Raw genomic sequence first — 42,321 nt, 5'->3', positions numbered from 1 at the left:
GGTGAGGTGCTGTTTTTTCATGCCACCAGTCTAAGTGACGTGGCGATAGAACACAAGAGGTCTTAATTTACGGACTATTCAATAGTCCTTTACATAGAATCTAGTATACCCATAGAACATGTGCCAAGCCACCTCCGGTGGGGTTTGAGGCCCAGCCCCAAGAACGTTGCACATGCCCTGAGTATACCCACTTGCAACTATCCGTTGCCGTGTTAGAATAGATCGTGTAGGAATAAGCGCCTAATATCAATGCATGATGGAGTAGTCAATGAGTGACGAATACCAATACCCGCCAACCCAACCGCGCACACGGGTTCGTCAGGAATGGGATGCCCAGCGCATTCGGGCCTTGCGGGAGTTTATGGGTATGACCCAGCAACAAATGGCGGATGAACTCGAAGTGCGCCAACAGACCATTAGCGAGTGGGAGACAGGCACCCACCGCCCGCATCGATCCACTCAAAAGACACTCTCGATGATCGCTGAACAGGCCGGTTTCGTCTATCAGATCGAACAACCACCAGTACCGGGCGAGGTGACAGACGAGGTGACAGACGAGGTGACAGACGAGGTGACAGACGAGGTGACAGACGAGGTGACGGACGAGGTGACGGACGAAGTACCGGGCAAGGTGACGGACGAGGTGACAGACGAGGTGACAGACGAGGTGACAGACGAGGTGACAGACGAGGTGACAGACGAGGTGACGGGCGAGGTGACGGGCGAGGTGACGGGCGAGGTGACGGACGAGGTGACGGGCGAGGTAACGAGCGAAGTACCGGGCGAGGTGACGAGCGAGGTGACGAGCGAAGTGACAGAATGATAGATCTACAATAGACTGTAACCTCCCAGCAAAAAACTCTTTGCACTTTGCATTCGTTAGGCATGCATTCGCCCCGTATTGGTGCGATGTGAACGCTTGGCATGTGTTGACCCTTGCTTAGCGGTGTGCTAAAATGACGCCTAGGTTCAAAAACCTCTGGTCTTCTCTGCCCACGATGGGCGTAGGAGGAAGGACTGCGCATGGCGGAGCCGGATAGCCTTATGCAACTTGGGATCGAGGCCGCCCGCGATGGAAACAAAGAGGAGGCGCGCAACCTCTTCCGCCTGCTCACACTCCAAGACCCTGCTAACGCCCAGGCGTGGCTCTGGCTTGCTGGTGTGGCAGAGAATCGCGAGGAACGGCAAGCATCTCTCGAACGGGTGGTCGAGATTGATCCGACCAACGAAATGGCGATCAAGGGGCTACAAGCTCTAGGGGTCACTCCCGGCAGCCCTGCTGTTGCCCCCACCCCTGAACCACTTCCAGTCCCGGTAGCGGCACCGGTAGCCGCAGCACCGATTGACGATCCCTTTGGCGACGATGATGATCCCTTTGCTGAACTGAACAACCTCTCTGATGTCATGGCTGATTCGGAAGGGCCGGTGCGCCGCAATGAGCCACCTCCGCCCCCAGTGAGCCTTGATGATGATGCACTGCCCTCGCCGGTGATGACAAGTAGTAGTACCGGGCGCGGGAGCAATAGTAGTAGTACCGGGCGCGGGAGCAGTAGCAGTAGCAGTAGTAGCTATCGCCGGAGTAGCCTCTACGATGATGATGGAAGTGATACCGTTCCAGCCCGTCGCGGAATCAGTCCACTACTGGCGATTCTGATGGCATTGGTTGGTATTCTGCTCATTGGCCTCTTGGTGATCTTCTTCCTCTTCCGTGATCCCGGCCCGCAGGTGGCAACACAACCACCACCCACGGTTGCCGCCCCTCCGACAAGCCAGTTGGTACCTACCATGGATAGTCTGGAGCCAACGTCGGTGTTGGGTAGTGATCCAGGCGTGACGACCACGACCGAAACAACCTTGCCGTCTGATGCGACGAACGTCCCTGTTGATGCGACAGCGGAGCCAGTTAACGAGCCGACCACACCGCCAGTGAGTGGTGGCGATCTTGCGCAGGCCAATCCAGCGATTGTGGCGGCCAGCACTCCACTCCAGAGCGATGGCTGGATCTATGACTTCAACCAACCCACCTATGCCGCACCGATTGTTGGCCCCATCCAGCAGCTTCAATCCAACAACGGTCGCTTCGTGGTGGTGCTGGTCTTTGTCTCTAATACCAGTGGTACAACCCAGACCATCCCAGCCGATTTCTTCGTGATCAAGGATGCTCAGGGGCGGATCTGGCAGGCTCGCCCTGAGGTCTCGGATGCGTATGTGGTTCCAGGTGTGAATGCCGACCAGAGCCATTCGCAGCCCATCCCGTCCGATGGCTTGACCTATAGTGTGGCGCTGATCTTTGATGTGGCACCCGATGCCACCAATCTGGTCTTCTTTGCCCGCACCAATCCGGCCCAGGGTTGGCTCATTCTGAGTAATGTGTAGGCGTTCAATGTGCGTGGGGGGATCACGCGATCTCCCCACGTATATGTGTTGCCCCCTGTGACCGACCAAACCACCAAACCACAACTCGAAGCGCTCCTGCGGAGTGGCGTCGCCGCCGCTCGTGCGGGTCGTCGTGGGGCTGCCCGCGATCTCTTTCTGGCGATGAGCCGTGTCTATCCTACCGATGTGCGGGTCTGGTTGGGCTTAGCCAAGGTCGCCGCCGATGATGATGAGCAGCGCCGGGCGCTCGAACAGGTGCTCGCGCTCGATCCACAGCACCTCCAAGCCCGCCAACGGCTGGCACAACTCGCACCACCACCCGAAGCAGTTCCTCCACCACTGACACCTACACCTACACCCACCGCGCCCCCCGCAGCACCGGAGCAACCTGTTGGCCCGCACACGCCCCACTTCCCGCTGCTCAATCGGTTGGCACTCGTGGTGATCGTGCTGCTACTGTTGGGGATCATTGCGCTCTTCGGCATACATCAATGGGGTGTTGCCCAACCAGTTGCAACGCAGCCCACTCAACCCACCGCCATTCTTCAAGTTGATCCTAGCCCTAGCCCTCTGCCGACGCTCATACCTACCGCCGCACCGCCAATCCCGTCCACGCCCCCAACCCGTCCGCCCCTTCCGCCAACGCTGCCCGCGCCTAGCCCGACCCCACCAACCAGTTTGCCGTTGGGGATGGTAGTGGAGGCTGATGGCTGGAGTACGACCCTGCTGCGCCCCGACTATAGTCTGGTGTTCGATACAAGTATTGGCGAACTCCAGCCCTCCGGGCGCTTCGTGTTGGTGCTGATGGCGGTGGCGAATAATAGTGCTGAGGCGCGCCTGATTCCGCTCGATCTCTTCACCTTGGTTGATGCGCGTGGCCGCAGTTTTAGTCCCCTTCCGAATGCTTCAAGCACCTACCTCAGCCTCTATCCCCGTGGCCAGTATGGTGATCTGGCGTTAGAAGAACGCCTCGCAGCCCAGAGCGGGATGCGCAGTGTGCCGATCATCTTTGATGTGCCGCGTGATGCCACCGGCCTCAAGTTGATGGTGCGAGCAAGTGGCAACCTCGGCTGGCCGATTGAGCAACCCACACCCTCCACAGTAAATGTTGGCCCGTAGAACCAAACCTTTTTCCTCCTTCGCACGGTATAGCTAGTATAGTGGCGAAGCATCGCTCCGACACGACGAAGGAGGCTATGCCGTGCGTTATGCTGCGCTCTTGTTGCTCATGCTGGGGCTGACTCTCTGCCTCCACCCGCTGGTTCACGCATCCGATCATCCGATCCTGATCAATGAATTTATGCCCGATCCGAGTTTCGGTAATGAATGGGTCGAGATTCTGAATGGCGGTGCAGTACCAGTTGATCTGAGTGGCTGGCAGATTGATGATCAGGCCGTCGGTAAGCCCGGCTTGGTGCTTCCGGCTGGTATGATCATTGCGCCAGGGGAGCGTCTGGTCTTTACATGGGCAGCGAATATCCTCAATCGCGATGGCGATACGCTTCAACTGCTCGATCCGCAGGGTGTGGTGATTGATAGATACACCTACCATGCTGCCCAACTTGATCTGGCGCTGGCGCGGATGCCCGATGCGGGTGCGATCTGGGAGTGGATGCCGCCGAGCATGGGTCAGCCCAATAGCCCGCTTGATCCCACACCGACCGCAACGCTCATCCCGACGATGACGGTCACCTTCACGCCGACGCCTGCACCGAGTGCCACGCCGACGCCTGCACCGAGTGCCACGCCAACGCCTGCACCGAGTGCCACGCCAACGCCTGCACCGAGTGCCACGCCGACACCTGCACCGAGTACCACGCCGACGCCTGCACCGAGTGCCACGCCGACGCCTGCACCGAGTGCCACGCCGACGCCTGCACCGAGTGCCACGCCTAGCCCCTCACCAACCCCCGACATTCGCTGGGGGAGTATCCAGATTCACGAGATTGCGGCCGCCAGCGATCCCGAATGGATCGAGATCATCAATCTGGGGGAAGAACCAATCCTGATGCTGGATTGGTCGGTGCAGCGAAGCTCTACACAGACAAGTACGCGCTCTATTCCTGAAACGATCCTCGCACCCGGAGAACGGGTGGTGTTGAGTTTCACCAAGGGCTTCTTGCCCAATGATGGAGCCAGTCTTGCGCTCTATAGTGCCAGTGGTATGCTCATAAGCGAAGTTGTGAGCTATCCGCCCATGGGAGCCAGTCAGGTCTATGCCCTGCAACCCGATGGCAATTGGGTGATTAATGATACGCCCTCGCCCAATGCGCCAAATCCCTTACCCACCCCCACCGCGATACCAAGCCCTAGCCCCACCACGACGGCCACGTACAGCCCCACCGCCACCCGCGAGCCGACCGCCACGCGGACACCCACCGCCACCCGCGAGCCAACCACCACGCGGACACCCACCGCCACCCGCGAGCCGACCGCCACGCGGACACCCACCGCCACCCGCGAGCCGACCGCCACGCGAACGCCCACCGCCACCCGCGAGCCGACCGCCACGCGGACACCCAAAGCGACCATCGTGATCCTGAACAACGTAACGGGACAAGCTGAACCCACCCAGTCAGCGCTGCCACCAACCAGCGTCACCATAATTGCTCCGCCTGCACAACTGTTAGCCGTGCAACACACCCCAAGCCCGCCCTACCGTGGGATACCCAGCGCCCCCATCCAGCAGCAACAACCAAGCCCCAAGCCCACACAGGCCGTGCGACCAGAGCCGGTAGCCTCCCAAGCACCGAGTCCATGGCCAACCAACCTGCTCGGCGGCATCGGGATCGTTATTGGTTGTGGGCTGGCAGTTATTGATCTAAAACGTGGGGTGAAGAAGACACCCGATGAACCTATGCTATAATCCACACACACAACAAGGCTGGTTTACCCAGGCTTTCGAACGCCCCACACCCACCATACCTCTGGGGTTCGGATCGCATCGCATGCCCCAAGAACCTGAAAGGAGACCTCTATGACCGATCTGCATACGCTGATCAGGGAGCGCCTGTCGCACAATCGTGGCGGGTTGCTAGGCAGTCAGGGCTATATCTTGGGTGTCGATCTCGGCAGTTATGGCCTACGAACCGCACTGGTTGATCTGGCGCACAGCACCATCATCAGTAGCGATGCCGAGATCAAACAGACAGAACCGGATGCGATTGTCGAACATGCAATCGGTATGGCGCGTGGCCTCCTCAAGCAAGCCGACATTACAGCGGATCGTTTGGTGCGGGTCGGGGTTGGTTTTGGTGGCCCGATTGATCTGCGCCGTGGGGTCATCCGTCTCGCTCCGCGTATGGAGGGCTGGGAGAACTACCCGCTTCAGGAACGTTTTGAGCAGGCGTTTGATACGGTGACGCTGATTGACAATGATGCGAACCTAATTGCGCTTGGCGAAGCGATGTTTGGTGCGGCCAAAGATTGCCAGCATGTCTTCTATATGCACCTGAGCAGTGGTGTGGGTGGTGGTGCGGTACTGAATGGCCGCCTCTATCACGGTGCAACCTCAACCGCCGGTGAGATTGGCCATGCAGTGGTGGGCCGGGGTTGGGATGGCACAGGCCGCCCAGAGACATTGGAGGAACTGGTCTCCATCCGTGCCCTCTTGCGGCGCGCCAAGAGCCTCGGCTTAGAGACTGAGAACCTCGCTGACATCTTCAGCAACCATCCGGCAGGCCAACAGGTGGTTCATGAGACAGTCGAACTCATCGCCACTCGTTGCGCCCAGATTGTCGCACTCCTCGACCCAGAGATGATCGTTCTAGGCGGGATTGTGGTACGTATGGGTGGCGAGTCGTTTGTTCAGGCGATTGGCGATAAGATGCACAGTTGCGTCACCCCCCAATTTGTCCAGCCTATCCCAGTTGTTGCCTCTACTCTTGGCCCAGATAGCGTGACGATGGGGGCAGTGGCGTTAGCGCTCGATAGTTTGGTTGATTAGGTTGGTGTTGTTTGGCGGCTTCGCCGCCAAACAACACCAAAAATTGAGGGTTGGGGCGTAGCCCCAAGGACGTTGCACATGCCCTACAACCCCCTCGGCTAGTTGCACAGACAAGAACGCAATGCTATAATTCGCCAAGGTTGGGCATGTTCGCTACCAGGTAAGCGGAGAGACAACGTGTCTCTCGGCTTCGTGCTGTTTTGAGCGGGGTACTATGGACGCGAAACTAATCGTCTTTGGTGAGACATCACTTGATAAACTGCTCCAGTGGCTACGCTCCAGTGGCGAGCCGAAAGACATCCGGGAGGTATTGATTCAGTATCTCCAGATCCTTAGCAAGTCGGTGACGGAGGATAGCGAATGACAGTCGCCTCGTTTCAGGGCAGCGCGAGTCAGCAGGAATTAGCCGCAGAGGTCTTTCAGTTGATGACGACGCAGGGCGCGCTCTTTGCGGTTGATGCGCCAATCCGGCAATCGCTTGATAATCTCGCCGAGTTTCTGTCGGGGAAGTATCGGCGTGACCGGAACGAGATTGCTGCCGATATTGATGCCGCGCTGACGGTGAATGATCAGGTCTTTACCCGTGAAGTGACGGAGCAGGGGGTTCTCTTCATTACGTCACGTCAGGGCATGTATGTGCCGCGCTCAATGGTGGATACCCACTCCTTCAAGCAGCGCCTCCACGATCCTGAGCATCCCTTGCCGGTGGATGATATTAGTGTAGTGGTCTCGACTTCGCGGCCAGCGATTACGACGGTAGAGCCGGTCTTTATCTCCGACTATTGGCAGGTGCAGGCGGGGATGGCTCCCATGACTGCGGTGCCAATGGAGGCCATGGGCCATGCCAGTATGGTGACGGCTGTCCCGGTATCACCGGAGTTTGTAGCCGAGCCAGAGCCGGTGGTGGTTGAGCCGGTGGCCGCTGAGCCAGAGCCGGTGGCCGTCGAGCCGGAGCCGGTGGTCGTCGAGCCGGAGCCGGTGGTCGTCGAGCCGGTGGTGGTTGAGGTGGTACCAACCAAACCAGAGCCGGTGGCCGCTGAGCCGGAGCCAGCCCCGGTACCGAGTAAGCCAAGCCGTGAAACTACGAGTGAGCGGAATAGCTTGGTGAGCCTGCCTGAGGGCTTGACGATCAATCTAAGCCTGCCGGTTGAGCAGATTCTTGCGGATCAGGGCGAGCGTTTGGAGCAGATTCTGGTTCATCGTCTGGATCAGGACACGCTGCGCCGGATCGTCAGCTTTGGCCGAAGTTACTACCCTGAGGCCAGTGTCACGAACCTGGGCAAGAATGATCTACGCCGCATCCGCGACTATATCTTGGAGCGCAACGAGCCGCTGCTGGATACCGAGATCATTGCCGATCTGTACCATCATTTGCCGCGCCAAGCGGATTATGAGGGGTTCCGTTTCTCACTCAACTATCGGCTGCATCGTGAGAAGGACTTTGAGTTTGTCGGCGTTGAAGGTGCCCGGCTCTGGTCTACCAAGGGCTTGCCACCAATTGGCGGTAAGCGGGTGAAGGCAGCCGAAATGGGCCAGATCACCTCGTACTTGGTGGAAGGCGCTGATAACAGCCTCGAATTGCAGAGTGCCGAGGCGATCCATAGCACTGGGAGCATCACCCGCCTACTCACCTTCTTTGAGTGGGAGTATGGGGTACTGCCGTTTGATGCGAGTATTGCCGCTCTCATACCAACCCCGATGCTGCCCGATCAGCGCAGCGCGGTGTTGCGCTTCGATTCGCCCCAGCACTACACCTCCTACCTCGTAGAGGTGCGCTACCCCACCGGCAACCGTGGAGGCTGGCTCCAGGGTCTTGAGGAGTACTTCCGCGATCATCTGGTGCCCGGCGCGATGATCACCATCAGCCGGGGTGCCGAGCCGAACCTCTTCACGATCAGCTATGAGGAAGCGGCTGAATCGAGTGACCGCTTGCTCACCTTGGATGAGAAGAAGAACAAGTTCGCCTTCGCTAACATGAGCTACTTCTGTGCGGTGGATGCCGATCAGGTACCGAGCCAGACGCGCTATGGGCGGCTGAAGAACCTCAAGTCGCTGCCAATGGGCGAGCGACGCAAGTCTGAGGTGGTACTCGAACATGTCTTTGAGGTGATGGGCGAACAGGTGGGGAGTCGCAGTGAGCCACGCTATCTGCTCGCGATGGACGACCTGCTGCTGGCATTCAATGTGTTACGTCCGGGTTCACGCAGCTTGCTCGAACAGTTGCTGGCGCATAGTGATCCCTTCAGTAACCATGCCGATGGGCGCTACCTCTTTACCCCGGCCCCGCGTGATGAGGACAATACGCCCGAGGAGGTAGTGGAAGAGGAAGACCTTCAGCCTACGCGCCGCCGTTTCGGACGTTATAGCGACGACGACGAGTAGTGCAACCCCTAGTTTCAGGGTTTGAGCAAAGTCACCTCCGATGGGAATCGGGGGCGACTTCCTACCCCCGAAAATCTTTTTTGTGGTGTTTTGGCGGCTACGTCGCCAAAACACCACAAAAATTGGGGTTTGGGGCGCAGCCCCAAGAACTTTGCACATGCCCTGCCCCTAGCTTCCAGGAAGCTTTGATCTCCCGCCGAGCGAAGAATATGGTTAGCTATGCGTTTTGAAGATCAGATCGCCCAACTAGGTGACCTCGCCCGACCGCTCTTGCACCACGAGTTGCGCGTTCTGGCCAACCTCGAACCAGAGAGCCTCAAGGTCTTTTGGCAGCTATGGCGCCACTTCCCCGCTGAACGGCGCGTGGCTATTCTGCGCGATTTTGATGCCCTGGCTGAAGATAACATTGATCTGGATTTTCGTCCCGTCTTGCGCGCATGCCTGTATGACTCCGATGCCGAGGTGCGGGTAGCGGCGATCAATGGGCTGTGGGAGGATGAGAGTGAGGCGACCATGGATCGCCTGATCGCGCTTATAGCTGATGTATCGGGGGCGGTGCGCGTGGCAGCGGTGGTGGCATTGGCCACCTTCGCCCATCGGGGCGAATTGGGCGAACTGTCTGCCCCAGCGACCCAGCGGGTCTATCAGGCACTATGGGCAGCCGCCACCAACCCGGAACAACCGCTTGATGTGCAACGGCGAGCCGTGGAGGGCTTGGGCTATTTCACGCATTCCAATGATGTTCAAGCTGAAATAGGGCGCGCTTATGCGCATCCTGAATTGGCAGTACGCGAGAGTGCGCTGCGTGCCATGGGGCGTTCGATGCAGCCCGCATGGTTCCCCTTTATCGAACGCGAACTGAAGAGTCCCTCGCCCGCCTTACGTTACGAGGCGGCGCGGGCAGTCGGCGAACTGGGCGAAGAGGGAACACCATTCTTGCCCGCCTTGCTGCCCCTGGTTGATGATGAGGATACGGAGATCTCCACCACTGCGATCTGGGCCTTGGGCCAGGTGGGTGGCGCAAGTGCCAAGCGGGTGTTGCAACGTGTAGCCCGCTCAAAGGACGAATCACGGCGGGCCGCTGCGACCGAGGCGTTGGAGGAGATCAATATCTAACCTTGGAGGGCCGTATGCCATCCCACTATACCCGGATTGAAGATCTCGCCCCACACTATGACCATATCTACCTCTCACCACATCTTGATGATGCTGTCCTCTCCTGCGCCGGAAGTATTGCCAACTTCATCGCCGCCCACCAGTCGGTGTTGGTGGTGACGGTCTGTGCTGGTAGCCCACCGGCCAATGGCCCCTTCAGCCCGTTTGCCCAGCATCAGCATCACCAGTGGCGCTTACCACCGGATCAGGCGGTTCAGCAGCGTATTCTAGAGGATATTGCGGCTCTAGAGACCCTTGGAGCCGACTGTCTGCTGCTCGATCTGCTCGATGCGATCTATCGCATACCCGCTGCCTACCACGATGAATCCAGTCTGTTTGGCTTGGTGGTGCCAGGTGATCCGCTTGGTCCAGCCCTCCGCGCCCAGATGGCCGCATTGGTGGCGCGCTACCCCAACGCTATCTTCTATGCCCCACTAGCGGTAGGGATGCATGTTGATCATCAGGCAACCTATACGGTGGCCGCCGAATTTGTGCGTGGGGGGGTGAATATCGCCTTCTATGAGGATTTTCCCTATGTGACCGTTAATGGGGCGTTGGAGCGTCGTTTGGCGCAGCTTGGTGGTGCCGAACTCTTCCTCCCCGTGGTGATCACTATTGATGCCACACTTCCGCGCAAAATCAGTGCGATTGAATCCTATACCAGCCAGATCATCGCCCTCTTTGGTGATCTCCCAACAATGGCAGCGCGTGTCACCGCCTATGCCGAAGGGCTACGCCCAGACGCGGGTACCTATGGTGAGCGGATCTGGATGCCACGATGAGTATCGTTGCCCACCCACTGCACCCGCGCCATGGGGAACTGGCGTTGCTCGAACCCGATCTGGCCACATGGGATGCCTTTGTTGATACCCATCCGCAAGGGCATCTGCTACAAAGCAGTGCGTGGAGCCTACTCAAAGCCAGCGCGGGTTGGTCGGCACGCCGGGTGGTGGTGTTGGATCACGCTGGTACACTACTGGCTGGAGCGCAGGTGCTCTTCCGCTACCAGTACGGACTGGCGGTGGCCTATACCCCACGTGGCCCGCTCTTCAGTGACGATGCAACCGCGAATCGGCTCTTGCTGCATGGATTGACCCGGCTGGCGCGGCGGCAACGGGCGATCTTTGTGCGCCTCGAACCCAATCTGACCACCCAGCATCCCCTGGCTGACGCCATCCACACATGGATCCTCCTCCAAGGTCTGCACCCCGAACGTACCATTCAGCCCCGCAGCAGCGTGCATGTGGCGATCAACCGCCCTAGCGAGACGATCTTTGCCAGCTTCAGCAAAGGCCATCGCGCCGATATTCGGCGCGCCGAACGCAACGCGGTGGTGGTGCGGATCGGTACGGAGCGCGACATCCCCGCTTTCTACGCGATTATGCAGGCAACTGGTGCGCGTGCCAACTTCGGTATCCATAGCGAGGCGTATTATCGCACCGCGTGGCAATGCCTCCAACCGCGCAGCCATCTGCTCCTCGCCGAGATCGAGGGCCGGGTGGTCGCGGCACACATGGTCTTTGCCGATGCGCAGTGTGGAAGCTACCTCTACAGCGGCGCAGACGAGGTTGGCTTGAAGGCAGGAGCGAATCATCTGTTAGAATGGCACGCCATCCAGTGGGCGGCGCACCTGGGTTGCCACAGCTACGACATGTGGGGCATCCCCGATGCCTTCGGCCAAGCGCTTGAGGCCGACGAAACTACCCGTACAGCGCTCGAGCAAAGCGCCCAGTCCGATCCCCTGATCGGGGTCTACCGCTTCAAGAAGGGCTTTGGTGGCCAGATCGTGCGCTACCTTCCGGCTTATGATCTGCTACTCATTCCCCCGCTCTATACCCTGGCACGCCAGCGGATTGGCTAACGCAGGGCATGTGCAAAGTCCTTGGGGCTACGCCCCAAGCCCCATTTTTTGTGGTGTTTTGGCGGCTGCGCCGCCAAAACACCACAAAAAATTTCTGCGGGGGCGGCGCAGCCGCCCCCGCACCCCCACCGGAGATGACTTCGCACATGCCCTATTGGGTAACGTGCAATGCTTGCCCCAAACTAGCAATAATCGGGTACAATCCTCATAGTCGGAAATATTCTCTCAAGGGCACTATTGTAGATTCTATGAGCGTCACGCTGCGCGACCTGCTGGTTGGTCTTGAGACCATTGGCCAGCCCACCGACCTTGACATCCCTATTTTGGGGTTAGCCTACGATTCGCGCCAAGTGCGGCCGGGTTGGCTCTTTGTGGCCGTCCGTGGCTTTCATGTTGATGGGCATCAATATGTTGATCATGCCCTGAAGGCGGGTGCGGTAGCGCTGGTGGTTGATGTGCGCCACTGGGATGGCCCAACAACGCTGGGGGTACCGCTGATCACCGTGGCCGATAGCCGCGTGGCTCTTGCACCGTTGGCGGCCAACTTCTATGCTCGCCCCGGTGCGCAGTTGCGTACCATCGGGATTACTGGCACCAAGGGCAAGAGCACCACCACCGATCTCGTCAGTCAGGTCTTGGAGGGAGGCGGGCTGAGCACCGGGATGATTAGTACGGTGGATTTTAAGATCGGCAGCCGCCGTTGGCCCAATACAACCCGCCAGAGTACCCCTGAAGCCCCGGAGATCCAGGGTTTGTTACGCGAGATGGTTGATGCGGGATGTACCTATGCGGTGCTTGAATCAACCTCCCATGCCCTCTCGCCACACTGGAACCGCTTGGGGAATGTCTATTTTGATGTGGCAGTCTTCCTCAATGTAACCCACGAACACCTCGACTACCATGGCAGTTTCGAGCAGTACCGTGCCGACAAGACACGCCTCTTCGCGCTGTTGGGCGAAGGTCAGTCGGAGGCGTGTTGCCACCTAGGAGCGGGTTCTGAACGTGCGGTGTGGGCGATTGCGAATGCCGATGACCCCAACTACCAGTTCTTCCTTGATGCGGCCCCGATCTATGCGCGTCGGCTCACCTTTGGGGTGCGGGCAGAAGCGGATCTGCGTGCCCACGAGGTGCAGACGGGGCCGAGTGGATCGCATCTGCGGGTGACAACGCCGTGGGGCGAAGCGCAGATCCACCTCCAGATTCCTGGCAGTTTCAACGTCTCCAACGCGCTGGCGGCACTGAGTGTGGCGCTCAGTCAAGGGGTGCCGCTGGAACGAGCAATTGCGGCGCTGGAAGCGGTACCGGGTATTCGGGGCCGCATGCAGCCGATCCATATGGGCCAGCCGTTTGATGTGATTGTTGACTATGCCCACAATCCCGACTCCTTCGAGCAGGTGTTAAGCATGCTGCGCCCACTAACGAAAGGGCGGATCATTGCCGTTTTTGGAAGTGCTGGTGAACGTGATCGCGCCAAACGCGCCGTGCAGGGCGAGATTGCTGGCCGTTATGCCGATCTCCTGGTGCTCACCGACGAAGATCCGCGTGGTGAAGATCCGGCCGCGATTATTGCCGAACTTGTTGAGGGGGCGGAGCGCGTTGGGAAACGCTCCGGGGATGGCTATTGTTGTATTCCCAACCGCAGTGAAGCAATTCATGTTGCGATTGCGGCAGCCCAACCCGGTGATCTCGTTCTCTTGCTGGGGAAAGGCCACGAGGGTACGATCATCTATGCGAGTGGTGCTATTCCATGGGACGAAGCCGAAGTTGCGCGACAAGCACTTCGCTCGTTGGGCTATCCAGTCTCTGATGCCTGATGGATCCACCATCTGAATCTAAGGGATACGCTATGACTGAATCCCTCACTGATTTCTTTGCCACGTTTATCTTTGTCATCCTTAGTGTGGCCTTGGCGGTATTTGTTGCTTTCCGCGCATGGGATCATCGCCCGGCACGTATCTTCGTGGTGCTCATCACGCTTTTGATGGTAATCAACATCTCCATTCTGGGAAAAGTCCTCTTTATTTCCCACGAGATTGCCTATCAACTACATGCGATATTTTTAATTTCTATGGCCCTCTTTTCAAGCACCTTTGTGGCTCTGCTGAGTACGCTCTTTACCCCTGAGTGGTGGCAGGGGCGGCGCCCGTTCATCTGGATCATCTCGCCCTATGCGCTCATAACCGTGGCGTTGGCGATCGATCTCTTTGGCAAGTTTGGCTTCTTTGTGACCGGAATTCAGATTGACAGCATCCAACCCAATCTGGTGACAACGATGACAACGCCGGCAGGCCGTTGGCTGGCAGGGCTTCTTGGGATCGGGTGGTTGCTGCCCTTGACGATGATGATCACCGTATTTATTCGCAATCACCAAGCGCGTGAGACGATCCTGGTGTTGGCCGGTGGCATGATCGTATTTATAATTCTAAACACTCTGCAATTTTTGAATCTTCTTCCGTTCTCTTCAGTTATGCGAGGTTTGATCCTGCTCTTACCAGTCATGGCTTCCTTGTCCATCGTGGTCTTTCGTACCCGCTTGATCGCTCCGTTACGAGCAGCGATTGAAGAAGCCTTTGAAGTAATGAGCGATGCAGCCGTTGTGGTTAATCCGAATGACCAGATCGTGTATGCCAACCCGCATGCGATGAATCTCGGCTTCAAGCCGCATATGAGCATGACGGAGTATCTACACAGCCGGAAGATTACCCATGATACAATGACGCTGATCCGAGAAGCCTCATCCTCCTACCCGTTGGTAGTGGATGGGCGGCGCTTTCTGGTAAGTGTGCGGCCAATACGCAATAAACGTGGTCAACTCCAAGGGAGCCTCGTGTTGGGGCGTGATGTGACCGAGGTTGAAGAGCGTACCAATCAACTAGAGCAGGAACGAGTGCATCTGACTCAGATCGTGCAGGTACTTGAGCAAGAGCAGCGTGAGCGGGCCACACTGAGTGCGACGGTTCAATCCTTGGCCTTGCCGGTAATTCCTATTCTTCAAGGCGTGTTGGTGTTGCCCCTGGTTGGGAGTTTCGATACCACCCGTATGCGCGATCTGCAAACCCAGATGCTGGCGGCAATTGAACGTCAGCAGGCACGGTTGGTGATCCTCGATCTGACGGGATTGTTATTCTTGGACGAACAGGGGGCGACAGGATTGAACCGCAGTATACAGGCTGCGGCCCTCCTTGGTACGCGCTGCGTCTTGGTGGGGGTGCGCCCTGAGATCGCGGAAGCGATTGTTGCCCAGGGATTAGATTTGGACCATCTTTCAACCGCTGCCACACTTCAGGATGCCGTAAAGAGAGCTTTGACCCTAACAGCAAAGGTAGTTGCACAATGAACATTGATCTTGTCCCTAACAACCCTTATAAGTTGACGATCACAACGCCGATCATTGCGGCTGCGGGTAGCTTAGGCTACGGTATGGAAGTCGCACGCCACATGGGGTTGGCCGCGCAGCCCGCAACCCATGGTCTGGGGGCGCTGATTACGCGCAGTACCAGCCTGCGGCAGCATCGTGCCCGCCCGCTGCCCGGCATTGTTGAGACACCGGCGGGCTTGCTCTACCGTGGGATCGATCACAACCCAGGGCTGAAGGTCATTCGCGAACGCTTCGCTCCGATTTGGGCAACCTGGAATTTGCCGGTGATTGTCAGCCTCTGGGGGCAGGATTACACCGAAATTGCCGAGGCTGCCGCCCAGTTGGAGGGGGTCGAGGGGGTGAGCGGGATCGAGATTCCGCTCTCCAACAACAATGCGATCACCACCGACACCGCCTCGCGCCTCGTTTTGGCAGTACGCATGGCCACCGCACTCCCCTTGTTGGTGAAGTTGCCGGGCCAAGCGAGTGATGTGCCGGGGTTGGCGCGTGCCGTGGTCGAGCAGGGGGCCGACGCAATTGCGCTGATTGACGGTATTCCAGCGGTGGCACCGCTACCCGATGGTACCCTGGTTGAAGGCCGTCTGTGCGGCCCCGCCGTGGCTCCAGTGGCGCTAGGGCTGGTTGCCACTGTCAGCGATGAGGTGAATGTCCCCATCATTGGAGTGGGTGGCGTGCGCACCGCCGCTGATGTACGGGCAATGTTTGCGGCGGGTGCAAACGTGGTGGGGATTGCCTCAGGGTTGCTCGCTGATCTGCGCATCGCCGCCCATATTCTTGAAGATCTGCAAGTGCATGTGTGGTAGTACCGATTCTCCGGCTTCCCAAAAACGCAATCACCTTCAGGGGAGCATCTGCACCTCACGCACATGCACGTGGGCGACCTCACCGACCCCGATCTGAGTAATCTCGATCCGTATGCTGCTTACCTCGTGGCTACCGCCAGGAAGGCTGAGGGACACGGTTGGGTCGGGTACGAGGTTGCGATAGCTCTGGCTGGCTACCAGCGGTTGGCCTCCGGCGGCAGGTATTGCAATCAACCGTAGATCAAGATCCATACTGGTGATCGTGAGGTTGATCCCACTGAACGAACGGGGCTGCGCAAAACGCAGTTCGATCACGAGCGGGTTGGCCTCGAAGCCGCGCATGAGGGTGTGCGGGTCGCCATCAAAGATCGCCTGGGGAGCGCCAATGTCGAGTTGTGAGTGGGCGACCACCACCGGCCCATCGAGATCCATGGGGGTCTCGATCAACTGGGCACGGGCGATTCGTTCGGCGGCTAAGATCGCCTCTATGTTGTCTACATACCGCATGCGTACTACATAGAAACCGGGGCTACCATCTGGGTAGCGGATAATGCGTTCGGGTGGTTCAAGTACAAATTTTCTACTTGCAACGGCTGCATCGTACTCGTAAAAGGGCATGATAAAGACCTGCTGCTGGGGATCAAGCGCTTGCTGGTCGTGTAAGAAGGCATTCACATCGGCCAGTCGCACCCGCGCCGCCTGCTGCGAGTTGAGGAAGAAGCTCACCAGCGCGTTGGGGTTGTTGGTCCAGGTTGAGGAGACGAGCAGTTGAACGTCGGGCTGGCGCGCCAGGATCTCTGGGATGGTCTCGCCAAAGACCTGCGCCGCACCGTATTGCATGCCGTGCAACCCATAGTTGGTAAACCAAGTTGGCCCGGCCAGCAGCGCCCCACGCAGTAACAAGAGCGCGAGCAGGCTCATCAACAGAGCCATCGTCCAGGCCACCATACTATAGCGCACCCAGCGTGCCACCCAGCGGTAACACTGATCCATCCCCAACGTGATGAGCATGGCGGCAGGCACAAGCATCGCGAGTACCCGCGCAATGCTGATACTGGCCAGGGCTGAAGAGAAGGGGGCCGCCAGCATGGCGATGAGCAAGACCCGATAGATCGGCGAGCGCAGCCTGATAATACACACGCCCAAGCCGACCAAGAAGAAGGGCAGCAGGATCAAAGGCAGGTGGCCTAGCCCAGGAATGCGGTGGCGTTCAAAGTCAATATCGTTGGGCCAGAACCAATACCCAGGGCTAAGCCCCAGCCAATAGGTTTGGGCGAAGGTGAGCAATTTGTCTTGAAGTGGCAGGCGATCCAACCAATACGAATCAACCACCCGCAGATGGTTCTGCATGGCCTCCGGCTCAAGTTGGCGGAAGCGCACCAAGGGGAACGCCAGCAAAATGAGGCTGCAACTCGCGGCGCTGAGCAAGCGCCAGCCTTGACGCAGGTGGTAGCGCAGATCCACGAGCAACAGCAGCACGCCACTCACCAACATCACCCCCTGACCGTTGGCGTAGGCATAAAAGGTGGCGGCCCCAAAGATCAGGCTGGGGAAGATCCAGCCGGAGCTACGGGTGCGGTAGAGCAAGTAACAACAAAGAAAACAGGCATAAAAGGCGACCATCATCACCGTCTCGAAGGCGGTGCGGGAATGCACAAACCAGGCCGGAGCGATAGTGAGACTAAGCGGCCCCACCCACCAGAAGCGCGTCTGAAAGACCACCCGCAGGCTCATGGCGACAGCCAGTATTGCGAGCATGCTCACCACCACCGAGGTGGCGCGGGTAGTGAAGATAGAGCGGCTGCCAAAGAGGGCGCTACTGATCACCTGAATATAGACACTCAGACTGAGGCTCCACTTCTCGGCATTGTAGAAGTAGGGCGGCAGCAACACCCCCTCGTAACTGCGCAGGTCACGGTCGAGCAACTCACGGGCCAGATTAGCCTGGATAGCCTCATCACAAAAGAAGTAGATCGGGTAGCGTTCGAGGCCCAAGAAGCGCGTGATCGCGTAGAGGATGAGCAGGCCGAAGATAGCCAGAAGATCGGGGTAGGTCAGGCCACCCCAGAAGGTTTTGGTGGTTTGTTTATAACGGTAGCGCATCTGGTTCTGTAGTTGATCGTGTAGTGGGAAGTATACCCCAACTTGAAAAGAAACCCCGCCTGTGCTACACTCTGCACTGCGCGACCGGCGGCCCGCCGGTCGCCATTCTTATGTCGCTGTATAAGTATTGTGTGCGGCATCTCCGCCACAAGATGAGGAGCAGCTCGCTCATGTCCACCCATCAGACACTTAAGGCCGAGGTTCGTACCGTTTTTGGCAAGAAGGTCAAGTACCTACGCACCAGCGGGCTTATTCCCTGCACCATCTACGGTAAGGGCTTCGAGGCGGTTTCAGCTCAGGTTAGCGCCCGTGAGTTTGACTTGGTCTTCCGCAAGGCCGGACGCACCACCCTGATCGATCTTAATATCGGCAGCCAGGGCATATCGGTGGTCTTTGTGCAGGATATTCAGCGCCACCCGGTGACCCGTGCGATTCTGCATATTGACTTCAAGGTAGTTGACCTGAAGAAGTTGGTGCATATCGAAGTTCCCGTCATTGCGGTTGGCGAGTCGCCGCTGGTTGCGCGTGGCGATGCGCTGCTCAACCATCCGGTTAGCATGGTGATGGTCGAGGCACTGCCCAATGATTTGCCGCAGCATATCGAGATTGATGTGAGTTGCCTGGATTCTATGGAGAAGGTGATTCACGTGCGCGATCTGGCGGCTCAGACGGGCTACAAGATCATCAACGATGGTGGCGACGTGCTCTTCTCGCTTGGCCAGTTGCGTGCCATCCAGGAGGAAGCAGTGCAGGCAGCTCCGGCAGAGCCGGAGTTGATCCGCAAGCCACGGGCGGCTGACGAGGAGTAGAATATCGTTGGGGTAGGTAGAGATGCAAGATATTGCGTCTCTACCTACCGTGCGTCTCTACCTCACCCCTCGTACCGTCGCCCCTTCCACACCACCCCATGGCCGTGGCGCACCCGCCACATACCCACCCCAGCGATCACGATGTAGCTCAACAAACCACATGGCCAGAGTAGTGCATAGGCCATAGGCTGGCGGTAGAGGCGTCGGTAGAGCGTGGCGCGCAGGGCCAACGAGGCCAGCAGACTGAGCCCGCCACCCAGTAAACCCGCCCAGGCTACCTCTGTTTCACCGCGCTTGAGTCCGTAGACCCCCGCCCCAAGAATGGCGGGTGGCCCAAAGGCTTCCACGACGAGGCCGATCATGGCCCACCCCGAACGCCCGCCCCCGCTGCGATACCCGGCGGCGGCATTTTTCATCAGCCCCTCGGCAACTTCGCGCCCATTGGTATACATCCGCACCTGAAGTACGTCCATACCCGCCGCCGCCCCCACCTTGCCCCCTGCGGCCCGAATAGTTTGGGCTAAACGGACATCCTCCAACACCTCGTTGCGTACCGCTGCGTGGCCACCGATCTGCGCATACATGGTGTGCCGCACAAAGATACATTGCCCGTTGGCCAAAACTTGATCGGGCCGGGTATCGGGGCGATCCATCTCCGCAAACGGGAAGAGTGCCGTGATCAGGGCCAGAAAAGGCGGCAGGACGACCCGCTCCCAAAAACTGCCCAGTTCCAGAAAGGGGAAGATCGTGAGCAGATCGAGGTAGCGGGCCTGGGCTGAGGAGAGGAGCGTGGCCACCAGATCGGGCGCAGCAAGCGTGTCGGCGTCCAGAAAGAGCAGCCACTCACCCTGAGCCACAGATCCAAGTTGCTGGCAGGCGTGGCACTTGCCCACCCATCCCGGCGGCAGGTCGCTCCCCGTAATCACCCGCAGACGCGGATCATCAATGCTGGCGAGAAGCGCTCCCGTGCGGTCGGTGGAGCTATCATCGAGTACAATGACCTCAAGGCGCGGGTAGTTTTGGGCCAAGGCGGAACGCACGCAGCACCCGATATTGCGCTCCTCGTTGCGGGCCGGGATCAGGATCGAAATCGGTGGGGCGTGATCGGGGATGTGCGGGCTACTCAACTGCGGCACGCGCTGTAAACGCTGGATGTCGGCGGCGATGAGTAGGAGGATGGTCGCACTGCTGATGCTCAAAAAGAAGGGCAGATACATAGTAAAGTTGGAGAATGATCATCATTGACGCCGGGGCTATTATACGGTATATAAGAAAGCAGACTCCATCAATCTCGTTTACCTAATTCTGATCCAAAAATTCGTTGTTGGTCATAGCAACATCATGAGAGAGTGACGCTATTCTAGGAAGAAGCTATGGGCGCATTCGCCTTTATTGCCCTCCACTTCATCATTACGTTAATAGCTCTCTTGATCGCTGCGTATGCGTGGCGTCGTCGCTACTACCGCAGCAGCCAACCCTTCGCCATCCTCCTCACCGCAATTGCCGTCTGGACGACCTGCCGTGCGCTGGCCGCCGCTTCACCTACCCCTGATGGTACTATCTTCTGGTCACTTGTCCAACACCTCGGTATTCTCGCTCTCTCTCCGGCATGGCTGCTGATCTCGATCTCGTATTCTGAATTTTGGTTACGTTGGAGACGACCTCTTCAGATTGGGATTTTTGTTCTTCCAATAATCTTTTTTGTCATTGCATTGACCAACGATCTTCATCATTTGTGGTGGACATCGGTAACAGTGGATACGAGTCGTGGCTTTTTGTGGCCAGTGGCCGAGCGCGGGATCTTCTTTTGGGTTCACGCGGTCTATGCGTACCTGTGTCTTCTTACCGGCATTGTACTGCTCAGTCGGGCGGTGTTTAAGGCTGGGCCGATCAATCGTGGCCATGCCTGGATGTTGCTCTTTGCCGCTTTCTCACCCGCTATCGGGAATGTCACCTATCTGAGTGGTCTCTGGACGCCGTGGAATGATGATCCAACCCCGATCATGGCCTTTGTTGGCGCACTACTCGGCTTCTATGCCACCATCCACTTCCGGGTGATCGATCTTGCGCCGCTGGTGGAACGTGAGGTACTCGCCGCCCTACCCGACGGGATGGTGGTGCTGAACCGCCAGATGGTGGTGAGTGAGATCAATGCTGAGGCGATCAGCCTCCTTCAGTTACCCCTTGGCCAGATGATCGGGCGCTCGTTACTCAGCCTCTTGGCCGACCAGCCCCGCATGAGCCAGATTCATAGTGTCTTGGTGGATGGCCCTAGCCCTCAGACCCACCAGATTGTGATCGGTGAGGGCGACACGCTACAAGCGCTTGAGTTGCGTTTACGCCCCTTACAAGCGAGTAGTGGGGCGCGGGTGGGGATGCTACTCCTGCTGCGTGATGTCAGCGAACGGGCCAAAGCTGAACAGGCACGAGCGATGCATATGACTGAATTGAGCCTGCTCAATCAGGTGGCACGCGCCGCGAATCTAGCAACCGAGACTGAGCGCCTTATTCGGGTGATTGCTGAGGCGATTGTGCGAAATGGCCCATGGGAACGAGTGGCCGTCGGTTTGGTGCCCAAGATCGGTGGGCAGATCGATATTGTGGCTGATTTGGGTACCCAGATGGGCCAGAGCTATGAGGGTAGTCTTGTCCGTAGTCAGGTGAGTATGGAACTACTGGCACTGATGATGGCCGGCAAGAGTAGCCAGTTTGCTCTTGATGATTCGAGTGCGGCTGAGACATCAATTATGCACTTGATGCGCCGTGAGCAGTTGCAGCATGTCTTGGTGGTGCCCTTGTTGCACCAAGCCAACCCATTGGGGGTGTTAGTACTAGGAAATAGCCTCGCCCGCCCACATAGCCCCGCACTACTCCACCTTGCCGAGACAATAGGTGAACTGATTACCGACGCTTCGGTGCGCACCCGGCTCTATGATGAGGTACGCACCGCCGACCGCCTGAAGTCGGCGTTTTTGGCTACCGTGAGCCACGAGTTGCGCACGCCGCTAACTTCGATTATTGGCTATACCGAGATGCTGCAACGCGGGCTCTATGGGCCGCTCGGTGATCGTATGGGCGAGCCACTTGGCCACATGCGCACGGCGAGCGGCACCCTGCTGCGCCTAATTACCGATATTCTCGATTTCTCGCGTATGGAGGCCGGGCATCTCAAGGTGGATCTCACGCCCGTCGAACCGCTGCGCACGATTCGGAGTGTCGCGGGGCAGTTCCAACCGCTCATCCTTCAGCGCTCGCTCGATCTCTACCTCGATCTGCCCGACCATCTGCCCTATGTGCATGCCAATAGTATGCGCTTGGAACAGGTACTGACCAACCTGATCGGGAATGCGATCAAATTCACCGACCAAGGCGGAATTACGGTGAGTGCGAGTCATCATGCGGATCGCCTGCGGATTAGTGTGAGTGATACTGGTATCGGGATTGCCCACGAGCATCAGGAGGCAATCTTTCTCGAATTTCGCCGTGTTGAGAATGCTGGGCGTCACGCGGGTGGGGCCGGGTTGGGTTTGGCGATCTCACGCCGTTTAGTGGAACTGATGGGTGGTACAATTGGCCTCCATAGTACCCCCGGTGAGGGTTCGACGTTCTTTATTGAATTGCCGATCTGTGCGGTGCCTGCCGATTCCCCTCCTACGGTGATGAGTGTGCCCATGCTATAATGGCCCAAGGTAGGGCTTGAACCGTATTTTGGGTTGCGCCCCATGCGCATCAAGTTAAGGGGATTTCTGCTTGGGGCTATGCCCCAAACCCATGGTTTTGCTGGTGCGGTTGGCCGCAAAGCGGCCAACCGCACCAGCAAAATACTCTTTTTCGTGAGAGCCGATGGGCCACCCCTCCACCACAGCTACATGTCAACAGTTAAGGAGATCTATGCGTACTGTGATCAGCACCCCCGATGCCCCCGCCGCGATTGGCCCCTACTCTCAGGCGGTTCGCGCTGGCGATTTCATCTTCCTCTCTGGCCAACTTGCAATTGACCCGGCTACAAGCCAGATGGTGGAGGGTGATGTGGCCGCCATGACCCGCCAGATCTTTGCGAATATCAGCGCGATTTTAACTGCCGCTGGTAGTTCGCTGGAGAAGGTGGTCAAGGCGACGGTCTTCCTGGTTGATATGGGTGATTTTGCGACGATGAATGCCGCCTATGCCGAGTTCTTCACCGTCAATCCACCCGCTCGCTCGACCATCCAGGTGGCCCGCCTGCCCCGCGATGCGCGAATCGAGATTGAGGTGATTGCGTTGGCATAGAGTAGAGACGCAAGATCTTGCATCTCTACTCTATGCCAACGCAACCTCTGGCCTCCCTCATTCGGTATAGATATACCGAATGAGGGAGGCCATTTGTGGAACACCCACCCTACTGCCGTTGGCTCACCTGGGGCGCTGCGCTCTTCACGACTCTGCTCGCGCTGGCTTGGGCGCAACGCCCCGATGGTCGCTTGCACCTCTATGCCCTCAATACTCCCGGTGAGGCGTTGCTCATCCAGACTCCCAGTGGGCGTTGGGTGCTGATTGATGGAGGGAGTGACCCGACGTTGCTGGCGACTGAACTGGGGCGTCTGTTACCCTTCTGGCAGCGCGGGCTGGCCGCGTTGATCCTCACCGACCCTGAGTCCAGCGATCTCCCCGGTCAGGTGGCGGCGCTGGCCCGCTACCGCCCCGATCTGGTGCTGGCCCCCACCGATCTATCCGATTCGGGGCGGGGTGGCGAGTGGCGGCGCTTGGTGCGCGATCTGCGCGTGCCGGCACGGGCGCTCCAGGCTGGTACACGGCTCAATCTGGGGGCTGGGGTCGCCTTGCAGGTGTTGGCACTCAATCCCGGTGAAGCGGGTGGTGCAGTGCTGCTGATCCGCTACGGAGCCACGCAACTGCTCGTGCATAGCGGCGGCCCCACTGGCGATAGCGCAGCCGCGCAGGTGGTGCCCCCGGTAACGCTGCTGATCTACCCATGGCAGCGCGAGTTGGCTACGCCGCTGATCGCCCACCTCCGCCCCCAGGCGATCCTCTTCAGTAGCCGCTACGCAGATGATGAACCGGTACTCCTCAGTTATACTGAGCGCCGCCGCTATAGTCCGGCGCTCTACCACGAGAAGAATGATGGCACCGTCGAACTGATCAGTGATGGACGGCGGGCCTGGATCGAGACGACACCCTAGCCCTATGCAACTTCCATTTGTCATTGTCATCCTGATCGCCGTGCTGATTGCCACTGGCCTCGGCGCACTGCTCTGGCGGCGTTTCTACCGCGATGATCCCAGCAATGCCGCCCGCCGCATCTTCAAGAATAGCGCGATCACCTTTGGGCTGCGCCTGCTCGTGCGTGGCCTGGATACCGTGGTGCTGTTTGTGTTGGTCGGTTCGTTAGCGCCAGCCGAAGTGGGTACCTACAGCCTCGCCGCGCTACTGGTGGCGCAATACCTGGGCACGTTTAGTGAATTTGGCCTGGGAATCCTGCTCACCCGCGAGGTGGCCCGCGACCCCCAAGCCGCCCCGCGTCTCTTTGGGGCGACACTGAGCCTCCGTCTGCTGCTGGTGATGATCGGGGCGGTCCCGATCTCGCTCGTGGTGATCGGGGCCTATGCGCTGCTTGCGCACGTCGGTCTAGGTGATCCGATCACGCCGAGTGGCCAGCAGGCGATCTGGGTGCTTATTCTGACCCTGGTGCCCAGCGCCTACTCCGGGGCGGTGACGGCGCTCTACAACGCCGCCGAACGCATGGAGGTGCCCGCCATGATCGAGGTGGTCACGGCGGCGATCAGTTTCCTGGCGCGGATCAGCGTCCTGCTGCTCGGCTGGGGTGTCTTGGGGTTGGCATGGTCGGCGGTGGCGGTGAGCAGCCTCACCGCAGTGGTCTTCTTCTTCTTGCAACAGAAGGACTTCTTCGCGCCCAGCCTCAGCTTGGCCCGTCAGCCGATCATGGCGCTGGTGCCGAGCGCCTTCCCGCTTATGCTCAACAACCTGCTGAGCGCGATCTTCTTCCGCTTCGACCTCTTCATCATCCGGGGCTTTGGGGGCAGCAACGCCGATACGCTGGTGCAACAATATGCACTACCCTACCAGTTGCTCAACATCGCGCTGGTGCTGCCGCCCGCCGTCACCTTCGCGGTCTTCCCACTGCTGGCGCGGCGTGCGGCGGGCGAACGCAGCGCCATGGCCGATGCGCAGCGGCGTACCTTGGGCTTGCTGCTGATCATCGCCTTTCCGCTGGCGATGGGTATGGCCGTTCTCGCCAGCGATCTGGTCTGGATCTTCGCACGCCGCAACTTCGACGCCTACCAACCCTCGGTGCATGTGCTGGCGATTCTGGCCTGGTTCCTGCCGCTCTCGTTCGTTAATGGCCTGTTGCAGTACGTCCTGATCGCGCTCAACCGCCAAACCGCGATCACCCGCGCCTTTGTGATCGGGGCAGTGGCCAACCTGAGCATGAACCTGGTGGCGATACCCGTGGCCACACTCTTCTTCGGTCAACCCACCTGGGGACTCTACGCCGCCGCCGTGATCACCATCATCTCCGAAGCGGTGCTCTACCTCGTCTTCCGCCCGCTGCTCATTGGTGAGAGCGTCGCCCCGCGCTTGCTGCACCTCTCCTGGCGTCCGCTGCTGGCCGCGCTGGTGATGGGCGGATGTATGCTTGGTCTGCGCCTGCCCTTCGGTGCGCCCTGGGGCAGCCTCACCGCCATCCTGATCGCCCCACCCAGCTACGCCGTGGTGCTCTGGCTGCTGGGCGGGATCGGGGCCGAAGAGCGGGCGCTGGTGCAGCGGGTGATCGGGCGGGGCTAAAGGCGAGGAGTTGAAAAAATGGTTTGTCATTCCGAGCGTAGCGAGGAATCCCGTCCGGGACGCTTCCCCTTCGCTACGCTCAGGGCTTCGGCTCGTGCGCTCAGCGTGGCATTCGAGATAGAACCCCTACCCCTTCGCTACACCACCATCGTCTCCTGATAGATCCCAAAGACCTCGCGGAAGACATCGCAGATCTCGCCCACCGTACAGTAGGCGCGCACACAGTTGAGGATGGCGGGCATGGTGTTCTCATTGCCCTCGGCGGCAACGCGCAGTTCAGCCATACGCTGCTGCGCCAGCGCGTTGTCGCGCTCGGCACGCACCCGGTTGAGGCGAGCCAGATGCTTGCGCTCGCCTTCGGGGTCCATGGCCAAGATGGGGATCTCAATCGGAGTGTTGACGTTATAGGCGTTCACACCGATGAACTCGCGCTCCTTACCGTCAATCTCCTGCTGGTAGCGGTAGGCCGCGTCGGCGATCTCGCGCTGGAAGAAGCCCTCGCGGATGGCCGGAATGACCCCGCCATAGTTGCGGATGGCCGCGAAGTAGGCGTTGGCCTCGCGCTCCATGCGGTTGGTCTGCGCCTCGACAAAGTAGCTCCCACCCAGTGGGTCAACCGTATTCGTGACCCCACTCTCACCCGCGATCACCTGCTGAGTACGCAGCGCAATCGTCACCGCCTTCTCACTCGGCAAGGCCAGCGCCTCATCCATACTGTTGGTGTGCAGGCTTTGCGTACCACCCATCACAGCCGCGAGCGCCTGGATAGCGGTGCGCACGATATTCACCTCTGGCTGCTGGGCGGTCAGCGAACAGCCCGCCGTCTGGGTGTGGAAGCGCAACCAGCAAGAGCGATCCTTCTTGGCCCCAAAGGTCTCGCGCATCAGCTTGGCCCAGATGCGGCGTGCAGCGCGATACTTGGCGATCTCCTCGAAGAAGTCATTGTGGGCATTGAAGAAGAAGGAGATGCGCGGCGCAAAATCATCCACATTCAAGCCACGTGCAATCGAAGCCTCCACATAGGCCGCGCCATCGGCGAGGGTGAAGGCCAACTCCTGCGCCGCCGTCGCCCCCGCCTCGCGGATGTGGTAGCCACTCACACTGACCGGGTTCCACTGCGGGACGTGCTGGCTACCAAATTCAATCGTATCTACCACCAAGCGCATGCTGGGTTCAGGTGGGAAGATGTACTCATTCTGGGCGATATACTCTTTGAGAATATCGTTCTGAAGCGTTCCACGCAGCTTACTCCACGGCACACCGCGCTTCTCGGCCACCGCCAGATACATCGCCCAGATGATCGCAGCGGGCGAATTGATCGTCATCGAGGTCGAGATCTGATCCAGCGGCAGGCCATCGAGCAGAATCTCCATATCGGCCAGCGACGAGATCGCCACGCCACACTTGCCGAACTCACCCTCGACCAACGGATGATCGGTATCGCGGCCATAGAGCGTGGGCATATCGAACGCAATGGAGAGACCGGTCTGACCCTGGGAGAGCAGATACTTAAAGCGCTCGTTGGTCTCCTCTGCCGTACCGAAGCCGGCAAACATGCGCATCGTCCAGACCTTGCCGCGATAGCCGGTGGGGTGGACACCACGGGTGTAGGGGTACTCACCGGGATGGGCAATATCGCGGGTATACGAGGTCTCAGCAATATCGAGCGGCGTATAGAGGCGCTCAATCGGGTCACTACTCGTGGTCATAAAGCGCACATCGCGCTCCGGTGCGCGTTCCAGGGTGGGCCAAAGGCACTGCTGTTCCCAATTGGCCTGTGCAGCCTGGATTGCTTCTTTTGATTCGAACACCATTGTCCCTCCTCATTATGTGGGGATACTTCAACAGTACCTGTTGGTAGATATGATCATTGTATCATCTTCTGTGCCGGGGCTAGTGAACGTGCCAGTGCGACCGCCCGCACCTCCTGGGTTCCCACGGCGCGCAGCGCATCGGCGCAGGCAACCAGGGTTGCGCCGGTGGTAAGCACATCATCCACGAGCAGGACACGGGCAGGTGGCGGGGCATAGACGGTCCAGACAAAGGCGGCGGCGATATTCTGCTGGCGTTCACGGCGGCCCAATTGGGCTTGGTGTCCAGTATCGCGGCAGCGCTCCAGGCCGGAGACGAGCGGGATGCCGGTGGCGCGGGCAATCCGAGCGGCAAGTTCAGTGCTCTGGTTGAAGCCGCGTTCAGCCAGCCGGGTGGTGTGGAGCGGCACGGGGATGATCGCATCGGCGGGCTGGGGGTGGTGGCGCAGTTGCGCGGCGAGCAGATCACCCAGCGGGGCGGCCATGCGGCGTTGGGAGCGGTACTTCATGCGGTGGATGGCCTGACGCAACGCCCCTTCGTAGAGCCAAGGAACGAGCATCGCATCCAAGCCCGGCGGGGGATCATCAAGCGGGTAGGGGCGCAGCGCGGCGCGGCAGGTGGGGCAGAAGAGCGCCCCGCTACGCCTACAACCCACACAGCGATCAGGGAAGAGGAAGCCGAGCAGGGCATCCATGAGCGACGAGAAGGTCATGCGGTACCTCCATGGTGGTAGGATCGTGCATGGGATATACCGTTTGGGGCGGGTGTCGCGTCGCACATCGCGGCGCACATCGCGGCGCACGACACGGCACGGCACGGCACGGCACGGCGCACGGCGCACGGCGCACGGCGCACGGCGCACGGCGCACGGCGCACGGCGCACGGCGCACGGCGCACGGGTGGCCCGTAGAGACGCAATATCTTGCGTCTCTACTACGGGCCCGTGGTATCATGCACCCCAGATACCCCACAATGAAAGCGAGGCCATAATGGATACCCCCAACCACGATCCTGCCCCCCCCAAACCGACCATGCGCCGCATCTGTTGTGTGACCCAGGCCCAAACAACGCGCCCGCGTGCCTCCATGGCCGATCATCTGCGAGCGGCTGCCGTCTGGGCGCAGATCTTTCAGGCTGGGCAGGAGATACCGGAACAGGATGCGAAGGATGAAGGCGCAACAACGCCTCATGGTATAATGCCCGACGATTCAACCGCCAGATCTTAGTAGGAGGCAGAGGGTATGGAGCGGCGCGTAGTTGTTACGGGGATGGGCGCGATCAGCCCGCTAGGGCACGATGTGCCAACGCTTTGGCAGGGCATCGTCGAGGCTCGTAACGGCATTGGGCCGATCACGCTCTTTGACAGCGCTGGCTTCGATACCCAGTTTGCGGGTGAGGTGCGCAACTTCGATCCGACGAACTATATGGATCGCAAGGAGGCTCGCCGCACCGACCGCTTTGTCCATTTTGCGGTTGCGGCTGCCCAAGAGGCGTTGCGCTCGTCAGGCTTGGTGATTGATGCGAGTAACCGCGATGAGATCGGTGTCTTTTTGGCGAGTGGCATCGGTGGCATCGCCACCCTGAGCGAGCAGTTGGATATTCTGCGTGCCCGTGGGCCAGGGCGGGTCAGCCCGTTCCTCATCCCGGCCATGATCACTAACCTCGCCGCTGGGCATGTCTCGATCCTCAGTGGGGCACGCGGCCCCAGCCTCTGCACCACCTCGGCATGTGCCAGTTCCGCCCACGCGATTGGTGAGGCGGCTGAGACGATCCGGCGCGGGTGGGCCAAGGCGATGATCGTGGGCGGTGCCGAAGCCTCGATCACCCCGATTGGGATCGCCGGCTTCAACTCTATGAAGGCGCTCTCCACCCGCAACGACTCCCCCGCAACCGCCTCGCGGCCCTTCGATGTGAGCCGCGATGGCTTTGTGATGGGTGAGGGTGGCGCGATCCTGATCCTCGAAGACTATGAGTATGCCGTCAGCCGGGGTGCGACGATCCTCGCCGAGATGGTGGGCTATGGCTCCTCCTCCGATGCGGTGCATATCACCAGCGTGGATGAGGGTGGCGTTGCCCGTGCGCTGCGCCTCGCCATGCGCCACGCCACTATGCAGCCCGACGAGATTGACTATATTAACGCCCACGCAACCTCCACCTCCGCTGGCGACCCGGTTGAGTCCGCTGCGGTTCGCACGGTCTTTGGCGGGCGCGAGCAGGCTCCGCCCGTCAGTTCGAGCAAGTCGCAGTTTGGTCACCTGCTCGGTGCCGCAGGCGCGATGGAGTCGTTGGTCTGTATTTTGGCGATGCAGCATGGCCTGTTGCCCGCCACCATCAACCTCCAGCAACCCGACCCCGCCTGCGATCTCGATTACGTGCCCAATACGCCCCGCCCGGCCACGATCCGCGCCGCAATGAGCAACTCATTTGGCTTTGGTGGGCATAATGTCTCGCTGATTTTCCGTCAGATTCCGTAAGGGCGAAGCATCGCTACCAAGCAAACCATCATTCTCTGGCTCTATGAGGGCGATGCTTCGCCCCTACACTATACGGCAATGTGCAACCTTGGACGAACTACAGCAACAACTTGGTATCCGCTTTAACGACGAAGAACTCTTTACCCGCGCCTTTGTGCATCGTTCGTTCATTCACGAACACCCAGAGCGCAATCGCCCCAAGGAATCGAATGAGCGGCTGGAGTTTCTCGGCGATGCGGTGCTCAATTTCCTGAGCGCCGCATGGCTGTATGCCAACTTCCCCGACCGTACCGAGGGTGAGTTGACCTACCTGCGGGCAGCACTGGTCAAGACCAATACGCTGGCCGGGTTTGCACGCAACCTCGATCTGGGGCGGCATATTAAGATTAGCCGGGGGGAGGATACCCCCACCGCACGCAATCGCCCGGCGCTGCTCGCCGATGTCTTTGAAGCCCTGCTCGGTGCGATCTATCTTGATCAGGGGCTTGATGCGGTGCGGGTTTTCATTACGCCCTTCTTTGAACACCAGATCCTGATCGTGCTAAGTGGTAGCGATGAGATGGATTACCGTACCCGGCTGCAAGAACAGGCCCAGGCCCGCTTCAATCGTACCCCAACTTACCGCATGGTGGATGTCTCTGGCCCCGATCACCAGCGTGAATTCACCATGGAGGTGGTGATTGATGAGGTGCGCTATGGGGTTGGGGTTGGGACGAGTAAGCAGGCTGCCGCTCAGGCCGCTGCGCGTGAGGCGCTGAATCGCCTCGAATCCCCTGCCGAAACGGTGAGCAAATAGCGTTGATGGATATGTCATGTAGGGGCGAAGCATTACCCAGCATGTGGCATGGACAACACGAAATCTGTTGAAGGGCGATGCTTCGCCCCTACTTGGGGATGTTATGGCTGAGCGGATCTTCATAACCGGCGGGACGGGTTATTTGGGCACGGCGCTGCTGCGCCTGCTTGTGCCACGTGGTGCCCATGTGGGTGCGAGTTACCTACACCAGCCACCGAGTGCCTTCCCGCAGGTGGCGTGGGCACGGATGGATCTGCGCGACCCCGATGCGGTGCGGGCGATCCTGGATGCCTTTCAACCTACGGCGATCATCCATACCGCCTTTGTGCAGTATGAACCCGATCTACTGGCAATCACCGGCTATGGCAGTGGCATTGTCGCAGAGGTGGCCGCCACATTGAGCGCACGCCTCATCCACATGTCGAGTGATGTCATTTTTGATGGCGAACAGCCTGGCCCCTACACCGAAGACGATCCGCCCAACCCGATCAGTGCCTATGGCGAAGCCAAGGCGCTGGCGGAAACCCTGGTGCGTGGCGCCTATCCGGCGGCGACCATCGTGCGAACCTCGCTCATCTATGGTTTTCAGCCACTTGATCGCCAGACCCGCTTCACACTTGAGATCGCGGCGGGTCAGAGTAGCGACCGCCTCTTTAGTGATGAGTATCGCTGCCCGATCTTCGTGGATGACCTAGCCAGCGCACTAATCGAGTTGCTCAATACGGAACATGCCGGGGTACTCAATATCGCCGGAGCCGACCGGGTGAGCCGTTATGAACTGGGGTGTCTGTTGGCCCAGGCACTAGGCGCTAACCCCGATCAGATCCCATCTGGCCGGAGTGCCGATCTGCCCGTTCGCCGCCCACGTAACTGCACCCTCGACATCGCACGTGCCCAGGCATTGTTGCAGGCCCGCCTGCGCGGGGTACGCGAAGTACTTGCACAGCCGCTCAGGATCAGTCATACTGATACGATAACGAAATAAGTAAAGGCGAAGCATCGCCCACCAAACGAATTCGTGTTCCCCAGATCAATATGGTAGGCGATGCTTTACCCCTACCTCGCGTATGTTAAGCAAGTGAGCATGATATGAACCAAGTACCAGAGGCAATCAGCGGACTGATCAACGATCTCTGTGCGGATGATGAGTTCCGGCGTATTCAGGCCGCCTTTGGACTAGGAGTACTGGGTGAACTGGCAGTAGATCCGCTGATCGATCTGCTTGCTTCGCCCGAACAGGAACTGCGCAAGCGTGCCGCCTGGGTACTGGGTGTTATTGGCGCACCAGCACTGCCCTCGCTGCTGCATATGGTCGAAGGTGATGACATCGCCATGCGTATCGAAGCCATCCGGGTACTCGGAGTCGTCGGGGAGGCACGGGCGCTCACCCAGTTACTCGTCGGCCTGACTGACCGAGATGCCCATGTGGCGGCGCGGGCGGCGCGGGCCCTCGGCAAGATCGGCGATCCACGCGCCTACCACCCGCTCGTCACGGCCATGCGCCACCCCGAACCAGATGTGCGCTATGAGGCGTGTCGGGCGATTATCGATCTGCATGTTCCCGATGCGGTGATGGCGCTGCGTGACGTGGCCGAGAATGATACCGGCGTCACCACCTGGGGCGCGGCGGTCAGTGAAAGTGCGCTGCGGGCAATTGCCGAGCTAGATAACTCTTTAAGTAGCCCCGACCATGGTGCGGAGTTTTCCCGCGCCAGCGAGATCGTGCAGCAGGCCGAGAATCCTGATCAGTAGCCGCTACGATGCGTATCGGTATTGATGCCCGCTGTATCGGGGATCATTTTCCTGGGATTGGGCGCTATATCACCAGCCTGATCCACACTTTGGGCCACCTCGATCACGGCCACCAGTTGGCGATCTTCTACAATCCACTGCCCCCGGCAATGCGCTACCACCTTACAACCTTGCCGGGGGTGACGTTCGTAGCGCTCCGTTCCAGCCCCTTTTCGCCTCGCCAACAGATCGAACTGCCCCTGCGCATCCGTCAGTTGGGCCTCGATCTCTTCCACGCCCCCTACTTCGTCCGCCCCTACCTGGGCCAAATATGCCCCAGTGTCACCACCATCTATGATCTGCTGGGGCGACACTTCCCACACCAACTCACCTGGCGCGGGCGGCTGCTCTACCGGGTGCTATTGGGCTTAGCAGTGCAGCACTCGACCATGCTGATCAGCATCTCTGAGGCCACCCGATACGATCTGCACCAACACTACCGCATCGCCCCTGAGCGCATCGCGGTGACACCCTTGGCCGCCGGATCACGCTTCTGCCCACAACCAGCAGAGGTGTGTGCGGAGGTGCGCAGACGCTACAACCTGCCCGATCAATATGTGCTCTACCTGGGTTCCAACAAACCGCACAAGAACCTAGAGCGACTCGTGCGTGCCTGGGCTGCCGTGGATCATCCTGCATCCACCCTCGTCCTCGCCGGTCATCACGATCCCCACCACCCCGAACTGGATCGGCTACTGGCCGCGCAAGCCACCCGTATACTGCGTGTACCCAACGTCGCCGACGCTGATCTGCCCGCACTCTACAGCGCCGCCACATGCTTCGCCTTTGTCTCTACCTATGAAGGCTTCGGGTTGCCACCGCTAGAGGCGCTGGCCTGCGGGACACCCGTACTGTGTAGCAATACCAGCAGCATGCCCGAAGTCGTCGGCAATGCGGCACTGCTCGTCAACCCGTGGGATGTGGGCGCGATGACGCGGGGGCTAACCGATCTGCTCGATCAGTCCGCCTTGCGCGAGGATCTGCGCAGACGCGGGTTAGCGCGGGCCGCCCAGTTTAGTTGGCAACGCACAGCCGAACAGACGCTGGCGGTGTATGAGCACGCAATATGACAACCATCCACCTTTTGCGTACAATAGCCCAAGTCAATCAGACCTATACAGGAACATTCATGCCTGTTGCTACAACAAATATCGCCCACACCACCGAGCATCTATTGCTCTCGATTGTCGTCCCGATCTACAACGAAGAAGAGAGCATTCCGTACCTCTACACCCGTTTGAGCGAGGTGCTGACAGCCTACAACCAACCCTACGAGATCATCGCGGTGGATGATGGGTCACGCGATCAGAGCTTCGCCCTGCTGCGCGATCTGGCCAGCAGCGACCCGCGCCTGCGCGTGGTACGCTTCCGGCGCAACTTCGGCCAAACCGCCGCCTTTGCCGCCGGTTTCGACCGCGCCCAGGGCGAGTACATTGTCACCATTGATGCTGATCTGCAAAACGACCCGCGTGACATCCCGCAACTGATGGCGCGCGCCGAAGAGGGCTTTGATGTGGTCAGTGGATGGCGGGCACGCCGCCAAGATGCCTTCATCAACCGCAAACTGCCCTCGATGATCGCCAACCGGCTCATCTCGTGGGTGACGGGGGTCTACCTCCACGACTACGGATGCTCGCTCAAGGTCTACCGTAGCGAGGTCGTCAAGAACATCAACCTCTACGGTGAATTGCACCGCTTCATCCCCGCTGTCGCCTCGTGGCAGGGTGTGGCCGTGACCGAAATGCCGGTGCATCACGAAGCGCGCCGCTATGGCACGTCCAAGTATGGGATCAGCCGCACCATCCGCGTACTGCTCGATCTGATCACGGTGCGCTTCCTACTCTCCTACTCCACCCGCCCCATGCAGATCTTCGGGCTGTGGGGTTTGCTCTCCATCCTCATCGGCTTCGCGATCAGCTTCTATCTGACCTTCATCAAGCTGCTCTATGATGCCGATATTGGTTCGCGGCCACTGCTGCTCCTGGGTGTCCTGCTGATCATCCTGGGCGTGCAGTTCATTGGGATCGGGCTCATGGGCGAATTGATCATGCGCACCTATTACGAGACCCAGAAAAAGCCGATCTATGTGGTGCGCGAAGAGGTGAACGGCTGACGCCGCAAGGTCAGGATCGTCGCCTCCGGGCGGCACCCAAAACGCAAGGGGAGGCCACCCAGCCCGCGACTGACATAGATCTGGGTGTGGGCATAGCGGGCATGGCCGATGGGGTAGCGCCAGCCGTGGCGCGGCAGCACCAGCGAGCCGAGCCAGGGAAGATGGACGTGGCCACCGTGGGTATGCCCGGAGAGTTGCAGATCGACACCCCGCGCCGATGCTGCTTCGAGCATATCGGGCAGGTGGCAGAGCAGGATGCTGAACTGATTCTGCGGGGTATCCGCCAGCGCCGCCACGAGATCCATCTGACCATTCCAGGCATCATCAACCCCCGCCAGGGTCAGTTCGGTTCCGCGCCACGTAAGGCGGCGCTGCTGGTTGATCAGAAACTCGATCCCCAGGGGCTGGATGGCAGCGACGATCTCCTCCAACCCCTCCCAGCGATCATGGTTGCCGGGCACCGCAAAGACGCCTAGGGGAGCGTGAAGCGGGCGCAGCAGATCGGGCAGATCGACGATATTACGCGCATAACTCACCAGATCGCCGGTGATCACCAGCAGATCGGGCTGCTCGCGGAGCATCTGGGCCACCGCCCAGCGCGTATTCTGCGCGGCAAAACGGTGGCCAATATGGAGATCGCTCAGGTGGCCAATCCGCAAACCCTCTAAACCCGGCGGCAAGTTGGGGAAGAAGAGATCACGGCGCTCCAAATGCGGACAGGTCGGCTCGATATGCAACGCATAGAGGATCGTCGCACCTGCGGCTGCAAATAGCGCCAGTAACGCACGCCATCCGCCATACAGAATGGTGAGAACGGCGAACAACGCAGCCAGCCCACCCGCCCACAACCAATTGGAGCCAAAGCGTAAGCGACGCAGGCGGCGAATCAGCCCGTGGGGGAAGGAGAAATGGATATCGTGGTGATCAGGGCTGTGGAGCATAGGTCTCCATTATATCAAAAATCGCCCAACAAATATGGTATCATGGATCTGAATGGAAGCATAAGGGTACCAACTTTGGGGTGCAGCCCCGAACCTTGATCTTTGTTATGGTTTGGCGGCTTTGCCGCCAAACCATAACAAAATAGGCAGTAGAGCAGATCACAGCGTTACGTATGCGGTATTGCCAAAATAGAGATGTTCGGGAGCGAAGGAGCCAACCGTGACCCAAGTACTGCTGATACGGCATGGGACAAACGACTGGGTTCATGGGCGACTAGCCGGGTGGACGCCCGGAGTGCATCTGAATACCGAGGGCCAGCAACAGGCGTTGGCACTGAGTGAGCGGCTGGGCGATCTACCGATTGCCGCGATCTACACGAGTCCGTTGGAGCGCTGTGTTGAGACCGCCAGTGCCCTAGCGCATCCGCGCAGCCTGCCATTACGGTTGGTTGAGCAACTTGGCGAAGTGCGCTATGGTGAATGGCAAGGGGGCGAACTGAAGGAACTCGCCCGTCACGAACTGTGGCCAGGGGTGCAGTTCTACCCCAGCGGAACGCGCTTCCCCAACGGCGAAACCCTCGGCGAAGCGCAAATGCGGGTGGTGCAGGCGATTGATGGTCTACGCAGTCAACATCCTGAAACGATCATCGGCATCTGCTCACATGCCGATCTGATCAAACTCGCGGTTGCCTACTACATTGGAATCCATATTGATCTCTTCCAGCGGTTAGTGATCGAGCCGTGCTCGCTTACCGCCCTCCAGTTTGGGCGGATGGGGCCGCGCCTCCTCGCCTTCAACGACACCGGCTCACTAGGCCACCTACGACCACGCCCCGCAGTGCCGGATGCCGTTGAGCCAGGAACAACCGGAACCGAGGCCACCGCTGAAGATGGCCCAACGTCGGAGAAATCAGAGTAGTTATGTCAGACTTCCATATTGATTTGGATGCGGTACAGCGGCTTACTACCGGAGCAGTCGGCCCCCGTGGGCAGCGATTCTTCTACATGCAGATTCGGCGCGGGAGCCGCCTGATCACCATGCTGGCCGAGAAGGAACAGGTACGGGCGTTGGCCGATGCGGTAGCGCGGTTACTCGACAACTTGGCCGAGAAGAATCCGCGCCTGATCACCGCCGATGACATGCTGATCACCGATATGAGCCTGGAGGAGCCGCTAGAGCCGGAATTCCGCATCGGGCAGATGGGCCTCGGCTACGACACCGAACGCGATATGGTGATCCTGCTCCTCCAAAGCGTTGCCGAAGAAGACGAGGAACCCCTACGCGCCCGCATCGCCGCCTCGCGCCCGCAGATGCGCGCCCTGAGCAGCCACGCGGCCCAGGTGGTAGCGGCGGGCCGCCCGATCTGTGGTAACTGTGGCCGCCCGATAGATCCAAGTGGCCACTTCTGCCCCCAACGCAACGGTCACGGGCCGATCTTCAGTTCCTAGCCCAGCTTAAGCTTAGCGCCACAGAGTTGTACCTGTTCACACGTCTCCTCACATCCAGGTTTTGACGCCAAGCCTTCAAGATAGACTCCAGTCAGAACCTTTGCTCCTTGGCGTCAACATGAGACTTCTATTTCCCCCAAGTTACACGGAGTTCTGGGATGGACGAACATCTCCTCGACCCCCGCGATGCCTGCGCCATCCTCACCCACGGGGAGATGGAAGTTGTTGCCGCGATGCCCTACAGCAGTAACTATACGCTGCTGTGTGTGGTGGAACATGCCGGAATGCAGGTGCTCGGCATCTACAAGCCGCAACGGGGCGAGCGGCCGCTGTGGGACTTCCCCTCTGGCACGCTCTACCAGCGTGAAGTAGCGGCCTACCTACTGAGCGAGGCGCTCGGTTTGGGATTCGTGCCGCCCACCGTGCTGCGCGAGGGGCCGTATGGGGTGGGGATGCTGCAACTCTTCATTGAACATGACGAAGAGGCGCATCTCTTCACGATGCTCAAAGAGGGTAGCTATGAGGCGGTGATTCGCCAACTTTGCGCCTTCGACGCCCTGATCAACAACGCCGACCGCAAGAGTGGCCATGCCCTCAAGGGCTTGGATGGCCACCTGTGGGCAATTGACCACGGCATCTGTTTTCATGACGAACCCAAGTTGCGCACCGTGCTCTGGGACTTCATCGGTGAGCCGCTGCCCGCCGAGGTGCTGGAGTCATTTGGGCTACTCCAACAGCACCTCACCAGCGACACCCAGATAACGCGCAGCCTGGGCCACCTCCTCGCCCCCGATGAGGTACGGGCGCTCCAGCAGCGCCTGGAGGATCTGATCACCCAGGGTTGCTTCCCGCCATTAGGGCCGGGGCCAAACGTGCCCTGGCCGCCCGTGTAAGGCATACCTACCCCGGATCTTCATCAACTTTTCACATCCGAGGGGTAGAGTGGTTATATAACCTCCGGTGGGGGTTCGGGTGCGGCGCAGGAACATGTAGGGGCGAAGCATCGCCCACCATGGGTTCCAACCCCCGTGGGACATCCGCAGGCGATGCTTCGCCCCTACGTAACCGAATGCGCAAAGATTTTGCCCATACCATGGGTGTACAAGCATGCGGGCATCACGCCCCCCCACATGAATGATAGGAACTACCTATGAACCGCAACTGGAACTGGCAGGGCTGGCTGGCAATAGCAATCTCCTGCCTTGCATTACTGATTAGCCTGAACGATTTCATCTCTTGGCGGGGCGTGCGCCAGATGGTGGAGAACACCACTAACCAGATGGTGATAGAGCGCAGCGATCAACATCCAGGTCGCGGGAACACCAAAGAGAAGCACGACCAGAACGATGATGCTCAGATGATGCCGGGGCGCGGCAACCCCCACGCGATGCCACGCGCCCATGAGGGCTGGGGACTCTTCGGGATGATCGCTGGCCTCGTGGGGATGCTGCTCGATCTGGCCAAGTTGGCCGGCTTGGGGCTATTAGCGTGGCTCCTCTGGCGACTCTTCACCCAGCGCCAAGCTGCGCCGCTCACCCCGGCGGGGCATGATCCACGGGTGGAGTAGAAAAGTGGTACATAGCGCTGGCATGCTGGGAGATCAGGGCATGCCAGCGGTGTTAGGTAAGGTTGAGTAAGGAGTCATTATATGCCGAGTATGACAGAGCAGGAAGCATGTACGCCAACACCATTAAACCCAAACGGATTTAACCTCAGCGCAGTATTACCATACAACCTTCAAATCGCACATATACAATCCACAATGCAAGAATTTATTGATTTCTTGAGTTTTGTAAATAATCAGCTTTATACGAAAAATATACTCAGACTTGAGTCAATGCTGATGTCAGTAAATTTCAGTAGTATGGTGGGCGAATTCATGTCCGCTTCTATTCCGAAATATTGTCCAACACTAACTAAAAATCGCCATCATAATGGACATCCTGATCTCGTCCCGGTGGGATATTACACAGATAACGATATACTTCATGGCACTGAAGGGATTGAGATCAAAGCGTCACGATACACACGAGGCTGGCAAGGTCATAACCCAGAAGATGTATGGCTGATGGTCTTCGTCTTTGATAGTAATCGAGCTAAAGATACCGATCCTAAAAAATTTAAGTTCATATCAGTTTCAGGAGCGCAATTACATAAGGAGGATTGGAGTTTTTCAGGAAGATCTGCTAATAGCCGTCGAACAATTACGGCAAGCGTCATGCCATCTGGATTTTCAAAAATGTCTGCGAACTGGATTTATTCTGATTAATCTTCTGCAAATTCCTGTAGATCCAGTTGTCGAATATCAGTTTTTACAGACAAATTTGTTAATTTCGGAATAGCTTGCAGCCCCATATTAAAATAATCCATATACCGTTCCACTCCAATACTCTGTAATCCCTGAGATTCTGATGCTGCAATGGTAGAGCCTGATCCCATAAATGGGTCAAGAATAATCCCTTTGCCTAATGGTAAAGCAGCATGCACTACTTGGCGCAAAAATGATTGGGGTTTAATACTAGGATGATCGGCTATTAATCGTTCAGTATGCGAGGTTCGCTCACTGACAATGACATCAGTAAAGGGCTGATCCATACTAATTCGCCGTAATCCTCCTGTTCCGTATGTATGAAGGCAATCACTTACTTTCATCCCTTTGGGTAAGGGTTTCCGAAAAATACCCCAAGGTTCATAGGCGCTCCTTGGAAGAGAGCATACCTCAGGAAATACATTCTCCGCATTTTTTGGTCGATCTCCGCCACGAAAAGTACGAATAAGACGAATAAGCTCTCCTCGAAACTCTAGTCCACTATTCACCAGCGATGAAAATACGATCTGCGATAAAAAGGCATTTGTCGCAATAAAGATATGACCTCCCGGCAAAAGAACATGCATTGCGAGCTTTCCCCACTCAACAAAGAAACGCTGGAGCGATGCACGTTCCTTCTGATTGAGTGCGGTAAATCTGGGAAGCGGTGCGCGATTACTTCCATCGAAGGAAGGAGGTATACGCCATATTCCGCCATTCCCATTCGCACGTTTTTCTATTTGATCAAAATCATACTCTTTTACACCATAGGGTGGATCAGTTACGATGGCATGAACAGAATCTTTCTGGATGCGCCCCATCCATTCAAAGCAGTCCGCATGAATAACAATCGAATTCTTAAAAGTAGCAGAACGATAATCTAGTGCAAAATCAATATTTGCAACCATATTCTTCTTCCTCCTAACACACCCTTGGTTAATACAAACAAATGTGCCATACTATTTTGAGTTTGTCAAGAGACATACCTCACCCCCCCACCAACCCACTTGCCAACATAACGCACTGCATTAACGCACTGTGTATACGCAGTGCGTTAAGTCTTTTCGTACCCATCACCCTTTTATGATGCTCAATTGTTATTCTATCACTACCAAAAGAGGTGACACTCGACAACAAAATGAGTATCTGGCATCAAAATATAATTACTCTTTTCTTTCTGGCTGTAGATGCGCTATTATGATTGCAGACAACGACGGGATAATTGATGCTTGAGGAGTGAGGCTTGAAGCATGGGTCTTGAGGCTGCCAGAGTTGGGTTCAGGCATTCAGACCTCAGGCATCAAGCATCACCGATTATGGAGGGCGCCCATGACGACGCTGGACACCGATACGCTGGACATGGTGTTGGCAACCCTGCGCGAGTACGCCGCGAAACAACTCACCGATGAGTTCTTGCGCGATCTGGATGCGCGTGATGAGTTTCCGGTTGAGGTGCTGAAGGAGCTGTATGACCCGAATAAGATCGGGTTGCATCTGCTCTTCATCCCGGAGGAGTATGGCGGTTTAGGTGGCGGGGCGTATGACATCTATCGTGTGTCGGAGCAGATGGCGCGGATTGATCTGGGGATCGCAACCGGCGTGTTGGCGACGTTCTTGGGGACTGACCCGATTACGGTGGGTGGCACGGAGGAGCAGAAGGCCCACTGGATGGGCCGCATCGCCGATGAGGGGATGTTGGTGGCCTATGGCGCGACTGAGCCGCAGGCCGGGAGTGACTTGGGTACGCTGACGACCAAGGCTGAGCCGGTGGTGGAGGATGGCCGGGTGGTCGGCTATAAGATCAGTGGCCGCAAGCAGTGGATCAGTAATGGTGGCGTGGCGGTGATCTATACCATCCTCGCCAATACCCCCGGTGGCCCCTCCTGGTTTGTGGTGGATCGCGAGACGCCCGGCTTTGTCAAGGGCAAGCACGAGGATAAGCACGGTATTCGCGCTTCCAATACCGCCGCGCTCTTCCTTGATGATGTCTATGTTGATGCTGACCGCCTCGTTGGTGGGGTGGAGGGCCAGGGCTTGGCTCAGGCCCAGGCGGTCTTCGGTTATACCCGTCTGATGGTGGCGGCGTTTGGGTTGGGTGGCGGCTGGGCCGCGCTGGAACGCGCTATCCGCTATAGCCAGACCCGCATCCAGGGTGGTGGCTTGCTCTCGACCAAGCAGGCGTATACCCATCGGTTGCTGGTGCCAAATGCGATCCGCTTGGAGGCTGCTCGTGCCTATATCGAGTGGACCGCCGCTCGGATTGATGCCGGTGAGCCTGATCTTCAGACGGAAGGCGCGATTGCCAAGTATATGGCCACCGAGGGTGGCAATAAGGCCGCTGAAGATGCGATCCAGGCGCTGGGTGGCTATGGCTACACCAAGGAGTACATGGTCGAGAAGATTAAGCGTGATGTGCGCATCACCTGTATCTATGAGGGTACCTCGGAGATTTTGGAGTGGACGATTGCCCGCGACCGCTGGCAGCTCCACCTGAAGTCGCGTGGGGCCTATTTTATGGATTGGGCGACCCGGCTTGATGCGCTGGCTGCCACCAATCCGGCCTCGGGTGCAGCAACTGCGGCGCTCGCCATCCGGGCGATGGCGACGATCATGGAGCGCTGTCGCCTCGACCGCCTCACCCGCAATCAGCACATCCTCTTCCGCCTCGGTGAGATGGTGGCGTGGGCTGAAACCGCTGCCATCTTTGCGGAACGCGCCGCCACCCCCACCCCGGCCATCCCGCTGGGTGCCGAAACCCGCTTGGCCATGGCGCGCATCCACGCTCGTAACGCCGCGCTCAAGATTGCGAGTGAGGGGCTGAGTTGGGCGATTGGGGCCGGTCAGACTGACCCCAACCTCGCTAATTCGCTCGGTCTGCCCGCGATCTATGCCGCGCAGGCTGGTCAGATTGAGGATATGAACCGGGTTGCCGCCGATCTTGTGGCGGCGTTCCCTGCCGAATAAGTAGTGACTGCCCCCGCGCTGCGGCTTCGGCCTGCGCGGGGGCTATCGAATAGGAGCC

General features: G+C 58.7%; 37 protein-coding genes. 31 read left to right on the top strand and 6 right to left on the bottom strand.

Annotated elements, in window-relative coordinates; translation table 11 throughout:
• Positions 1–268: 268 nt before the first annotated feature.
• The 13 genes from EKD03_RS18660 (at position 269) to EKD03_RS01055 (ending at position 15,902) form a co-directional block, all read left to right on the top strand.
• Positions 269–823 carry a helix-turn-helix domain-containing protein gene (locus EKD03_RS18660; protein ID WP_194085934.1) on the top strand — a complete coding sequence of 185 codons (555 nt, stop codon included), beginning with the start codon at positions 269–271 and terminating at the stop codon, positions 821–823.
• 200 nt (positions 824–1,023) lie between these two features.
• Positions 1,024–2,376, top strand: coding sequence for a tetratricopeptide repeat protein (locus EKD03_RS01105; RefSeq protein ID WP_129626408.1), 1,353 nt, complete (start codon positions 1,024–1,026; stop codon positions 2,374–2,376).
• A 57-nt stretch (positions 2,377–2,433) separates the two neighbouring features.
• Positions 2,434–3,495: a DUF4352 domain-containing protein gene (locus EKD03_RS01100; protein ID WP_129626406.1), complete on the top strand. Its 1,062-nt coding sequence runs from the start codon at positions 2,434–2,436 to the stop codon at positions 3,493–3,495.
• A gap of 82 nt (positions 3,496–3,577) precedes the next feature.
• Complete coding sequence (locus EKD03_RS01095) at positions 3,578–5,242, top strand: lamin tail domain-containing protein (protein ID WP_129626404.1); 1,665 nt, start codon at positions 3,578–3,580, stop codon at positions 5,240–5,242.
• A 111-nt stretch (positions 5,243–5,353) separates the two neighbouring features.
• On the top strand, positions 5,354–6,322 hold the full coding sequence (locus EKD03_RS01090) for an ROK family protein (protein ID WP_129626402.1): 969 nt from the start codon (positions 5,354–5,356) through the stop codon (positions 6,320–6,322).
• 214 nt (positions 6,323–6,536) lie between these two features.
• Complete coding sequence (locus EKD03_RS18570) at positions 6,537–6,686, top strand: hypothetical protein (protein WP_006561000.1); 150 nt, start codon at positions 6,537–6,539, stop codon at positions 6,684–6,686.
• Complete coding sequence (locus EKD03_RS01085; RefSeq protein WP_129626400.1) at positions 6,683–8,704, top strand: hypothetical protein; 2,022 nt, start codon at positions 6,683–6,685, stop codon at positions 8,702–8,704. The genes EKD03_RS18570 and EKD03_RS01085 overlap by 4 nt, the downstream gene beginning before the upstream one ends.
• A 219-nt stretch (positions 8,705–8,923) precedes the next feature.
• The gene (locus EKD03_RS01080) at positions 8,924–9,820 is read left to right on the top strand and encodes a HEAT repeat domain-containing protein (RefSeq protein ID WP_129626398.1); all 897 of its coding nucleotides are present in this window, start codon (positions 8,924–8,926) and stop codon (positions 9,818–9,820) included.
• 14 nt (positions 9,821–9,834) lie between these two features.
• Positions 9,835–10,641, top strand: coding sequence for a PIG-L deacetylase family protein (locus EKD03_RS01075; protein WP_129626396.1), 807 nt, complete (start codon positions 9,835–9,837; stop codon positions 10,639–10,641).
• Positions 10,638–11,720 (top strand): lipid II:glycine glycyltransferase FemX, encoded by a 1,083-nt coding sequence (locus EKD03_RS01070; protein WP_129626394.1) that lies wholly within the window; start codon positions 10,638–10,640, stop codon positions 11,718–11,720. Before EKD03_RS01075 ends, EKD03_RS01070 begins: the two co-directional genes overlap by 4 nt.
• Positions 11,721–11,968: 248 nt before the next feature.
• Complete coding sequence (locus EKD03_RS01065) at positions 11,969–13,534, top strand: UDP-N-acetylmuramoyl-L-alanyl-D-glutamate--2,6-diaminopimelate ligase (protein ID WP_129626392.1); 1,566 nt, start codon at positions 11,969–11,971, stop codon at positions 13,532–13,534.
• 32 nt (positions 13,535–13,566) lie between these two features.
• Positions 13,567–15,057 (top strand): STAS domain-containing protein, encoded by a 1,491-nt coding sequence (locus EKD03_RS01060; protein WP_161569145.1) that lies wholly within the window; start codon positions 13,567–13,569, stop codon positions 15,055–15,057.
• Positions 15,054–15,902: a beta/alpha barrel domain-containing protein gene (locus tag EKD03_RS01055; RefSeq protein WP_129626388.1), complete on the top strand. Its 849-nt coding sequence runs from the start codon at positions 15,054–15,056 to the stop codon at positions 15,900–15,902. The genes EKD03_RS01060 and EKD03_RS01055 overlap by 4 nt, the downstream gene beginning before the upstream one ends.
• 36 nt (positions 15,903–15,938) lie before the next feature.
• On the opposite strand, the gene EKD03_RS01050 is transcribed toward EKD03_RS01055, so the two are convergent.
• Positions 15,939–18,005 carry an ArnT family glycosyltransferase gene (locus tag EKD03_RS01050; protein WP_129626386.1) on the bottom strand — a complete coding sequence of 689 codons (2,067 nt, stop codon included), beginning with the start codon at positions 18,003–18,005 and terminating at the stop codon, positions 15,939–15,941.
• A 170-nt stretch (positions 18,006–18,175) separates the two neighbouring features.
• Here EKD03_RS01050 and EKD03_RS01045 point away from each other — a divergent pair, with 170 nt between their 5' ends.
• A complete protein-coding gene (locus EKD03_RS01045) occupies positions 18,176–18,814 on the top strand; it encodes a 50S ribosomal protein L25 (RefSeq protein ID WP_129626384.1) in 639 nt (212 codons plus the stop codon).
• 62 nt (positions 18,815–18,876) lie between these two features.
• Here the strand turns inward: EKD03_RS01045 and EKD03_RS01040 are convergent, their stop codons facing one another.
• Positions 18,877–20,031: a glycosyltransferase family 2 protein gene (locus EKD03_RS01040; protein ID WP_129626382.1), complete on the bottom strand. Its 1,155-nt coding sequence runs from the start codon at positions 20,029–20,031 to the stop codon at positions 18,877–18,879.
• A gap of 156 nt (positions 20,032–20,187) precedes the next feature.
• Between EKD03_RS01040 and EKD03_RS01035 the strand changes: the two genes are divergently transcribed.
• The 4 genes from EKD03_RS01035 (at position 20,188) to EKD03_RS01020 (ending at position 25,615) form a co-directional block, all read left to right on the top strand.
• Entirely contained in the window at positions 20,188–22,494 is a 2,307-nt protein-coding gene (locus EKD03_RS01035; protein ID WP_129626380.1) for a sensor histidine kinase, read from the top strand.
• A 211-nt stretch (positions 22,495–22,705) separates the two neighbouring features.
• Entirely contained in the window at positions 22,706–23,083 is a 378-nt protein-coding gene (locus tag EKD03_RS01030) for a RidA family protein (RefSeq protein WP_129626378.1), read from the top strand.
• Positions 23,084–23,178: 95 nt separating this feature from the next.
• On the top strand, positions 23,179–23,991 hold the full coding sequence (locus EKD03_RS01025) for a ComEC/Rec2 family competence protein (protein ID WP_238613280.1): 813 nt from the start codon (positions 23,179–23,181) through the stop codon (positions 23,989–23,991).
• A 4-nt stretch (positions 23,992–23,995) separates the two neighbouring features.
• Positions 23,996–25,615, top strand: coding sequence for an oligosaccharide flippase family protein (locus EKD03_RS01020; RefSeq protein ID WP_129626376.1), 1,620 nt, complete (start codon positions 23,996–23,998; stop codon positions 25,613–25,615).
• A gap of 137 nt (positions 25,616–25,752) precedes the next feature.
• Here EKD03_RS01020 and EKD03_RS01015 read toward each other — a convergent pair whose 3' ends face one another.
• Both EKD03_RS01015 and EKD03_RS01010 read right to left on the bottom strand, forming a co-directional pair.
• Positions 25,753–27,429, bottom strand: a complete 1,677-nt coding sequence (locus EKD03_RS01015; RefSeq protein WP_129626374.1) for a methylmalonyl-CoA mutase family protein — start codon at positions 27,427–27,429, stop codon at positions 25,753–25,755.
• Positions 27,430–27,482: 53 nt separating this feature from the next.
• Positions 27,483–28,139, bottom strand: coding sequence for a ComF family protein (locus tag EKD03_RS01010; RefSeq protein WP_238613277.1), 657 nt, complete (start codon positions 28,137–28,139; stop codon positions 27,483–27,485).
• 277 nt (positions 28,140–28,416) lie between these two features.
• Between EKD03_RS01010 and EKD03_RS18325 the strand changes: the two genes are divergently transcribed.
• The 7 genes from EKD03_RS18325 (at position 28,417) to EKD03_RS00975 (ending at position 34,601) form a co-directional block, all read left to right on the top strand.
• A complete protein-coding gene (locus EKD03_RS18325; protein WP_161569144.1) occupies positions 28,417–28,653 on the top strand; it encodes a hypothetical protein in 237 nt (78 codons plus the stop codon).
• 15 nt (positions 28,654–28,668) lie between these two features.
• Positions 28,669–29,901, top strand: a complete 1,233-nt coding sequence (gene fabF, locus EKD03_RS01000; protein WP_129626372.1) for a beta-ketoacyl-ACP synthase II — start codon at positions 28,669–28,671, stop codon at positions 29,899–29,901.
• An 88-nt stretch (positions 29,902–29,989) separates the two neighbouring features.
• Positions 29,990–30,697, top strand: a complete 708-nt coding sequence (rnc, locus tag EKD03_RS00995; protein ID WP_129626370.1) for a ribonuclease III — start codon at positions 29,990–29,992, stop codon at positions 30,695–30,697.
• A 103-nt stretch (positions 30,698–30,800) separates the two neighbouring features.
• Complete coding sequence (locus EKD03_RS00990; protein ID WP_129626368.1) at positions 30,801–31,682, top strand: SDR family oxidoreductase; 882 nt, start codon at positions 30,801–30,803, stop codon at positions 31,680–31,682.
• A gap of 104 nt (positions 31,683–31,786) precedes the next feature.
• Positions 31,787–32,449 carry a HEAT repeat domain-containing protein gene (locus EKD03_RS00985; RefSeq protein WP_129626366.1) on the top strand — a complete coding sequence of 221 codons (663 nt, stop codon included), beginning with the start codon at positions 31,787–31,789 and terminating at the stop codon, positions 32,447–32,449.
• A gap of 8 nt (positions 32,450–32,457) precedes the next feature.
• A complete protein-coding gene (locus EKD03_RS00980) occupies positions 32,458–33,558 on the top strand; it encodes a glycosyltransferase family 4 protein (protein WP_129626364.1) in 1,101 nt (366 codons plus the stop codon).
• 59 nt (positions 33,559–33,617) lie between these two features.
• Positions 33,618–34,601, top strand: a complete 984-nt coding sequence (locus tag EKD03_RS00975; protein WP_129626362.1) for a glycosyltransferase family 2 protein — start codon at positions 33,618–33,620, stop codon at positions 34,599–34,601.
• On the opposite strand, the gene EKD03_RS00970 is transcribed toward EKD03_RS00975, so the two are convergent.
• Entirely contained in the window at positions 34,571–35,542 is a 972-nt protein-coding gene (locus tag EKD03_RS00970) for a metallophosphoesterase (RefSeq protein ID WP_129626360.1), read from the bottom strand. The genes EKD03_RS00975 and EKD03_RS00970 overlap by 31 nt on opposite strands.
• Before the next feature lie 220 nt (positions 35,543–35,762).
• On the opposite strand from EKD03_RS00970, the gene EKD03_RS00965 reads away from it, so the two are divergent.
• The 5 genes from EKD03_RS00965 to EKD03_RS00945 all read left to right on the top strand — a co-directional run bounded on the left by EKD03_RS00965 (position 35,763) and on the right by EKD03_RS00945 (position 39,260).
• Positions 35,763–36,461 carry an MSMEG_4193 family putative phosphomutase gene (locus tag EKD03_RS00965; RefSeq protein ID WP_238613265.1) on the top strand — a complete coding sequence of 233 codons (699 nt, stop codon included), beginning with the start codon at positions 35,763–35,765 and terminating at the stop codon, positions 36,459–36,461.
• A gap of 2 nt (positions 36,462–36,463) precedes the next feature.
• On the top strand, positions 36,464–36,991 hold the full coding sequence (locus EKD03_RS00960) for a DUF3090 family protein (protein WP_129626358.1): 528 nt from the start codon (positions 36,464–36,466) through the stop codon (positions 36,989–36,991).
• 158 nt (positions 36,992–37,149) lie between these two features.
• Positions 37,150–37,884: an SCO1664 family protein gene (locus tag EKD03_RS00955; protein WP_129626356.1), complete on the top strand. Its 735-nt coding sequence runs from the start codon at positions 37,150–37,152 to the stop codon at positions 37,882–37,884.
• A 257-nt stretch (positions 37,885–38,141) separates the two neighbouring features.
• A complete protein-coding gene (locus tag EKD03_RS00950; RefSeq protein ID WP_129626354.1) occupies positions 38,142–38,558 on the top strand; it encodes a hypothetical protein in 417 nt (138 codons plus the stop codon).
• Positions 38,559–38,639: 81 nt separating this feature from the next.
• Positions 38,640–39,260 carry a hypothetical protein gene (locus EKD03_RS00945; protein WP_202976748.1) on the top strand — a complete coding sequence of 207 codons (621 nt, stop codon included), beginning with the start codon at positions 38,640–38,642 and terminating at the stop codon, positions 39,258–39,260.
• On the opposite strand, the gene EKD03_RS00940 is transcribed toward EKD03_RS00945, so the two are convergent.
• Positions 39,257–40,207, bottom strand: coding sequence for a DNA-methyltransferase (locus EKD03_RS00940; protein WP_129626352.1), 951 nt, complete (start codon positions 40,205–40,207; stop codon positions 39,257–39,259). The genes EKD03_RS00945 and EKD03_RS00940 overlap by 4 nt on opposite strands.
• 421 nt (positions 40,208–40,628) lie before the next feature.
• On the opposite strand from EKD03_RS00940, the gene EKD03_RS00935 reads away from it, so the two are divergent.
• Complete coding sequence (locus tag EKD03_RS00935; protein WP_129626350.1) at positions 40,629–42,263, top strand: acyl-CoA dehydrogenase family protein; 1,635 nt, start codon at positions 40,629–40,631, stop codon at positions 42,261–42,263.
• The last annotated feature ends 58 nt before the right edge of the window (positions 42,264–42,321 follow it).

The organism is Candidatus Oscillochloris fontis, assembly GCF_004138135.1.
GTDB lineage: Bacteria > Chloroflexota > Chloroflexia > Chloroflexales > Chloroflexaceae > Oscillochloris > Oscillochloris fontis.
Note: the sequence above shows the minus strand (reverse complement) of the source record. Positions and strands in the feature narration are given on the sequence as shown.

What these genes read in the sequence shown, in the direction of transcription:
- EKD03_RS01030 (WP_129626378.1), top strand. Translation starts at nt 22,706, where the DNA reads ATGCGTACTGTGATCAGCACCCCCGATGCCCCCGCCGCGATTGGCCCC.
- EKD03_RS00980 (WP_129626364.1), top strand. Translation starts at nt 32,458, where the DNA reads ATGCGTATCGGTATTGATGCCCGCTGTATCGGGGATCATTTTCCTGGG.
- EKD03_RS01065 (WP_129626392.1), top strand. Translation starts at nt 11,969, where the DNA reads ATGAGCGTCACGCTGCGCGACCTGCTGGTTGGTCTTGAGACCATTGGC.
- EKD03_RS00970 (WP_129626360.1), bottom strand. Translation starts at nt 35,542, where the DNA reads ATGCTCCACAGCCCTGATCACCACGATATCCATTTCTCCTTCCCCCAC.
- fabF (WP_129626372.1), top strand. Translation starts at nt 28,669, where the DNA reads ATGGAGCGGCGCGTAGTTGTTACGGGGATGGGCGCGATCAGCCCGCTA.
- EKD03_RS01015 (WP_129626374.1), bottom strand. Translation starts at nt 27,429, where the DNA reads ATGGTGTTCGAATCAAAAGAAGCAATCCAGGCTGCACAGGCCAATTGG.
- EKD03_RS01075 (WP_129626396.1), top strand. Translation starts at nt 9,835, where the DNA reads ATGCCATCCCACTATACCCGGATTGAAGATCTCGCCCCACACTATGAC.
- EKD03_RS18325 (WP_161569144.1), top strand. Translation starts at nt 28,417, where the DNA reads ATGGATACCCCCAACCACGATCCTGCCCCCCCCAAACCGACCATGCGC.
- EKD03_RS18570 (WP_006561000.1), top strand. Translation starts at nt 6,537, where the DNA reads ATGGACGCGAAACTAATCGTCTTTGGTGAGACATCACTTGATAAACTG.
- EKD03_RS00940 (WP_129626352.1), bottom strand. Translation starts at nt 40,207, where the DNA reads ATGGTTGCAAATATTGATTTTGCACTAGATTATCGTTCTGCTACTTTT.
- EKD03_RS00985 (WP_129626366.1), top strand. Translation starts at nt 31,787, where the DNA reads ATGAACCAAGTACCAGAGGCAATCAGCGGACTGATCAACGATCTCTGT.
- EKD03_RS01090 (WP_129626402.1), top strand. Translation starts at nt 5,354, where the DNA reads ATGACCGATCTGCATACGCTGATCAGGGAGCGCCTGTCGCACAATCGT.
- EKD03_RS00935 (WP_129626350.1), top strand. Translation starts at nt 40,629, where the DNA reads ATGACGACGCTGGACACCGATACGCTGGACATGGTGTTGGCAACCCTG.
- EKD03_RS01055 (WP_129626388.1), top strand. Translation starts at nt 15,054, where the DNA reads ATGAACATTGATCTTGTCCCTAACAACCCTTATAAGTTGACGATCACA.
- EKD03_RS00975 (WP_129626362.1), top strand. Translation starts at nt 33,618, where the DNA reads ATGCCTGTTGCTACAACAAATATCGCCCACACCACCGAGCATCTATTG.
- EKD03_RS01010 (WP_238613277.1), bottom strand. Translation starts at nt 28,139, where the DNA reads ATGACCTTCTCGTCGCTCATGGATGCCCTGCTCGGCTTCCTCTTCCCT.
- EKD03_RS18660 (WP_194085934.1), top strand. Translation starts at nt 269, where the DNA reads ATGAGTGACGAATACCAATACCCGCCAACCCAACCGCGCACACGGGTT.
- EKD03_RS00990 (WP_129626368.1), top strand. Translation starts at nt 30,801, where the DNA reads ATGGCTGAGCGGATCTTCATAACCGGCGGGACGGGTTATTTGGGCACG.
- EKD03_RS01080 (WP_129626398.1), top strand. Translation starts at nt 8,924, where the DNA reads ATGCGTTTTGAAGATCAGATCGCCCAACTAGGTGACCTCGCCCGACCG.
- EKD03_RS00945 (WP_202976748.1), top strand. Translation starts at nt 38,640, where the DNA reads ATGCCGAGTATGACAGAGCAGGAAGCATGTACGCCAACACCATTAAAC.
- EKD03_RS01105 (WP_129626408.1), top strand. Translation starts at nt 1,024, where the DNA reads ATGGCGGAGCCGGATAGCCTTATGCAACTTGGGATCGAGGCCGCCCGC.
- EKD03_RS01035 (WP_129626380.1), top strand. Translation starts at nt 20,188, where the DNA reads ATGGGCGCATTCGCCTTTATTGCCCTCCACTTCATCATTACGTTAATA.
- EKD03_RS01060 (WP_161569145.1), top strand. Translation starts at nt 13,567, where the DNA reads ATGACTGAATCCCTCACTGATTTCTTTGCCACGTTTATCTTTGTCATC.
- EKD03_RS01045 (WP_129626384.1), top strand. Translation starts at nt 18,176, where the DNA reads ATGTCCACCCATCAGACACTTAAGGCCGAGGTTCGTACCGTTTTTGGC.
- EKD03_RS01040 (WP_129626382.1), bottom strand. Translation starts at nt 20,031, where the DNA reads ATGTATCTGCCCTTCTTTTTGAGCATCAGCAGTGCGACCATCCTCCTA.
- EKD03_RS01085 (WP_129626400.1), top strand. Translation starts at nt 6,683, where the DNA reads ATGACAGTCGCCTCGTTTCAGGGCAGCGCGAGTCAGCAGGAATTAGCC.
- EKD03_RS00950 (WP_129626354.1), top strand. Translation starts at nt 38,142, where the DNA reads ATGAACCGCAACTGGAACTGGCAGGGCTGGCTGGCAATAGCAATCTCC.
- EKD03_RS00960 (WP_129626358.1), top strand. Translation starts at nt 36,464, where the DNA reads ATGTCAGACTTCCATATTGATTTGGATGCGGTACAGCGGCTTACTACC.
- EKD03_RS01050 (WP_129626386.1), bottom strand. Translation starts at nt 18,005, where the DNA reads ATGCGCTACCGTTATAAACAAACCACCAAAACCTTCTGGGGTGGCCTG.
- EKD03_RS01070 (WP_129626394.1), top strand. Translation starts at nt 10,638, where the DNA reads ATGAGTATCGTTGCCCACCCACTGCACCCGCGCCATGGGGAACTGGCG.
- EKD03_RS01020 (WP_129626376.1), top strand. Translation starts at nt 23,996, where the DNA reads ATGCAACTTCCATTTGTCATTGTCATCCTGATCGCCGTGCTGATTGCC.
- EKD03_RS00955 (WP_129626356.1), top strand. Translation starts at nt 37,150, where the DNA reads ATGGACGAACATCTCCTCGACCCCCGCGATGCCTGCGCCATCCTCACC.